Raw genomic sequence first — 57,671 nt, forward strand, 5'->3', positions numbered from 1 at the left:
ATATTGTAAAGACGTGTTTCTCCCCAAGCTGGTGTAAATGCAGTTGCTTTAACAGCCTCTAATAGCTCTCCACGGAACGCTTCAACAGACGCAAACCATTGAGGTGTGGCACGATAAATAACTGGTTTTTTTGTACGCCAATCATGTGGGTATGAGTGTGAAATGAAACCAAGACTTTCTAATGCATCTACTTCTTTTAGCTTTTCTGTCACTAGTTTATTGGCATCATTATAAAAGACGCCCTCAAACCCAGGTGCTTCATCCGTATAGCAGCCACTGTTATCAAGTGGACTAAGAATGTCTAAGCCATATTGCTTACTAATATGATAATCGTCTTCCCCGTGTCCTGGAGCTGTGTGAACACAGCCAGTACCTGCGTCAGCAGTAACATGTTCCCCTACCATTACAAGTGAATCACGATCATAGAAAGGATGCTGAGCGACAATACGATCTAAGACTTCACCCTTCACTTCTTGAACAACTTCATATGCTTCCCATTCAAGAGCAGTTGCCACAGTTTCTAATAAATCTTTTGCAATGATGAATTTTTTATTTGCTACTGCAACGACAACATAAACGAACTCAGGATTTAAAGAAATCCCTAAGTTTGCTGGTAATGTCCAAGGAGTTGTTGTCCAAATAACAAATTTAGCATCTGCTGGTACAACACCTTTTGCATCTTTAATAGCAAAGCTTACATAAATGGAAGGCGATTTAATATCTTTATATTCAATTTCTGCTTCAGCAAGAGCAGATTCAGAAGACGGTGACCAATATACTGGTTTTAAACCTTTATAAATATATCCTTTTTCCGCCATCTTTCCGAATACTTCAATTTGACGAGCTTCAAACTCAGGTTTCAATGTAATATAAGGATTTTCCCAATTACCACGGATCCCTAAACGACGGAATTGATTTCGTTGATTGTCAATTTGCTCATATGCATATTCTTCACAAAGTTGACGGAAAGCTGCTACTGACATTTCTTTACGTTTGACACCTTTATTTGTCAATGCTTGTTCGATAGGTAGACCATGCGTATCCCAGCCAGGAATATAATTAACATGGTAACCAGTCATTGAACGATGACGTGTAATCATATCCTTTAATACTTTATTCAATGCATGTCCAATATGAATATCACCATTTGCATACGGAGGGCCATCATGAAGTACATATTCAGGACGACCTTCCGTACGCTCCATCTGTAATTTGTTAATATCCATCTCATTCCATTTATCTTGCATTTTTGGTTCATTTGCTGGTAAATTTCCACGCATTGGGAAATCCGTTTTTGGCATTAATAAAGTATCTTTGTATTCCACCATAAAAAAATCCTCCTTTATTTTACATCAAGCATATCGACACTCTTCTCATACGACAGTTATGGGCTAACTTTTCTGAAACAATTCGCGGACAAATAAAAAAAGCCCTCATCCACTAAGGGACGAGAAGCTTCTACTCGCGGTACCACCCTACTTGTAGCACAATCCAAATAGGTTGCACTACCTCTTTCAAGCACATTAACGTCGTGCATCACGAAATAACTTACTTTTTTCAGTTATTTAGCTCAGAAGTGATGTTCATTGTTAGTTGCTTGTTTGGGCTTCCACTATCCCCAAATCGCTTCACCACGCCTAACAAATACTGTCTTCGTCTCTGCTTCTATGCATATGTCTGTACAAAATAATTGCTATAACAAAGTATATGAAATTCAAACAATCGCGTCAAGTTTCATTTAAATTTGATCCTCTCCATGAAAAGGAGAGTTACATATCTTCTGCTTCTTGCGCTTCATCTACAGAAGCTTGAATTTCTGTTAAATCGATATCATACTGAAGCAAATGCTCCCAATCGTCAGCATTTAATAAATCAAGCTGGGCTTCAACAAGCATTTTGAAACGATTACGGAACACCTTAGATTGTTTTTTAAGTTCATCAATTTCAATTGTAACCTTACGTGCTTTCGTTAAAGCATCATTAACGATTCGATCAGCATTTTTCTCTGCTTCTTTGACAATAAGCTTTGCCTCTTTTTGAGAATTTCTACGTACTTCATCTGCAGCTTCTTGTGCAACCACAATAGACTTTTGTAATGTTTCTTCTAAAGAGCTAAAATGCCTCGCTTGCTCTAAGGCCATTTCTAGTTGCTTATCAACCTCTTTTTTTTCACGCAGCAAAATTTCATAGTCTTTAATGATTTGATCTAAAAATTCATTTACTTCATCTTCAGCATATCCTCTGAAAGCTTTTGTAAACTCCTTATTATGTATATCAATAGGTGATAATGGCATACTATCCTTCTCTCCTTTTCGTGTACATTCGTAATTCCTATTATACAATTCTTCCGACAACTTAGCAGTATAAAATAATGAAATTTACTTTTCTTTTAGCTTTTTTGAGCCAATCGACCGACTTGTAGACGGATTTTATCTTTTTTTGTACGGCCTTCTGTCATAATTATTTTCAAACGACCGCTCCCTCTTATCGATAAAATATCCCCTTCTTGTAATTCAAAAGCAACAGCATCACGCTCTGTCCAATTAACACGCACTTTTTTACCAGTAATTAAAGCTTGTGCTTTTTGACGAGACACTTTCAAAACGGTTGCAATAATAACATCTAATCGCATGGAGGTAACCGTGTGAGATTCCTCCAGCCATTCATCTTCATTAATAAGGAGAGGCTCCTGTTCTTTAAGGGATTCAACATGTACCTTTACTTTACCAATGCCTGTTAAATGTAAACGGACATATTCTGCCACTTCTTTTGCAACGACAAATTGGATTTGATGCTCACTCACGCGAATATCACCGAATTTACTACGATTTAACCCTAATGATAACAAGGCTCCTAAAACATCTGGATGGCGTAATTGTACAAATTTAACGGGATACTGAAGTGTAAAAGCTGTCAGTTGAAAGTCTTTATCTGTAGGCTCATAGTAGGCTGGATAAATGAGCATACGTTGTCTCTCCGCCTCATTAAATAACCCCGCACATAATGTATTCATTGAGTCATCCTGTCCAATAATAGATGTCACTATAAAGCGCTGTCTTGGATCAAGAAAATCAGTCAGCTTAGGTGCATAGCGATCCTCTACCTCCCGCTGCCAGCTTATTACCTGTTCAATAAAAGGTTGCTCATCTTTCCGAAAATGCTGAATCAAGTGCTCCATCTCGTTGTCTCCTCTTTCATCGTTCCTATTTGCCTCATGGATTGGATAAACATAGTATTCCCAATCATTGGTACTTTGACATCATGGCATTAAAATTTTTTCGAGTTCACTCGAATAGACACTTTAAAATTCGCGACGTCTGCTTTTCTTCTTTTCAATATAAATAAAAAACCCCCACTAAAACGTGAGGATTTTATATTTATACGAACATAAGAAATAATTTCTGAATGACTATCACAAGTCCTCTTTCAATAAAATTCAGCATAAAGATTGCCACAATTGGTGAAATATCAATCATACCAAGCGGTGGGATAAACTTTCGGAATATCCCCAAATAAGGCTCACACACTTTTTCAAGCATTCGTCCAATGGCTGAATTTTGAGCGGCAGGCACCCAAGACATTAAGATATATGCAATTAGCATAAATGAATAAATCCTAAATGCTAATGATACATAACCAAGTATTATAAAAAAAGTCATATAAACTACAATCCTCGCTATTAATTATCGTCTAAAATAAAGTTTGTAATTTCACCAGTCACTTCTACATTGTCTGGAGTGCAAAGGAAAATATCTTTTCCGATACGTTGTATATCCCCTGCAAGGGCATAAACTGTGCCACTTAAAAAATCAATAATGCGTTTACCTTGCTCTCGCTCAATACGTTGTAAATTGACGATAGCTGCACGTTTATTTTTTAAATGTTCCGCGATATCTTGTGCTTCTGCATAGACTCTAGGCTCTATTAAGACAACTTTTGCTCCTTTGGAACTCATCGCAGCTTGTAAGCTGACAATATTATTAGGCGTAGCTGTACTTTGCGGCACAATTTCATGGATCGATGCCTTACGTTCTTTAATTGTTTTTTTAGGCTTTACTGAATGAATCGGTTGCTGTTGTTGTACAGGTTGTTGCTGCTGAATAGGAGCTTGCGTGATTTCTTCTTCTAGTTCTTCTTCGAGGTAAAAGAAGTTTTTAATTTTATTTTTCATGCTCATCCTGTTCCCCTCTTTCATTTCCAACAAGAGCCGTTCCGACTCGAACAAAAGTAGCCCCTTCCTCTACCGCAATTTCAAAGTCATTAGACATGCCCATTGATAACTCGGTACAAGGTGCGTGTGCGAATCCTTGCTCGGCTATTTGCTGTTGACATTGTTTTAATTGCTTAAATACAGAACGAATAAGTGTTTCGTCTTCTGTGTTTGGTGCCATTGTCATTAAACCGACAACTTCGACTTTTGTAAAACCTTTCAATGATTCTACAAAAGGTAAAACTGCTTCCATGCTTAAACCATGTTTTGATTCTTCCCCTGAAACATTTACTTGTATAAAACATTTTACAGGCTTTACTGCTCTTTTTTCAATTTCTTCTGCCAAACTCAAACGATCTAATGAATGTAAATAATCAATGCTGTTAATCACTTGTTTTACTTTACGTGTTTGTAGGGACCCGATATAATGCCAATTGACATGGGCTTGAATAGCAGATAGTTTACGATTTAAACCTTCAGGTCGGTTTTCTCCTAAATGAGTCAATCCAGCTTCGATTGCTTCTTGGGTTCTTTCTACAGAAACCTCTTTCGTCACAGCTATTATTTGAACATTATTGGCTTCACGATTGACTCTTGTTTCTGCTGCTGCTATTAAATCATTTAGTTTGTTTAAATTTGCTAAAATTTTTGTCACTGTTTTTCCCAACTTTACAACATTAGTTTCTCTTATTGTAACAAGCAATGCTTGATTTATCAATGAATAGCCTGACCTATGTCAGCCTTTTAGGAAAGTGCCTTTACCAAAATGACATCCTTGCCAACGACAAGCACATCTTTCATATACACTTTTCTTACAGATTCTTCTCCTTTAAAAAAACCAAGATATTTTCGGGGCTCGGCAATTAAAAATGCTGTTACATAGCCCGTTTCTTTCGATACCTCTGCATCTACCACAAATCCTATAAATCGCCCATTTCCTGCTTCAATTACTTCTTTTTGTTGTAATAATGAGAACCGCAATGAAAAACCTCCTCTATCCATTACTCTTTCATCTAAATTATTTTTCTCTATCATCAAACTTTGCTGTCTCTTTATATTTATGTATCAATCGTTCATTGAATGAAGATAAAATGCGCACCGAATAATTCGATGCGCATTTTTTTATTTGTAATCTTTTTGCATTGTTTCAATTGCATTTTTTTCAAGACGTGAAATTTGTGCTTGTGAAATGCCTAATTCCTTAGCAATCTCAGTTTGTGTTTCACCATAATAAAAACGTTTTGCCACGATCATTTGCTGACGTTCATCTAGTTTTTGCAAGCTTTCCTTTACCGACACATAGGCAACCCATTGATCTTCTGATACATCATCATCACGTAATTGGTCCATCATATAGACAGCGTCCCCTCCATCTGAATATATGGGCTCTTGTAATGACATTGGGTCTTGAATTGCATCTAAAGCAAATAAAACATCTTCTTTTTTCATCTCGATCATGTCAGCAATTTCTTCAATCGTTGGTTCGCGCAAATTTTCGGTTATCCACTGTTCTTTTGCTTGCATTGCCTTATACGCAATATCTCTTAAAGAACGAGATACTCGTAATGCATGATGATCACGCAGATGGCGACGAATTTCACCAATGATCATTGGGACAGCATATGTTGAAAATCTCACATTATGCTTTAAATCAAAATGATCAATGGCTTTCATGAGGCCAATACAGCCTACTTGAAATAAATCATCTGCCTGTTCACCTCTATAGGCAAATCTACCAACAATACTTAGCACTAACCTTAAATTGCACATGACAAGCTCTTCTCTGATTTCAGTTTCACCAGCTTGTAAACGAATGAAGAGTTCCTTCATTTCCTCGTGCTTTAAAATTGGCAAAGTCGATGTATCTAAGCCGCAAAGATCTACTTTTGTTCGCATATTCGATTCCTCCGGATGTTATTCTCTGACTAAACCGTGACATCAGTTTGTCCGAGAGAAACAAGAATATGCACAAAAGCTATGACCAATTTTAGGTAGGTTAATTTTCCCTTTCTAAGAAATTGGCTGATTTAAATTTTCACGTAAATCCTGAATAATTTTCTTTTCTAAGCGGGAAATATATGATTGTGATATCCCTAAATGATCTGCCACTTCTTTTTGCGTCATTTCTACTTTCCCATTGAGACCAAAACGGCATTCCATAATATATCGTTCACGTGCACCTAATAAATTAATGGCATGGAACATATGCTGACGTTCAATTTTTTTCTCTACATTATCAAGAATAATGTGCTCTTCTGTACCTAAAATATCTGATAGTAATAATTCATTTCCATCTGCATCAGAGTTTAATGGTTCGTCTAATGACACTTCACCCTTCATACGACTAGTTTTTCGTAAGTGCATTAAAATTTCATTTTCAATGCATCGTGATGCGTAAGTTGCAAGCTTAATATTTTTATCTGTATTGAACGTTTCAATCGCCTTTATTAACCCGATAGAACCAATGCTGATTAAATCTTCGATTGGCGTCCCCGTATTGTCAAAACGTCTAGCAATATAAACAACAAGACGTAAATTACGTTCAATTAGTGTGTCTCTAGCACGTAAATCACCTTTCATAAAGGATGCAATGACTGTAACTTCTTCTTCTCGACTTAGTGGCACTGGCAATGAATCATTTCCCCCTATATAGTACGTTTCACGACTACGAAACTTACTCCAAAATTTTTTCAAGCTAGCAAGTAGCCTAAGAAGCAATAGTTCTCCCCCTCTATGAGTTATTTGAAAGCGCTGAAAAATGTAAAATTGCTGCTGTGCTATGTGGAAAATTTTTAGCCTTTTTTGTTAAAACGATATATTCATTCGATTTCACCTGCGAAGGCTCCCCCTTTATAAGCCATTCATCAAAGCGAAAACCTAATACAACAGTTTGTTGCTGTACAGTATTGATATGAATAAATCGTATATAACGCTGATAATCTTCTGAAAACATAGATACATTGTACGGATCTGTTTCTTGCCATTCTATTAATGATTTGCGGAAATCCGCAGGTAAATGTGGACTTAAAGCTGTATATGAGACGAAATGAACGGGCTTACCTGAAAGCGGCTCAATTGCTTGGTTACCTGTATCCACAAATGCTGAAAGTGGTATTATTGCACCAAAAATTTTTAAAGTTGTGTCAAATACAAATTGTCCACTTAAACGCTCTAGCTTCACAAATCCCCATTGCTTATAGAATGCAACGAGATTTAAAACTGCGAGTACAAAACAAATCATTATAAAATGGGTGGCAGAAAGATTTTTTAAAAAAGGTTGTAGTGCTGTTAACAATCCGCCGATAACGATCGTTGCTGTTAAAACGATCGGTCCTTGCTTCTGGAAGCTCCGAATCCTAAAGCGAAAAGCTATACCTATAAGTAATATAAAACTAAGAACCGTTGTCCACAGCATTTGACCGCCAATTACAGCTACTAAACTACTACAAAACGAACTCATTAATAATCTTGAATTCTTGACTAGAACCCCTGTTACTCTTGCTGTAAACGTGAGTATCGCTAGATTAAAAAGCGTATTAATGAGCACCAGCCATTCTCCATACATAACAGCCGCCTCCTACTTACAAAGTTAGCATGTTACTCCCACAAATATTGTCAAACAATCGCATCATTTCCTTAAAATGTTTTGACAAAATACATGGTTTCCTTACACAAATGAACATCTCGACAACAAATTTAAAAAGCTCGTATTTTACATATGTAAAATACGAGCTTTTTAGAAGTTGTTTGATTTCAATTAACCACGATTTTTGCGATTACGTAAAAATGCTGGGACTTCAAGCATGTCATCCTGTGCATACTGTTGCTGATTTTGACGTGGCTGCTCTTGTTGAACATGCATTTCTTGTCGTTGTTCACGAATTGGTGCTTGTTGTTGTGGAGCAGATTGTCTATTTATATTGAGTGATGGTTTTACTGTATGACGTTGTTGTTGTAAAGCTTCTTCCGTAAAACCTGTTGCGATAACTGTCACAATGATTTCATCTTTTAGGTTTTCATTAATGACAGAACCGAAAATCATATTTACTTCTTCATCAGATGCAGAAGCTACGATATCTGCTGCTTCTTGTACTTCAAATAAGCTAAGATTAGAGCCACCTGTAATATTCATAAGAACGCCTTTAGCACCATCGATAGACGATTCTAGTAAAGGACTCGAAATGGCTTTCTTTGCTGCTTCTGAAGCACGGTTTTCACCAGTAGCAATACCGATACCCATTAATGCTGAGCCTTTGTTTGACATAATTGTTTTCACGTCTGCAAAGTCTAAGTTAATAAGACCAGGTGTTGCGATTAAATCAGAAATACCTTGGACACCTTGACGAAGTACGTTATCTGCTTCTCTGAAAGCTTCTAGCATTGGTGTTGATTTATCGACAATTTGTAATAACTTGTCGTTCGGGATAACAATTAGCGTATCCACGGCTTCTTTCATACCACCAATTCCGCCGATAGCCTGTGTTTGACGTTTACGTCCTTCAAACGTAAATGGACGTGTCACAACACCTACTGTTAGTGCTCCTAACTCACGAGCAATTTGTGCAATTACTGGCGCTGCACCAGTACCAGTGCCTCCACCCATACCGGCAGTGACGAATACCATGTCTGCGCCACGTAGAACCTCTTCTAATTGCTCACGGCTCTCTTCAGCCGCTTTTTTTCCTACTTCTGGATTAGCACCTGCCCCTAATCCACGCGTCAGTTTAGCACCAATTTGAAGCCTAACCTCTGCCTTTGATAAATTCAATGCTTGTGAATCTGTGTTAACTGCGATAAAGTCAACACCTTGTACACCATGTTCTATCATTCGATTGACAGCGTTGTTACCGCCGCCACCAACACCTATGACCTTTATTACTGCAAGTTCATCTACATTTGTATCAAATTCTAACATCTCTTTTTCCTCCCACGGTAACTCGACTCTGTATCAATCATTACGCATTCTAGTTAATCAAAAAACTTATCAAATAATTTTTTTGCTCTCCCGATTACGCTTTCTTTTGGTTCTGAAGGTGCAGAATACTCTTGCTTTTTAGGCATAGCTGCTTGAGCTCCTACAGCTGCATATTCAACAGGTTGCGTATTCGTACTTTTACCGTAAAAATCATCTTCTAAATAGGCGTAACGAATAAGTCCAACCGCTGTTGCAAATGAAGGCTCTCTAACGCCAATATAATCGGGTGTATAAATTCTTACACGCGTTTGTAGAATTTGACGTGCTAACTGGGCGATACCTTCAAGTTTAGCAACACCACCAGTTAAAACAACGCCGCCAGGTAAATCTCTAACACCTAGACGTGCTAACTCGTCAATCACTAATTCTAGTAATTCTTCTAGGCGAGCGCCAATAATTTCTGAGATATAGCGTTGGCTATATTGATCAGTAGAATCTGTTCCTACAATTGGTACTTCAAAGATTTCATCGTCAGATGCATCATCATAAAAGGCATGTCCAAATTGGTGTTTGATATTTTCAGCTTGTTCTGTTGGTGTCTTTAAAACGATGGAAATATCTTTCGTTATATGATCACCACCAACTGGTAGGACGCCTGTATGCGTTAACAATCCCTCTTCAAATACCGCGATTGTAGTAGAGCCGCCTCCTATGTCTACAAAGGCAGTTCCTTGGTTTTTTTCATCTTCAGTTAATGCAAAGTAGCCTGATGCTAATGGTTGCAAATATATTTCTCGTATACTTAAACCTGCACGCTCAACACAGCGAAGAACATTGTGTAAAAGCGTTTTGGATGTCGTTATCATTGTTGCATCCATTTCTAGACGGATGCCAATCATACCACGAGGATCTTTAATTTCATCAAGGTTGTCCACAATAAACTGTCTTGGAATGATGTTAACTAATTCACGTTCAGGAGGTATTGACATGACTTGTGCAGATTCTACCACTCTGTCTAAATCATCATCTGTAATTTCTCTGTTTTCACTATTTACAGCGACAACACCTTTAACTAGCTGTAACATCGTTTGGTTAGCAGGAACGCCTAGAACGACTTCTTGAATTTGATACCCTGTCATTCGTTCGGCTTGTTCTACTGCTTTTCGAATAGATTGAACTGTTGCATCGATGTCAACAATTGCTCCTTTTCGAACCCCATTCGATTTTACATTTCCGACGCCAATTACATGTAATTGTCCGTCACTCATTTCACCTATTAATACCTTGATAGAGGAGGATCCAATATCAAGTGAAATGTATAAATCTTGCTGATTCAATTCGCTGCACCTCCTTGAAAAATGCTCTTATTTTCATTCTATTGTAAATTTGGCATAATGTCTAAGCAAATCGAGTATTTTGGTCAATTTTTCTCTTAATCTATGGAAGTTTTTTCTTTCTTGTGACGTTTCTCATCCAAGCGAGTTAGTAATATACGCCTAATTATTGCAATATTTTGGAATAAACGTACTCCGAAAGCGAAAATAGCTGCTAAATACAAATCTATCCCTAAATTCACACCTATAAACGCTAACCCTGCTGCGAGAACTATATTAAAAAAGAATCCTGATACAAAAACTTTATCGTCGTACACTTGCTGTAATTGAGCACGGATACCACCAAATAATGTATCTAAAGCTGCTAAAACTGCTATTGACAGATAATTTTCATACATAGAGGGGATTTGTATATTTGTTAACAAGCCAAGGGCAAGTCCAAATATCAAACCTAAAAATGGTAGCCACATAAATTAATCTCCTTTTTTTACCTCTGCTAAGTAATCATTTGTCAATGGCTGATCAAATGCTGGAATTTGTAATTGATCTATTGGCTCTTCAATTACTAAATTATAATTATCTAAATAAAATGAATCTATAAACGTCGAGGCTTGAAGCGAATTATACATTTTTTGAGCTGCTTTATAGTCGCTTGTCCCAACATATATATCAAATTTAGGTGACAACAATGGTACACTATTCACCGTTGTCTTCCCATTAATGTCCCGAATGGCCGTTGTTTGAACAACACGATTGCCATCTATTGAAACACTGGTTGCATCGTTTTTAAACAGCGTATTTAATAATTGAGTTAATAAATCGGGCGATATTTCTTTAATTTCATAGCCCATCTCTATTAATTCAGGTGCTGGTTCAATCCGAAGTATGACACCAGGCCCTATCACTTCTGTTAGTCCAGCCTGTTGCTTTAAACGATTTAATGTTTCATGTAAAGCTGCTTGCTGATTTACTTTTTCAGATTGCTCATAGCGATCCACTACTTCATGAAGTGAGCGAATTTCTGCCAGTAATGCGGAATGCCTTTGCTTTTCTTGTGCTAATTCCTCTCTTATTGCCCAAATATCTCGTGTATCTCGCTCTGCTGGTTTTTGTATGGTATTGTATTGTACCGCTATCATCAAACCGATAATAAATAGCACGATCGTTATTCGGGTGTACATATTTCTTCGCAAAATAGCCCCTCCTAGACGTATCGTATGCCCCTCAGTAGTCAATGTAAAACTTCCCTAGAGGCTGAAATTAGACTTTAAACATGAACTAGGACTTGTCCTTAACTTTCTACTTTTACTCTTGGCATTGTAAGTTTCTGATGTTCTTCTAAAGACACCACAATATTGTCATTTAATAATTGATCAACGACACCGCCATTTAAATTTAAAGAAGCCATTAAAGTATCGGAATCTCCTACAGCTTCTATTACAAAAGGAGCGGGATGCTGTGTACCATCAATAGTTATTACTGGACCATTACATCTGATATAGGAATTGGCCAAGACACGTTGCCCATTAATAGCAATTGCTTGAGCACCCGAAATTTTCAATTCATTCAACAATTTAAAAACATGGCTTTCATGAACGATATAATCATTCGGATTCAAAGATTTTGGATCATAATCACCATCTTGGAGAGTAATCCGTATTCCTTTTCCATCACTCTTCAACTCACCAAGTAAGAGCCGTAAATCCTCCGCTTGTTCAACAAGCTTCTTATAGTCTTTCTCATCAGAAGCAAATGATTTCTCATACTTCCGAATTTGTTCCTGTAGGCTATTTAACTCTTCCGTTAGCTCTTTATTGCGTTCTTGCTGAGTGATCAATTCCTCACGATAAGAATCTTCTTGCTCATAAAGCTCTGAATTAATTGTACCTGCTTCGCGGTTATCTTTTGCCTGATTATATGAATAGCCGATGATAAACCCTGTTGTCACACAAACAATCAATAGTTCAAATTGTTTTCTAGAAAAAAAACTCCCTTTGCTATTCTTCTTGTTGTTCATCTTCTGTCACTTCCTGGTCAACCATTTCCCCATCTTCATTAGCTTCCATGTCGATGCTTATTTTGTTGTACTCCTCGTTAAAAGGACGATAATAGGAACCGACCTCTAAATCAATTACACCTTTTTCTAAATTTGCAATTTGTGCAACAATGGAGGGGTAATAATTTAACTTATCTGCAAGCGTCTGAATAATAGCTCGTACCTCATAGCCATCATTCATATAAAGCTTTACCGCGTTCGGATTTGTATCATTACTATTCGTGTTAACCTGAGAAATTAAAGCTAATACTTCTGGTTTTAATTGTGCTAACTGTGCAACTAGTTTTTTAATTGTTTTTTCACCAGTAATTCCAATAAAAACAGGGGCATCAATTGGAGTATCATTCCCTTTTTGCTCAAAACGTTCACCATTTTCAAGCAACGGATAATAGGTGCCGTCCCCAGCCAAATACGCAACTTTTTTCCATTCCTTCACATCTATCGTTACGCCTCGAAGCCAGTTACGTTTAACATGTGCTTCTTTTACCCATTTATCCTTTAACAGAAGATTCTCCACGTCTTCTATTTTGAACCCCCACATTGATTTACCTAGCGCAAGGGTACTTGTCTCCACATAATGTTCATTATCTACCAGCTTCGCACCATTGACTGTTATTTTATTGATGTTACTGTAAGGAGATTGAAAATAAAGGAGTACCGCTAACACAATAAAGAAAAGTAATATTAGCACGATAAATTTACGATTTGTACGCTTTTTTCGTCGCTTTTTTAGCGTAGGTATACGATCTTCTATATCAATTACTTTCTCCAAAAAGTACTCCTCCTTTATATTTATTTCGCCAATTGATAAATAATACCTATTATTAACCACATTGTGACTAAAGATGTTCCTCCATAGCTAATAAAAGGCAATGTAACACCGGTTACAGGTACTAAACCTATTACTACAGCTATATTAAGAAACGCTTGCACCATCAGCATTGTGACTAGCCCTATAATCGCATAATAGGATGTTCGATTTTTAGCCTGTACAGCAAATCGATAGCCCGCATAAATTGTCAGTACGAATAGTGCTAAAATAAAGAGACCACCAATCAAGCCGACTTCTTCCAAAATAATAGCGTAAATAAAGTCATTTTGTGGCTCAGGCAAATATAGAAACTTTTGCCGACTTTGTCCAAAACCATGACCAAAAATTCCGGCAGGACCAATCGCCATTAGTGATTGCACTGCTTGGAACCCACTTACCAAGGGATCAGCCCATGGATCGAGGAATGCTTCTATTCGCTTTAGTCGATATGGTGCAGTTGCAATTAACCCTACTAGTCCCGCTATACCAACCAACATAATCATGGCATATAGCTTTAACGGGTACCCAGCGACAAAAAACAATAAAAATACAGCCACAACAAGAATAAATACTGAACCGAAGTCAGGCTGCAACATAATCAAAGCAACAGGGATTAATAGGATTAAAGCATGGCGCCAATTAACAACGGGCGTCCCTGTTTTATGCTGCGCTAAAATATGACTCAGGTAAACAATGACAGTTATTTTCGTTAGCTCCGCTGGCTGGATTGTCAATGGACCAACCCCTATCCAGCTTTGCGAACCATTTCGAACTAGCCCAATACCAGGTATTAACACTAGAACAAGTAAAATTAACGAAAATATATAGGCCATTTTCCAAAAGGACTGCTCTCTCAAAATATTTAATCGAATTGTGATTAAAAATACAATTATGGCTACCACAAAGTATACGCTTTGCTTCATATAAAACGGCATTTTTCCACTATAATGAATGGCACTCCAATAAGTCCCCGCAGAATAGACGAAAATAATGCCGATTACTGATAGCATCAAAGTTGTGACGAGCAATAAGTAACTTTCTTTCCCTCTCAGTAATGCCATCCTTCCAAGTCAAGTATATTCTAAAATAGTTACAGGCTCATTACAGCTTCATTACAGCATCAATAAAAACATCTCCGCGTATTTCAAAGCTGTCATATTGATCCCAGCTTGCACATGCTGGAGATAATAAAATAATATCTCCCTCTGCTGACATCGGTGCTGCATAGTGTACAGCGTCCTCCACATTTTGAGCGATAACTGTTTGTTGGACACCACATGATTTTGCAAATTCAACAAAACGTAGTCCAGTTTCTCCGAATGCGACGACGCCTTTCACATGATTCATACTTGATCGAAGCTCCTCAAAAGAGTGTCCTCGATCTAAACCACCTGCTAGCAAAATAACCGGCGCTTGGAATGCGTCTAAAGCACTTTTTGTTGCTAAACAGTTTGTAGCTTTGGAGTCATTATAAATCTTCCGACCATTCCATTCGCGTACGAATTGAGTACGGTGTCTCACTCCGCCAAATGTTGCTAAAACCTCTTCCATCTTCCCTTTGTCACAGCCAACTAAAATACAGGCTGCCACTGCTGCTAGGATGTTCTCTAAATTATGCTTACCAGGCAGCGCGATATTCGCCCGGTCCATATAAGGTTCCCCTTGCCAATATATCGTTGTCTCATCTGCACTGATTCCGTTGACAGTACGTCCATTTGAACTGAATGGAATTTTTTGCGCATTTGATTGCGCTGCATATCCAACTACAATTGGTTGATCAGCATTATAAATAAAGTAATCACTTTCATCTTGATTACGCGTCACAGCAAACTTCGCTTCAGCATAATTATCAAATGTTCCATGATAGTCAAGATGGGCATCATAAAGGTTTGTTAGAATAGAAATTTTAGGCTTAAATGTTTTAGTCCCCATCAATTGGAACGATGACAGCTCCGTTACAATAATGTCATCTTCATTAGCTTCTTTAGCGACGCCACAAGCAACTGTACCAATATTTCCTGCAATCAAAGGATTTTTACTTCCGTTGTTCAACATATCGAAGATTAAAGTAGTCGTCGTTGTTTTACCATTCGAGCCTGTAATACCTATAAATGGTGCATCACTTATTAAATAAGCAAGTTCAATCTCCGTCCACACAGGAATATCGCGATGTAGAGCATCCGCTACAATGCGATTACTATAAGGAATGCCTGGGTTTTTAACGACTAATTCAAAACCTTCATCCAGTAAATCCTCAGGATGGCGGCCACAAATCACGGTAATCCCCCTTTGTAATAGTCCCTGAGCATCAGGGCTTTCATCAAATGGTTTGGAATCATTGACTGTGACAAAGGCGCCGAGCTCATGTAAAATTTCTGCAGCTGCCACACCACTTTTTGCTAGGCCTAACACAAGTACTTTTTTATGTTGTAAATCTGTATAGTTTTTCATTAAAACGCCTCCGATAAGACTGCAATCAATGCTACTGCTAGGGCAGTTGACCAGAAGACAAGCACTACTTTCCACTCTGACCAACCTGATAATTCAAAATGGTGATGGATTGGACTCATCTTAAAAATACGCTTTTTACGCAGTTTAAAGCTTCCTACCTGTAAAATAACGGATAATGTTTCGATGACAAATACCAAGCCAACTAGTAATAGTAAAAACTCTTCTTTTACTAATACCGATACCATGGCTAACGCCCCACCTAATGCTAATGAACCCGTATCACCCATAAATACTTTTGCTGGATTCGCATTAAATAATAAAAACCCTAATAATGCTCCTGTAACAGCAAAGGCAAATAAAGCAATATCAGCTTGGCTTTGGAAAAGTGCAATAACACCAAATGCCGCAAAAGCAATCGATGCAGTTCCTGCCACTAGTCCATCTAAACCATCTGTTAAATTCACCGCATTGGAGAAACCTACTAACCAAAAAATTAAAAAGGCAACATAGAAGACACCAAGATCAACTGTCCAATTTGTAAATGGAATAGCAAGTGTTGTATCAAACGATCCAACATGCAGTAGAAAATATGCAAGGATGGCGATAACAATTTGACCAATTAATTTTTGAAGAGAGGTTAACCCTAAATTCCTTTTAAATACAACCTTCAAACCATCATCCAGTAAACCTATTAAGCCAAATCCTGCTAATACTAGTAAAAGTACTACGGTCTGTGTCGTTAATAAATCTAAAAAGCTTCCTACACCAACAGTTGTTAGGACGATAGAAATTAAGAAAATTATACCGCCCATTGTTGGTGTACCAGCTTTTTTCATATGTGATTTTGGTCCCTCTTCACGAATACTTTGCCCAAACTTTAGGCGTCGAAGAAGTGGAATACTAATTGGTGCCAGGATAACTGTTACTATAAAAGCAAGAGCTAAAATGGTAAGTGTTGTTGCGAGTTTCATTGAAAAATCTCCTTTAAATCTTGTTTCACTTTCTTCGTTAGGAAAAAAGCATAAACTTTCATTTATTTATTACTACCCTTCATAATAATAGTGGTTCTTTCCCATTTTTTAAAGGTAAAGTTATTTCAGTTCTCCAAATATAAATGAATGGTACCATCTTGTTTGATAACACTATCCACTTCAGGTAACTGGTTACCAATTTTAGTCCCTTCTCCATGCCATTCTATACGGAATGGATAAAACTGCTTGGCAATATCATCCTTTGTTTGCCCGATAAAATTCGGTACCTTCACAGTAATTGGATCCCCATAACGATAATCCTTTTCGAGCTGTTCCTTCGATTTTTCAATACCTATAAACGGTGCAACATCCTCAATAATTTGCCCAACAATAGGTGCTGCTACAACGCCACCAAACTGCGTCGTCTTTTTAGGGTTGTCGACTGCTACATAGACGACAATTTGCGGATTGTCGGCTGGCGCAAAGCCAATAAATGATACGATATATTCTCCACTTTTGTAACGGCCGTTTTCAACCTTTTGTGCTGTTCCTGTTTTACCGCCAATTCGTAAACCATCCCGGAAGGCTTGTCGACCTGAACCATTCGCTACAACAGACTCCAATGCGCCCCGAACCTTTGCAGAAGTCTCCTCACGAATTACCTGATTTTTGACAACAGGTTTAGTTTCCTGTATGACTTCGCCTGTATTAGGATTAAATACTTTTTTCACAACATAAGGCGTATAAAGCTTGCCTCCATTTATTGCTGCTGCTACCGCTTGAACTTGCTGAATTGGAGTTACCGCTACCCCTTGCCCAAATGAGGTTGTTGCCTGTTCAACAGGTCCGAAGGCTTCCTTAGAAAATAATATTCCTGAAGCTTCACCAGCAATATTGGAACCAGTCTTTTGACCAAAGCCAAAATCTTTAATATATTGCAATAGTCGCTCATTACCTAACCGCTGCCCTAATTCAATAAAGCCTGGGTTACAGGAATTCTCCACAACTTCTAAAAAGGTTTCATGTCCATGCCCTTCACGCTTCCAACAACGAAGTCTTGCTCCAGCAACCATCGTATACCCTGGATCATAAAAAGTATCATGCTCTAAATCCACTAAATTTTCTTCCAATGCAGCGCTAAGGGTTATAATTTTAAAAGTAGAACCAGGCTCATATGTCATCCACACTGGTAAATTTCGATTATAAATCGCAGGCTCGACTAATTGATATTCAGCCGGATTAAAGGTTGGATAGGAGGCTAACGCTAAGATTTCTCCATTATTTGGATTCATAGCAATAGCCAATGCTTGGTCCGCTTCATAGCGCTCCATAGCCTGTGACAATTCACGTTCAACGACCTGTTGGACATCGACATCGATCGTTAGCTCAATAGTTGCCCCATCCTCGCCAGCCTTCCAAGCACTCGCGACATTCGGTAAATTATTGCCCTTTGCATCGGTAAATAGGCGAATTGCAGATGAATTAGCCTGCAAAAACTTATCATATTCATATTCGATACCAGCTAAGCCTTGTGCATCATACCCTGTAAAACCTAAAAATCGAGATAAAAGTGTCCCATATGGATAGTCTCTTGAGTAGTCGACACCACTATATAATCCTTCAATTTGTAAGCCTTGTAATTCCACTGCTTTTTCATAGGGGATATTTTTCCCCTCAGGCGCTAGCTTTACTAAATAGGCTTTTTTCTTCATCTTCTCTAAAAGTTTCTCTTTGTCCACTTCTAGAACTTGCGCAATTTTTTCAGCTGCCCCTTCAATATCTTTACTCTGGGAAGGCATAAAATATAATGTTGGTGCTAGCTTATTGGTTACAATACTCTCACCATCTCGATCAGTAATATGCCCTCGTTCATTAGCAAATGGGATTTCTCGGTCCCAGTTCTCTTCTGCCTTCGTTGTCAGTTCCTTTTGATCCAACACTTGCAAAAAGAAAAGCCTAATCACTATCGCCACTGCCGCACACATAAACAACACATATAAAATACGTAAACGCTTTTTAGAATGGATAGAAATCCACTTCATTCGACATCACACCTTGTTTTTTACAACGTATGAAATAAAGTGGACTTCTATTCAGTATTATTCATCTTCTACTTGTTCAATTTCACCCTCAGAAGCTGCCTCTACATCTTGTACAAAGCTTTCAGCAGGTGTTTTGAGCTTAACAACAATCGGTGAATTATCCGTTATAGTAGTCCCTGGAGACACACTTTGACTCGCTACAAAGCCTTCACCGAAAATCTCCATCTCTACCCCTGTCATAGATTTGAAAACAAGTAAATTTCTCAATGACCAATTCGTAAAGTCTGGCAATATGATATCTCCATCCGTCTTCAAAAATACATAACTACCTTTAACTAGTTGTTTTGTATCTTTCGGATATTGATCTATGATTTTACCTCCGCTTCCAACAATAACAGGCTGTAATCCATCATTCCCTAGTTCTACCTCAATCGCCTCAGCACTTTGACCTGTATAATCCTTAATATCTACCTTATCCACATACTGTACATCACCTGGATTAATATTAAGGTGCTTTAAGCTATTTAACATAACAGGATTAAACACTTTAGATACTGGGACTGATCCAAGCTCATTATTTAACTTAGGTTTTTTCACTGAGACATACATGATGAGCTGAGGATCATCGACAGGAGCCATTCCTAAAAATGAATATAGGAATTGGTTAGCACCCCAAGCATACGTACCATCTGCTCTCGGAATTTGTGCTGTCCCTGTCTTCCCTGCAACCTCATAATCCTCTAGAATAAAATCCTTCGCAGTACCAAATTCTGATGTCAGTGTAGAGGCAAGGATTTCTCGTACTTGTTTAGCTGTATCTGCTTTGATTGGTTGTCCTTTTTCAACAGGTTCATGGTTTTGAATAACCTTCCCTGTTGATGAATCAACAATACGGTCAATCACATAAGGCTGCATCATCTTGCCATCATTCGCAATAGCAGTCATGGCTTGGATCATTTGGATAGGTGTTACAGTTGACCCTTGCCCATATGTTGTCGTTACTCGTTGAATTGGATATTTTGATAATATTGTACCTGCCGCTTCATTCGGTAAATCAATTCCGGTTTTGTGGCCAAAACCAAAGCGGTCTAAATATTCCACAAAGACATCATCGCCAATCAATTTTAATAAATGTGCCATGGCCGTATTCGAAGAGCGTTGGAATCCCTGTAAATAGCTAATTTGTCCCCATCCAACCTGATTATGATCTCGAATTGTTCGGTCATGTACTGTATAAGAGCCTGATTGGTATTCTGCATTCGGAGCCCATGTATTTGTATCAATAGCCGAAGCAAGTGTGAATGTTTTCATCGTTGAACCAGGCTCAATTGTTTCTTCAATTACCTCGTTCAGCCATTTCATATTTTGACTATCACGTGTTTCTGGGTTAAATGTAGGACGCTGGGACATCGCTAATATTTTCCCAGTCTTCGGATCTGCTACAACAGCCGTCATGGACTCAGGATTATATTCCTGTTCAACCTTTGTCATTGCTTCTTCTAAAAAGCTTTGGATGGTTTTATCGAGCGTTAAATAAATGTCGTCCCCATCTTTAGCAGGTGTCACCATCTTCTCGCTGTTCGGTAATAAATAACTGAAAGCATCTGTTTCGTATTTCATTTTACCGTTAACACCTGTCAGTTCTTTGTCATACGTATATTCTAGGCCCATTTCGCCTTTTGTAGTAACAGTTCCATCCGCATTATCCTTTTTCAGTGCATAGCCAATTAAATGGGAGGCAAAGACACCATTTGGATAATAACGTTTTAAATCACTAACAAATAGAATTCCTGGTAATTTTTCTTCCTTTATTTTACTCATAACCTCGTGACTAATACCGCGTCCAGAACTCCCAAATTCCACTTGATATAATGGTTCACCATCGCTTCTATAACGGTTATTTAGTTTTTTCAGAACTTCATCTTCTTTTCCTTGCATTGCCGGAATATACTTCGCTAAAACTTGAGCCGTTTTTTCAGCATCTACAACATGCCTAGGTTTTTTTGGATCTGTTGTAGCAGCTTCACTCACGACTGCAACTAGACGATAGCTTAACGTATCTTCTGCAATCACTTGACCGTTTTGGTCATAAATTTTTCCTCGGTTTGCTGTGATAACACTTTCCTTACCATACTTAGCAGCTGCTCTTGCTGCAAGCTCCTGTCCTTCTACTTGCCCTGTCGCCTGAATGTTCACCATTCTTGTGAATAATAGAAAAAAGAGCCCTCCATAAAAAATCATTAATAGAAAGGCTCCCCATTGGAATCGAAATCTCTTTTTTTTCATTCTCCCGGCACTACCTTTACATTTTTCTCATTTTGAGTTAAACCGAGTTCTTTCGCTTTTTTCCATATGTTATCGTATGTAGAAAGTTCACTTACACGAACCGTTAAGTCAACATTCTGTTTTGCAATCTCATCTGCTTCTGATTCGATCTTTTGAATGTCCATGCTTGTCGTTTGAATAGCTGCTTGTTTATTTAATACTAGGACTCCTAATACAGCAATAATGCTAACTAAAACAATTAGCATTGTTTTCTCAAACTTCTGGTTCGTTTTTTTACGACGTATGATAGTGGGTTGTGGACTAGGTGGTGTTATCGGTTGTTGCACTTGTTGATGTTGGTGCTGTTGCCTTACACGTACGGCTGCCATTTACTCACGCCCTTTGTCGTTAATTTTCTCCACCACTCTAAGCTTTGCTGAACGAGCCCGATTATTCACTTCTAATTCTTCATCTGATGGAAGAATTGGCTTTCGTGAAATAAGCTTTAAAGTTGGCTTCATGTCATCTGGAATTACTGGTAAATTTGGTGGTAATTCCGGTAATGATGACGCTTCCTTAAAGATTGTCTTGCATAGGCGGTCCTCCAATGAATGGAACGTAATGACACTAATGCGTCCACCTACGTTTATCATATCAATCGCATCGACTAATGAATCCTCTGCCGCGCCTAACTCGTCATTGACAGCAATTCTTATTGCTTGGAAAATGCGCTTTGCTGGATGCCCACCTTTTCGGCGTGCCGCTGCTGGAATACCCTCTTTAATAAGCTCTACAAGTTGTCCAGTTGTTTCAATTGGTGCTGACTTACGCGCCTCTTCAATTTTACGAGCAACTTGCTTTGAAAACTTTTCTTCTCCATAACGGAAAAAAATACGTACTAAATCTTCATATGCCCATTGATTGACAACTTCAAAAGCTGTAAGTGTTGCCGTTTGATCCATGCGCATATCAAGTGGTGCATCATGGTGATAGCTAAAGCCTCGTTCAGGTGTATCTAACTGAGGTGAAGATACGCCTAAGTCATATAAAATACCATCCACTTGTTCAAAACCATGAGCTAATAATTCTTCTTTTAAATACCGGAAATTCGAATGTATAAACGTGACGCGCTCAATATAAGGCGCTAATCGAATTTTCGCATTTTCGATAGCCGTCATATCTTGATCGAAACAAATTAAACGGCCTTTATCAGATAATTGTTGAACTAAATATTCACTATGGCCTGCACCACCTAACGTACAGTCCACATATACACCATCAGGATCGATGTTCAACCCATCAACAGTTTCTTTTAATAACACGGTTGTATGATCGAACATACCACTCGCTCCTTTCAGGCCTTAACCTCATGTCATCTTTGAATGGACATGCTTATCAAAAGTTAAAAATCAAAGCCAATCATATTTTCTGCAATTTCATTAAAAGATTGTTCGGACTCGCTGAAGTAAGCTTCCCATGCATCTTTAGCCCAAATCTCAATTCGATTTGAAACCCCCAACACTACACATTCCTTTACAAGATGTGCATGTTGCATAAGAGTAGCTGGAATATTAATTCGCCCCTGCTTGTCTATTTCTACCTCTGTTGCGCCAGAAAAGAAAAACCTTGCAAATGCACGTGTATCCTTTTTGGTCATCGGTAAATCTTTTAACTTTTCTTCGAGTTTTCGCCATTCATTCATAGGATAGCCAAATAGACAGTTATCGAGACCTCTTGTGACAACAAACGCTTCGCCTAAAGCTTCACGAAATTTTGCCGGCACGATTAATCGCCCTTTCGCATCAACGGAGTGTTGATATTCTCCCATGAACATACTACTCACCCCACTTTATTAAATAATGTACCACATCCCCCCACTTTCCTCCACTTTTTTTAAAAAAAACTTGACATTTTATCTCTTAATGTGCAATTAGACCTTGATGGAAATTTTTGATATATGCTAAATGACACAAAGAAAGAGCTATCCTTAGGAGGATAGCTCTCTAAATACTATTTTTATAGACAAAATTCATCAAATCAATATTGTATCAAAAAATCATCTAGGTATAAAGAACCTGGCAGATAGGTTTATAAATAAAGTAAATAGTGGTGTTTGCCAATACTATAGTTTTGCTTTAACATTTCAGCAATCAACATAGGTCCAAACTCATTAAAATATTGATATGGATTATAAGTTCTTTCCTGGAAACCTTCGTTTGGATACAACTCATTTTGTAGCGTCGTAAATTTGCGGATAGTAGTTTCATGCTTGTCGAGTACAGTTTGCTCAATTTTTTGCTGCAGGTAGTCAAATTGTTTTGCATGATTTTCTTGATTTTTCACAAGGATTTTATCTAAAGTTAAATGCTGTTCCTCTAAATACGATGCAAGCTCACTGTACTTTTCTGCTAACAACTGCTCCATAGCCTGAATTTGGCGTTTAGCCTCACTATCCTGCACATCATCAATAAAACGCTCTTTCATTTCTAAAGCTTTGCCATTCCAAACATCCGTAACAGTCAATTGATGTTCACACAATAATTGCTCTACATGACGCGTCACAATCGTCATATGAAGGCGCGGGGCAAAAATAGGCATTTGTAGGTCTAGTACAGAAAATGCACTTTTTAATGTTGCCCAATAAGCTAATTCACCAGGGCCACCGACGAATGCCAGTACAGGGAACGTCATTTCCTGCATTAATGGACGGGACACCACGTTATTACTCAAGCGCTCTGGATATTTCTTGGCAATCTCTAGTAGCTCTTCACGAGTAAACTTAAGGTTTGCCGCTAAATTAATAAATAGATCATTTTTTCTTTCCAAAAGATGACGTTCTCCGTCCTCTACATAGAATAGATTAGCTGCATCTCTTGTCGCTAAAATAGGTTTACCGTAGCCCGTTTGCTCTAACAGCTCTTCCTTTTCTGTTACAACTCTAGCAATTTCTTCGCTATGCTGAATGATGTGTGCAAAATTGTCACTTTCATATTGACGGAAATTATAATCCGCTGCATCAATGAACAGTAACCCTTCATCTTTAAATAATTGGTTCATTAACCGCGCAAAGAAATCAGTAAATGTCTCACTTTCGTTTAGCACATCTACTAATTGTTTAATAAGGGCCTCTGTATACTCGGTTTCCCCAATGTCTCTAATAATGGTATTGATAAATTGTGTCATCGACTCTTTATTGAGCATTGTTGCCGATGCCATTGTTTTGCGTCTAGAGCGCTCACTGTATGCTCGTTTTTTTAATAACTCTCCATGCACCGTATAAGTATGATTAATTTCTTCCAAATCATGATCTTCTCCAGCTATCCAAAAAACAGGTACGACAGATTTTTGAAGCTTCGCACTTTGTTCTTTTGCTAACACAATGACTGAAATCGCTTTATGAACGGAGTAAAGAGGGCCAGTTAAGATACCTGCTTGTTGGCCACCGATTATGACCATAGCTCCTTGTTCTAGTTGTTGTAAATGTTCATTCGCTTTTTGTGATAACCCTAGTGGCTCCATAAATTGACGGATGATGGCTGTCAGCTCTTTTTGATCTCTGGCATGTTGTGCTAAATGCTTCGCTCTTTCCTCAAAAGCCTGATCATTAAAATCGTATTCAAAAAACTGATGAATGGCAGTATTTGGCGACCAGTAATCGGCTAGCACATTATTTTTTATAGGTACTTGGATAGACTCCAGTTTCATTTAATATAAGCTCCTCTACTCACTCAATCATTATTTTACTTATAACGAGAAATTGATTCCTCACATATTATGCACTTGAGGCTGTAAATGTTTTTAGCCCATATTGCATTTCCCCCACCATGAACATAGCACTGTGCAATATTACTGAACTATTCTTTTAGCACTAGGCTTTATGACATTTAATCAGTTTCCCATCCATAAAGAATGATTTTTTATATCTACTTTATAATGCTATTATTTTAACCCTTATAGCTCCAACATGAAAAGAAAATGCTTAGGCAACCTGTAAATAGTCTACAAGGGACTGAATGACACCGATTATACAGATCACAACATACGCGGTGCTCAGTAATAAAAATAAAAAACGCCAAATTTTCTTTAATAACGGCTTCACTTCTATTTCTTTTTTGGTCCGCCATTCAATATATGTAAAAATCATAGCCATCATTATTGCAAGGATGACTAAAAGTCCCCCTACATTTACTTGCCACAGTACTCCAATGCCTAAGGGGACTGAAAAGAACAAGCAGAAGGTTGTCACATCAGACGCCGCACCAAATGCATGGGTACCACGTATTTTAACTTTCCGGCTAATTAGATAGACTATAATAAAAAGAACAATTGGGCAAAAAATAACGATACTAACAATAATATGTAAAAGGTCTTTCAACTTTGTTCACCGCTCTCCTCTATCGCAAGTACTTGGAGATATAAAGTACGCAAAGTAGGCAAATGATGACCATTTGTTAAAGCCTTATCCAAAATGGCACCAACAATTGTTTCAATCTCACTTTTTCTTCCCTGCATACGATCTGCAAGCATGGAAGATGTATTTTCGGCTGTTTGCCTACATAAGTCTACCACATCTCCAAAAGATATAGTGCGCTCAATATCTTCGAACGCAATCGTTAACTCCTGATAAATATTCTTCAAAAGGGCATACACTCGTGTATTAGTCACTAGTTCCCCGTTCTTTATTTGTAATACATAAGTTAATGGATTGATTAAGCTATTAAATATTGCTTTTTCAAATAGCATCTTCTCTGCATTATCGGCCATTTCAACAGGAAACAATGGATTTTGTAATTGTAATAACTTTAGAAAAACAGGTTGTTTCCCTCGTTCGATAGCTATTTTACAAGGACCAATCCCTCTATGTTGAACAGTTGTTTGATTCCGCAATTGTGCACCAAAAGAAACGGAGCAAAACGCGATATTTTTTTGAGGTAAACTTCGTGCCTCCTCAAAATGAGCCAAGCCATTTTGCATAAAGAGCAAAGGTATTTCATTTGATAGTGACGCTAATTGGTCATAGAGATTTTGTAAATGAACATATTTAACAGCAATCACAATTAAATCTTGAGGTGGTAATGCAGTTAAATTTGTTGTAGAAGCAATTTTTTGTACAGTTTTAGTTCCATCAATATTCATTCGCGTTAATTGATTGGTAGTTAGCTCTTCTACCTGCTTCTGTTTTCTTGTCACTAACGATACTGACATTCCCGACTCTGCTAAAAAGCTTGCTGTTAATTGACCAACCGCTCCAGCACCAATAACTGCTACCTTCATCATTTCATTTTACACCCTTTCCTCTCCACATTATGAAGCTATAAGAATAAGGTGCCTCAGAATAAATTCTAAGGCACCCCTAAGTAGGTTCTTCTATTATACAAGATTGGCTGTTTATTGACGATATACAGAAAGGGTTTTATCTCTAGGAAAGATAAATATTGTATGCTCTTCATAGTTACTGAAGTTTAATCTTTCATTAACGAATAACCTTGCTGCAGCCACTTCACTAATTTCTCATGTTCATTTTGCAACTCACGATGTCTCATTTCAAGGGTTTGATAAGCATCTGTTAATTCGTCAAAACTTGTCAATGCCAATTTCAAGTGACTTCGCATAGATTGTTGGGGTTGATTTCGTACAGCTAATAATGACTGACTATATTGACCACGTAATGTTTTATTCCAACGGAAGCCACACGCCTGCTTTGTACGGCCCAGTTCCATAGCCGCCATTTCAAAAGCCTCCAACTGCGTTTTGCCATTTTGCACATTATGCAAGACAATTTCTGCTAGTCTTTCATCGTCTTCCTTTGTCCATTGATCTTTTCTTTTTTTCAATTCCATAATCTATCACCCTCGCATTTTTTACTACTATATGCAGTAGCGAGCAAAATAGAATCATTGCATGAAAAAAGACAGTGATTATGTTTTTCTTTCATCACTGCCTTTATACATCACTTATTATTCTTCTTTGTTAAGAAATTATTAACAGCCAGATGATGCGCTTCACTTTCCCACAATTTTGCACACGTACGAACTTCCTCCATCACCCGCTCATACATATTTCGTTCTCGCCATTTACGAAGCTCGATTTCCTTATAAGCTTTATGAACAGAAGGATGAATTTTTCGCATATGTTCAATAAAATCATTTAACGCCTCATCCTTTGAGCCTTCAAAAACTCGCATTGCCCATCCAATTTCATATAGCAACTGCGCAGGATACGGCTTCGCATCCAAAAGCATTTTTAATGCACGGTCATGACGTAAACCTCGTTCAAAAAGATATGTACCACCACCCCAACCACTCGTAATGGCTAAGGTTCCTTGAATAAAACCACATTTCGCATGGTTTGCCACTAAACGAAAATCACAAGCTGTGGCAATCTCACAACCTCCACCAACTGCGGTACCATTTATAAGCGCTATAGTGGGTACCGGGAGTGTCGCAAGGTCATATAATATTTTCCCCATCTTACTTAACATACCAAATGCCTCATCCTCCGTCTCCAGCGAATGAAACTCAGATAAATCCCCTCCAGAGCAAAATGATTTATCTCCAGCACCTGTCACTACTAAAAAACGCACATCCTCATGTTTTCGAATATACGTAATGACTTCCTGAAGACCATTCATAACCTCATCATTGACAGCATTACGCTTCTCTTCTCGATTAATCGTAAAAGTCATAACACCATCATGATTGTCGATTGTATAACTCACATTATTACCCCCTTTGTCTCCATGAATAAATTGTATCATACAATTATTTCACTATTATATTAAATTTCGCAATCAACGCAATATTCTGTTTTTAAGCCATCAAAAAAAGGCTAGTAAAGAGCCATGGTCTCTCTACTAGCCTTTTAAGTGAGCAAACACTGTATTATTTGCTTACTACTTCTTTACCTTTGTATTGTCCGCAAGCTTTGCAAACACGGTGTGATAATTTAGCCTCACCACAGTTAGGGCAAGTTACCATACCAGGTACAGATAATTTGAAATGCGTACGACGCTTTCTTTTTGCAGTTTTAGAAGTTCTTCTAAATGGTACAGCCATTGATGGCACCTCCTTACAGATCGTCTATTCGTCTGTTTGATCAAAATACTTAGCTAAAGCAGCTAGTCTTGGATCCACTTTTTGTTCGTCAGCTTTTTTGTGTAGCTCTACGTCTTCATCTGTTGCATAAGACCAGCTTTTACCGCCTTGCACTTGTCCTTCGGTATTTTCCTTGAACACTTGCATAGGTACCTCGAGCAGCACTAGCTCCTCAAGAACTGGTTTCATGTCGATGACTTCACCGTCAATATAGTGAATGTCTCCGTCATCGTCTCCTCGTTGATCTTCGTCAATCCAGCTGAAAATTTCAACTGTCTCAACATCGATAGGAAACTCAACATCCTCCCACGTGCGAGCACATGGTAGCGTTAACGTCGCTGTCACAGTTAACTGACATGTCATTTGCGATGCACCAAAAGTACATAGCCCTTTTACATGAACGGGCGAAATTGCTCGAATATCCTGGTTTCGCTCCATCACTTCGTCCAGTTGGACAAAGGCATCGATTGGCATCCCGTTTTGGCGGTATTTAGATAATTGATGAATTGACCATTTCATTCGTTTAATCACCTCGAGACAACAATGTTGATTATATAATGTGTAAAAATAGATGTCAAGATAATTTCTTGTCACCTCTTTAAAACCTACCTATAATTATATACTATAAGAAGTATATTTGCTCTAAACAGCTTACCATAAAACATAAATGATCAGGAGGGAAAGCATGAAAGCAGTTGGAATTGTTGTTGAATATAATCCTTTTCACAACGGACATGCCTATCATTTAACACAGGCTAAAAAAGTAGCGAAAGCAGATATTGTCATCGCTGTTATGAGTGGAACATTTTTACAACGTGGTGAACCAGCTATGGTAGATAAATGGACACGTACAAAAATGGCACTCGCAGGTGGTGTAGACATTGTCATTGAGCTACCTTATGTCTATAGTACAGCCCCTGCTACTGATTTCGCCAAGGGTGCGATTTCATTATTAACTGCTGTTGGCTGCGACTCGTTTGCTTTTGGTAGTGAAGATGGCTCTATCCAACCATTCTTGAACACGTTTGAGTTGATCGACAATAATCGTACAGAGTATGACGCACTTATTAAAGACAGCCTTAAAACAGGCGCTAGCTATCCTAAAAGCCTATATTACGCCTATGAACAGCTTACTCAGAAGTTCCCTGCTCCATACATCGATCTTGCACAACCCAATAATATTCTTGGCTTTCATTATCTAGAGGCGGCGAGAACGCTGAACAGTAACATCCAGCCACTTACCATCCCTCGTATTGCAGCAGGCTATCATGATGCACTTAAAGAGGACGCATCCATCGCAAGCGCTACGGGAATACGTAAAGCCCTAGCAACTACAAGTTCTTTACAGAGTGTTCAAAAGGTTGTTCCGGAGGCATCTTTTGATTATTTGGCAGACTGGCATAGACACTATAAAAAATTTGCTAGCTGGGAAGCATTTTGGCCACTTTTACAGTTCACGATTATGAGACACACGACTTCTGAGCTCACTCGTTATGCAGAAGTAACTGAGGGGATTGAGAATGCTATTATGAAAGCAGCCAAAAGCAGCTCATCCTTTAATAGCTTTATGGAAAAAATAAAATCGAAACGTTATACCTGGACCCGCCTTCAACGTATGATTACACATATTTATACAGGATTTACAAAGGAACAGCTACACAGCTTTGAAGCCCCATCATTTATCCGTTTACTAGGCATGAGCGAAACTGGCCAAGCTTATATAGGAAAGCGTAAAAAAGATATCGAATTACCTTTAATAAGCCGTGTTGCAGCTGCAAAAGATGCTATGCTGGCCATCGATATTCATGCTGCAGAGCTATACAATTTAAGTATAGAGCAAGGCGTTACAGCGCTAAGTCTTCCAAAAGATTATCAAACACCACCAATCCGTTATTAAAGTCATAAAAGGGATGCTAGATGGGTTCTAGCATCCCTTTATTGTCTTTTATTTTGGTTGTAGCTGCTTTAAATAATTGATGGCATCGTCCACGTTTTTCACAGGTACAATTTTCATCTTTGTCCCAATTTCCTTCGCTGTTTTTACAGCAGTCGTATAATTGGATTCTAACTCTGGATACTTCGCCTTCATTTCTGGAGAAATTTCATCATCAGGGGCAAAAAAGATTTCCATATCATCACGATCAGCTGCTATAATCTTATAGTCAATTCCGCCAATTCGGCCAACAGATCCATCAACTAGCATTTCTCCTGTACCTGCGATGGCATAACCTTTCGTTAAATCCTCATCCAGAAGTTGATCTAATATTTCAAGTGTAAACATCAATCCTGCAGAAGGACCACCAATATCCTCTGTCTTCATTGTCACCTGTGGATTGGTTTCTATCGATTTGCTTTCTGTATAAGAAATCCCTAAACCGGCTCTATGCTCCTGTGCATTTGGTATTTCTTTCAATGTAATTGTTGCCTTCTGCTGTTCTTCATTACGTATAAATTGAATCGATACTTGATCCCCGAGCTGTTTAGGCTGTAAAAGCTCAACAAGCATTTGCTGATTAGTTATTTTTTGTCCATCTACTTCAATTATTTCATCCCCAGCTTTTAAGATGCCATCTGAAGCGCCACCATCCAATACATTTAAGATAAAGACACCATTAAAATGAACTTTTGTCTCTAATCCAGCTCTTTGGAAAGCTACATATTTAGCATTAAATTGGGAATCCGACATTAATTTTAACTGTCGAACATTATATTCCTCATCATCCTCTAATGGATTTCGGACTTGTTCAATATCCATGAGCTTTTGATACTTTTGAGTTTTAGCCCATAAATATGAAAATGGTGTGGCTTGCTGCATGGCGACCGTCATCAAACTCATAGATCCTAAACTATCTGCCTCCTTGCTATCGACCGTAACAAATTTACTGACATCATAGGCACTACCAGGTTTCATAATATACGCGTCTAGTCGGTATAACATCATAGAACAAATCACGACTATTAACACCGCATAAATGCCAATTTTTCTCTTCACTTGAATACACCTCCTAGGACGCTTGCAAAACCATACGTTCATGTTTTTGCCTTTCACACATATATTAATTTTAGCATTTGCCTATGTGAATGACAAAAAGTTGAAACGAGATGATCATATGTTTGCTACAATTCAAATAGCGCTCTGCATAATTCTAATTCTCTTACTCTTGTTATTCCCACAAACCGCTCATAGTGGTACTGATTTAGGCTTATCTCTTTTCATGGAGGCGCTATTTCCGTATTTACTACCGTATTTGGTGTTAACACAATGGCTCCTGCGTTTAACAGCCCCTATGCGTACCAAAACAAAAAGAGCTTCTTTATACGTACAAGCCTACATTATTAGCGCACTTGGAGGCTATCCTACTGGAGCGACCACTATTGTTTATTTAAAAAACAGTGGACAATTACATCCTAAGGAAGCAAATTTTCTACTAGCCGTTTGTCATGCACCAAGTCCATTATTCGTGTTAGGGTTTGTAAGCCTTGATTTACTACACAGTAATACGTTTGGATGGTTGTTTTTATGTTTACTACATATGTTTAATATTTGTTGCTTAGTAACTGGTTACTTTTTATACCGCAAAACGGATTCACCAACCATCACTGTACACAACACTACACTGTACACAGCTCCCTTTTCAGAAAGTATTAAAGAAACTGCCCCAACCATTTTATTAGTGGGTACAACCATTATCTTTTTCACAACCATTCAGACTATCGTGCAACAGGGCTTAGATCAATTAATACCGAAGCTACCTTATACGATTGAACTGTCCTTAGCCGCCATCCTAGAAGTGACAAATGGTCTTAAAATGACCGTCACGGCCTTCCCTGATTTCCCGTATACCTCTTTACTAGTCGTCATTTTGTTAACGATGCAAAGTATAAGTATTCATTTACAAATTTTTGTGATTGCTAAATCCGCCAAACTTTCTGTGAGACCTTATCTAAAATTTCGCCTCCTTAGCATAATCATTGTACCAACTATTTATGCTCTATTTTTTCTGAAATAATTAGTTTTCATCGATAAAAAAGAGGATGTTCAGCGTATAGTACCGACATCCTCTTCAACCACTATTGGATAAAACCATATTTTTCTTTTAAAGCTTGTACAACACAATCTGGAACTAACTCATTGACATCACTTCCATATTTCGCAACCTCTTTTACAATACTGGAACTTAGGAATGAGTATTGATTCTTCGTCATAATGAAGAATGTTTCGATTGTTTCATCTAGGAAACGGTTCATAGAAGTAATTTGCATTTCATATTCAAAATCTGAAACTGCTCGTAAGCCACGTACAATGGCCTTAGCTTTTTTTTCTTTAGCATAGTCTATAAGAAGACCTGAAGAACTTTCTATCCGAACATTAGGTATCGCTTTTGTTACTTCAGCCATTAAAGCCATACGTTCCTCTACAGAAAACAGCGGATTTTTTGCTGAATTGTTTAATACGGCTACATAGACGATATCGAACACATCGGCTGCACGTTTAATAATATCTAAATGGCCAAATGTCACAGGGTCAAAACTTCCAGGAACTACAGCAATTTTCTCTGACAACTTATTCTCCCTCTTCCTCTGTACAGCGATAAACAGAAATAATTGTTCCGCCATATGTTTCTTGTCTTTTTAAAACAAACTCACCAAAACTTTGAGGTAATGTTATTTCTTTTGCATGTTCACATAAAATAATACCATTTTGTTGAATTTTTTCATTATCAACGAGTAATTGCACTAAGTCATAATATTCCTTTTGATGATAAGGCGGATCTAAAAAAACTAATGAAAAGGTAATATCACGTTTTAATAGCGCTTTCACAGCACGCTTTGCATCAATGCGAAACAGCTCAGTATGTTCTTCGTAACGGCATTTTTTAATATTTTCTTGCAGCACCTGAAAGGCTTTTGCATCTTTTTCAATAAAAATAGCACGCTCTGCCCCACGACTTAATGATTCAATACCTAAACCACCGCTTCCTGCAAACAAATCAAGTGCAGTACCTCCATCAAAAAAAGGACCAATCATATTAAAAATCGATTCCTTCACCTTATCAGTTGTAGGTCTCGTCGTATTCCCAGCTATCGCCTTTAGCGGCATTCCTTTACGCTCTCCTGCTACCACTCTCATATAAGCTATCACCGTACTTTCATCCATATAAAGTATTTTTGCAGCGAAAGGAAAGCCCTCCGCTGCAAAAGTTATTGTTGCTCTTGTGTTAATACTTGAATACGTTCCTCTTTCTTTTGTAATTCAACTAAGAATAAACGCTGTAACCAAGCCTCTTCCACATAATATTGATTAGCAATTTTAATAATTGGCTCTGAAATAGTTGGATATCTTCGCTGATTAAATACATAAAAACCAGGTTCTTTAGGGAATCGGAATGTGCGATGCTCGCTATTTACATAATAGCCGTTCTTCCCTTCTCCAACTGTATACCCAAGATAAGGTAATAACGTATCTGCTGTATATAACGCTTGTCCTTCATATAGAATAACATGAACGTCTTCCTTCAATACATCATTTACATACACATCACGAGAATCCTCAAATAATAATGGGTACGTTCCGTCTTTCTGGGCTGCATTTAACGTAAAGTAAGATGTTTTAGCATCTAACACTTGTGATAAATACTCATCCATTGTTTTTGGTGATAGAGGATCATCTCCAAGTTTTTTCAACTTATCCTGCCAAGCCTGCTGTTGACTATCTGTCATGTAATCATTTAATGTCTTCACAATTTTCTTTGCTTTGTCTCCACCAATTGGATCGTTTACTAAATAGGATGCCATAACTTCAAGCAACCATTCTGGAGAGTCTACAAATGTATATTGCGATTTTATTTGGGACAAAATGACTTCCTGTTCAACAGCTTGTGCTGTAAGTGTTGGTAAAAATAATAATCTTTCATCATGAACTGGGACAGGACTTTTCTCTTGAATAATTGCAATATGTTCATCATTTAAAAACTGTAAATTCTCTAATGATTTTAGGAAATCATTCGGAATAGCCTGTTGTGCATAAATCGATAATACAGGCGTTTGTTCTTGTACTTTGAGTTTTCCTGCTTGCCAATAAAGGTCATGAACAGTGCCGTTGCCTCTAAACATCGTATAGTTAACGAGTGATAGCTGTTGTTGACCTACTAATGGCAAACCTGTAATCCATTGTCCATTAATTTTACTATCTGTAGAAATATGAACAATTGAATAGGACGCTTCACCATTTATTAGTGTAGCAAAAACATCTTGAAGGAGCATCTTATTTTTCAAGCCACCCTCAATCGGGATTATGTATGACACAGATTGTGATTTTGTTTCCCCTTTTGCAAAATAAGAGACCTCATCTGATAAACGATCACAGCTTTTTTCATTCTCAATAAAGCAACTAGGGTTTGTTGCCTTTTCTGGCCATTTAATTTTTACCTTTTGATTGGGTAAATTTTTAAAATGCTGACGAATATCTAAGCTATTTTCACGATAAACAATCTCTATTTCCTGCGAGTAATGAAAATCCCCTATGCCGGTTTCTAAATCAGATGAGTATGCATGATACTGGAAAAATAACGTTCCTGAAATAATAAGTACTAAAATAGAAAAAAAGCTTAATGCAAATTTCATGTGCTTGACCTCCCGCAGCATGATACTATGAGTATTGGAAAGGATGTGCAGTTATTATGCCACAACAATTTATAGAATTAGGAGAAGGCTATGGTGATGTATACGAGCTACTTGAAATTATTAAAACCAATCAGGAACGCTTTCATCAGGCCTTTTTACTAACATCTACAAAAGGAGATAAAAAGGTAATCTCCTTAGCCGTTGCCTTCAAACCAGTTGGCGAAAGTAAATTCATGCCCATATATATTTGTCGCGAAGGCATCCCTTATCATGATGGGGAACCAACTAAGCGACAAAAAATGTTTGAAGCACAAATTGAACAACTAGACCGAAAAGCAGTTGTTGTAGAAATAAAGCACTCATCTATATTTTCGGAATCAAAACTATTTTATCAATACTTAATCGGCATATTAAGACTAAATAACTATATACCTGCATTAGCATAATATTATAGACCTACTTTATAGTCATATTCCTTTGCTTTATCCGGCTTTGCATTTTCATATTCAGTTTTGACAAATGGACGATAAGATTCAACAACGTCTTTCACAAAAGGAAGGCGTTGTAGTTTTATTGTCAACATTTCAATATCCTCACGATTACAATACAGCGCTACGTATTTTTGTCTTCTAGAAATATAAAGAACATGACCATATTTCCGAAGAGACTTCGCATGTTTTAATTGATGGACGTAAACGATTAGCCCTTGTCGTTCGTTCATATTGGATTCCCTCATTTCTTACCTAAAAGAATACCATAGACCAGAAAATGATAGCAACAGAGTTTAGCTGACAGAACACTCGATTTTCCGTTATAATGGAAAAGCATACTACGTTAAACATCGTAGGAATTCGAATCAGTTGTTTTAAATAGCTTACATGATTATTTTTCCACGGAATCAATGTACATTTTGCTGAAGGATGATAATGCCTCATACCTCCATCATAGGAAGCATGAAAGAATCATCAATCACTTAACTAATTACTAGTTTTATAAAGCTCTCGGACGGATGTGGGAGCTAGTCATTACACAATGAATTCACCATTTACTTTAATAGGTAAAAAAATTGTTAAGGAGGACGAATATGGGGAAGAAAACTAAAATAGCAATTGCAATCGCAGCTGCAAGTGCGGCAGCTTGGGCAGGTAGTAAAGCTATTTCTAAACCACAGCAACGTGAAGGTAAACAAGCATTACAATTTGATCGCACAATCATTCTTGCACACCGAGGCGGAGCTCATTTAGCACCTGAACATACTATGATCGCCTTTGACAAAGCAGCGCAGTTAGGCGTTGATGGATTTGAAATAGACGTACGTTTAACAAAAGACGAAGAAATTATTGTTTTTCACGATGATACAGTTGAACGAACAACAGACGGCTATGGCCTTATAGCTGATATGACATTGGCAGAAATCAATGCCTTGAATCACGGCTATCATTTTGAAGATTTGGATGGAGCCTTCCCATACCGTGAGGATAAATTACAAGTTGTAACATTACGAGAGCTACTTGAGGCGTATCCACATATGTTGATCAATATTGATATTAAAGATGCCCCTGAAACTTATGAAGGAAGTCTAATGCCTTCTAAGCTTTGGCGTTTAATTGAAGAACTAGGCGCAGAGGATCGTGTCGTTGTAACAAGCTTTTACGGGGAGCAAATAGATCGCTTTAACTTATATGCTCAAAATCAGGTAGCGCTTGGTGCAGGAGAATCAGATGTGAGAAAAGCATTTGCTTCCTTCTCCAGTCAATTCGGACATTTATATCATCCAAAAGTAGATGTGTTCCAAATTCCTCCTAAATCAGGGGTTATCGCTTTAGATTCTCCAAAGTTTATTCAGTTTTTAAATAATCTTAACATTCCTGTTCATTATTGGACAATCAATGACTTAGACACAATGAAAAAATTAATTAATAACGGCGCAAAAGGAATTATCACAGATCGCCCAGATATAGCCGTAGAGCTATTTCAAACGCAAGAGTCTTAATAAATCAGTCCATGGAAGGGTTAATGCTCTAAATAAGTCCTTCCCACCTACTATAGACAAAAGCCATAGGGATTTGATCTGACCCAAAAAGGTTAGACATATTTAGTTAAGCAACTGCTAAGACCTGAGTTCGGTACTCCACCGGGCTTAGGTCTTTTAATTTCATTCGTTTGTGATTGTAGTAGTGAATATAGTCTTTGAGTTCCTGTTCAAAATGTGCCATGGATTTAAATTCTTGTAGATACAGGAGTTTTAGTGTCTAACTTTTACGGGGCAGTTCATTACTAGTTGGCTTTTGTAATATTCAAACAATACTTGCCCTGTTTTCATTGATAAACAGATTCTAAATATTGTAATACTGCATCAGTTACTTCTCGTAATGTTGCTGTTCCACCTAAATCAGGGGTTTTTATACCTTGCGTTAATGTTGATTCGATAGAGTTCAAAATGTGTGTTCCTGCTTCTTCGTAGCCAAGAAAATCAAGCATCATTTTTCCCGTCCATATTTGCCCTATTGGATTAGCAATCCCTCGCCCTGCTATATCTGGGGCAGAACCATGAACAGGCTCAAACATAGAAGGAAACACGCCTTCTGTATTTATGTTGGCTGCAGGCGCTATTCCAATACTCCCCATAATAGCACCTCCTAGATCTGTTAAAATATCCCCAAATAAATTGGAGGCAACAATGACATCAAAGTTGTCCGGCTTCATGACTAAAAAGTCCGCTAATGCATCAATATGATTGGATGTTTTCCCTACGTCTTCATACTCTTTCCCTATTTCCGAAAATACTTCATCCCAAAATGGCATACTGTAGGTGATACCATTTGATTTTGTGGCACTTGTCACATGTTGTCGACGGGCTTTAGCAAGCTCAAATGCATACCGCATCGCACGTTCTGTACCCTTTCTAGTAAAAATGGCATTTTGGATTGCAATTTCATCTTGCCCACTATGTATTCTCCCACCACTTTCCGCATACTCCCCTTCAGAATTCTCTCTAACAACAATAAAATCAAACCCATTAGGTTGACGTAAAGGTGAGGGTAAACCTTGTAGTAGCTTTGCAGGTCGTACGTTAATAGATTGCTGCATTTCTCGACGTATTTTTATAAGTAGCCCCCATAAGGATATATGGTCTGGCACCAATTCCGGCATGCCCACCGCTCCTAAAAAAATTTGGTCATATTGCTTTAAAATCTCTATCCCATTTTCAGGCATCATACTACCCGTCTCTAAATAATAATCACAGCCCCATGGAAAGGTTGTCCATTCGAATTGAAAACGACCATCCAATAATGCCACTTTATTGAGTACATCTATGGCAGCTGGTACTACCTCTTTTCCTATCCCATCTCCTGGTATGACTGCAATCCGATATGTTTTCATGTATGTTGCCTCCTTTCATAATTGTATAGAAAAAGACTGTAAACAAACTCAGTTTTACCTTTGAGTTGTGTACAGTCTAGTAGAGATGTGTTTGAACACATCTTAATTTACGCTGAGCAAGAGCATGAACCGCCCGAGCCACATCCTCCTCCGCAAGATGAGCCAGATGCAAAGAATGGATTGCTTACAGGGACTTTTACCGCTTCAGAGACTGTTTTCCCTACAAGTAGGCTAATCTCATCAAGCAAGTCCTGAAAATCGTTTTCAGCAATTTTTAAAGCTGAAACCTTTTCATTTAAGTCGAGCGCCCTTTTCTGTTGGCGAATCGACTTCATAATTGTATGGTAGTCCGGATGATATTTTCCGAAACGTTGTACATCTTCGTACTGTTCTTTCATGCGATTAAACGCGTAAATAGCTTCTACAATTTGTGAATCACTATAAACGGCATCATACGCTTGCTGAAGCGCCATCGCTGGTTCTGAGGAAACAATCATCTCACAAAGCGCTTCCGCCTCATCTAAAATGAATACCCAGTCAGAGGTCATCATCATTTTTAATTCCCCCAATCTCTTACCCATCATAACAGATTTTATGGTAATTTTACATTATTGAGATTATTAATGAAAGAGGTTTTTCCAATTGATGACAACACCCAAAGAAAAAATCGATCTATTATTAGGGGCAATTTTACAAGATAGTACGGAGGAAGATGAAGAAGTTCTTTTACATCTTTTAACTGGGCTCCGCGAAAAACAGCAAGGTATTCATCGTCGTTATATTAACGCCGCCTTACATATGGTTGGCAAGTTTGAGCCTGAAGTCAGTGAGGTACGTATTCCAATTACACCAGTTATTCATAACACAATTAAGGTGCCACACGGGGGCATCATTGCGACGATAGCCGATGCGGCAATGGGGGGACTTGCTTCCCGTTCTGTACCAGAAGGATTTAATGTAGTAACTACAAATATGAATGTCACGTATATTGCCACAACAACAAATAAAGAATTAATTGCGCGTGGTCGTTTTGTCCATAAAGGGCGGCAAACACTAGTAATGGAATGTGATATCGAAGATGAGACAGGGCGCAAGCTAGCCATTGCTACAGGATCATTTTTTGTTATTCAGCGTCGGTAAGTAGACCTGTAAAATAGTCCTTAATACACTGTTGATCGGAAAAAGGGAATTTTTGATTTTTAATTTGCTGTGTTTGTTCATGCCCTTTTCCGGCAACAAGGACAATATCCCCTTTTTTCGCCTTCGCTAATGCTTGATGGATTGCAACTTTACGGTCTAAATAGATTTCATAGTATTGTTGCTCTGTAAAACCAGCAATAATACTTTCGTTAATAATGATCGGATCTTCATCTCGAGGATTATCCGTTGTTAAATAGATAACGTCTGCATATTTACTTGCTACAGCGCCCATAGCAAAACGTTTCGCTTTATCCCGATTCCCACCACAACTAAAGACAAGATAAATCGTTTTCGAGCGATCGAATGTTTGTAACACGGCTTGGAGGGCTTCAGCCGTATGGGCATAATCTACATACACATCAACTCCTACTGGGTTATCAATCTTCTCGAGCCTGCCTTCAGGAAGCCTTAGGGACCACATATGTTCAACTATATCATCCATTGGAGTTCCTAAGCGCCATACTGCCATCAATGCTGCAACCGTATTTTGTACATGGTACTTCCCTACAAAAGGAATTTCTATAATATGCTCACTCGCAGATGTTTGTAAGCAGAGCACTGTTTTGCCAACTGTTTCACTGACAATTTGGATATGTAAATCATTGTGATTATCAAAGCCAAATGAGCAGGATTTTTTCTTATCATAAATTCCAACAGAGCGACAAAAGTTATCATCGCCATTTAATACTAGTTTTTTAGATAAATCAGCTAATCTTTTCTTTGCCCGTTTATAGGCTTCTAATCCTCCATGATCTTCTAAATGATCTTCAGATAAGTTTAAAAACACGCCGCAATCAATGTCACAATGATCGAGTCTATGTTGCTGTAACCCCATTGAAGATGCTTCTAACACTACATGTGACACACCTTTGCGTACACATTGTTTTAATATCGGATGCAATTCTTTCGCCTGCAATGTGGTAAGTTCCTCGTAAGAAGTTTGTTGCTTTTCGCCATCAAGATAAAACCCAATTGTTCCTATAACCGCCGCTTTTTTATGTAGAGCGTTTAAAAGCTGACTGACAAAATGACTCACTGTCGTCTTTCCGTTTGTCCCCGTTATGGCAATAACACTTAATGCTTCTGCTGGAAAAGCTGCTAACTTCGCGCTTGCATACGATAGGAATAAGGCTGTATTAGGAACCCATACAAAAGGAATTTCTTTATCAATAATTGGTAAGGAAATACTTTCCTCCGAGACAATTGCTGCTGCTCCACGGGCCAATGCTTCTTTGACAAAACGACTTCCTGAAGTTTTTTTGCCTTTTCGTACAATAAAAATGTCGCCAGGTTGTACAGCCTGTGCATAATCCTCTACGCCTGTAATTTCTGTTCGAATCGATCCTCCCGTTACGCTACATGGCCAGTCTTTCAATAACTCAGCTAATTGCAAGCCTCTTCCCCCTTTCAGTTCTCTATCATATGACGGCCTTTGTAACGGTGTGACGAAAAATGTAGAAGCCACTTGGGGCAACTGGAAGCACAAAAAAAATGAAGACAAGTCCATTCAGCGAATGCTTGTCTTCATGTAAATTTATTATGTTATGGCGATTGATCGGTTTTCTCTTCCTCTACAGGTTCTTCACTTTCAGACTCTTCATTATTTGAATCCTCACTATCCATCTTCAGTGAAGCAGGTTCTATATAAATTTGTGTATAATAATCCACGAAAACGCCTGAACCAACTTGTGAATATTTATCATTTAATAGAACTTTCCGGTGTTCGGTAGAATTTGTCCAGCCATGCATTGCCTCAATCGCATCAAAATAGGCAGTTGCTAGATTTTCATTCGCATCGCTATAGTCAATGCTCTGCGCTTGTAACCTCTTTTTAAGATCTCCATATTTGGGAGATTCATGTGATAAAAAATTTTGCACCTTCATATCTTCGCTATGCATTCTCGCTGTATTTTCCAATGATTCATTCATCTCTACAGGCGGCAACCCATGATGCTCTCGCGTTACATTTAGTAAATCATCGAGCTGTTTGGCATTCGCCCTATCAATTTCCTGCTGTAAAAATGAAGAAGGCGGGGTACGTCTAACAAGCTCTCCTTGATAACTCATTTCATATGGCTGATGAAGGACAAGTGTTTTACTATTCGTATATCGTATCCCCTGTAATTCACTCGTTTCCCGGTCAATATAAAGCTGCGCGTATAGTCCATCAAATTTGATCAGTAATCTTGTTTGCATATCTTCTTCATTCATGGAGAATATGTAAATATTATCACCAACATTAGCGGCTACCTCATAATCAATAATCGTCATGCGGTAAATTTCATCTCGTTTTTGCCCAACTTTAAAAGGAAATGCATTGATATCTTGCCCTGCTATGTAAACTTGCGTGATGACGTTATTTTCAACACCAATCATAAAAAAAGTTGAAACATCTTTATTATAGACCCACCATTCATACCCAAACGAGGAGGGTTCCTTCCTTTCTGGTTCTCCATATTGTTCCAAAACGGTTTGTGTGCCTTTCCCTATTAATGTTGAAATACCCGATTGTGGACGTGTCATTGCTCCTATATCGGGCTGTTTTAGCTCTGTTTGAGGGATTATATTAGAATTGGTATTTGGGCCTTCTAGTGGTTCATTTTCCTTAGGGGTATTAAAAAACATAAAGCCGATTAATGCAATTGCACCACAAATCATTAATATGCGGAATAACGCTTTCATATAGGACTCCTTTCATCACCATTATTGTAAGTTATTATATCAATTGTAATTGGGTTGACACAATGTTGTCATTGCAACAATGTCGAATATGCTCTATTATAAAAATGAGCGTATACTTTGTACGAGAACCTAAAGGAGGATTATACATGTATTTTGAAAATACTAACCTTGAAAATTTAACCGCTGATCAAGAGCTAATTGTCAGCATTATGAAAAAACATGGTTTAGAATGTGATGGCGGTTGGGATTATGAACGTATGACATTCGATAAACGTTTCGATACTCGTGAAGGTCGTTATTACCTACGCGTTTTCGCATATGCCATTTCTGGTGATGTTGGTGCTCATGATGCCATCCTTACATTAATGAAACCAGCACTTGGTAAGTACTATTATCCACATGGTGTTGAATATGGAGAAGATGAAGTTTTCCCAGCACATATTGTGAAAAAATGTGAAGAAATCTTAAAAAAGGTTAAATTAGAATTAGATCAATTCTCAATCGAGCCTACAAATAAAAATAACTTTGAACCTGTTAACGCACGCTAATCTTTATTAATTGAAAAGTGATAGCAAGTATAGCATTAAATAGCTTCATAGTTACGAAAAGACTGGTAGTCCAGTCTTTTTTATTTTGAGTAAAAATTAGATTTCTTCTCATACTACCTATATCTAGAACAAAATGTAGGTGAGAAAATTGTTGTCATTTTTTAATCGTCCTTTTTTTCGTCATCCCATTATCGTTATCGCGATTGGGATTTTTCTCCTCTGGTTTATTTCAATATCATTGCCGATCTTACTTGCCTACTTAACTGCCTTACTTTTAGAACCTATTATAGTTCGGATGAGCAAACGTTTTCGAAAAAAGCGTAAAATAGTGGTTTCCATCTTTTTTTTATTCTTCCTAAGTATCTCTTTATTATTATGTACGCTTATTATTTATGTAAGCTGGAAACAATTTTCATCATTTATTATTGATATTCCAGATTATTTGAATCAACTTTCTGCACTATGGATTCAAATGCAATCTAAACTAAGTAACCACACCTATCATTTACCTGTAGAACTAGTTTCACAAATTCAATCCATGATTGCAAGAGCTTTAGCTTCCACTGAAAAATTTGCACATTCCTTAACAAACATCGATGTCTGGTCTGCCTTATTAACGTATATCCCTACACGATTATTTGATATTTTTGTCTATTGGATTGTCTTGTATATGTTGCTTTTGGAATTGCCGACCATCAATCAAAAAATATTAATGCCCGTCCCTTTCCACTACCATCAGAAAATTGTGTTTATTGGTGAACGAGTTAAATTAGCCTTATTTGGATTTTTGAAAGCACAATTGCTTGTCGGATTAGGTATTTTTGCTTTAGCTATCGCAGCCTTTTATTTTCTCAAAACGCCATTTCCTCTATTATTAGCATTGTTGCTTGTCGTCTTAGACTTTATTCCTTTTCTTGACTCATTTATTTTATTAGTCCCATGGGCAATCTATCAAGTTTTTGCTGGGGATTATATTTACGCCGCTGTGTTAATTGTATTAACAGTAGGTCAATTTTTAGTTCGTCGTATGATTGAGCCAAAAATAATAGGTGATAAAATTGGACTTTCTTCTCTTTCAACCTTTATTGCGATGTTTATCGGATTTAAAATTTTTGGATTTTCAGGTATTTTAATTGGACCATTACTTTTTGTAGTCGTTCTCTCATTAATTCAGCCAACGACAAAAAATCTCCCACCTACTGAAAAATAAGGTGGGAGATTTTTGTTATATGCCTAAAATGGCTTTAATAACCGATGTTGTTTCGCCCGGTTCAAATAAAATATACAATAATAAATAAACAAGGACACCTGTTATAGCGACGAAGAACCAAATAATACTTGTAATCGGTCCAATACGACGGTGTAATTTTAAATTCGTTTTAAGACCCGAAACTATACTAACTATCCCAAATACGGCCCCAGAAGTTGCCAAAATAATATGGAAAATCAAGAAGAACGTATAATAAGGTTTTAAATGTTCTCCACCACCAAAGGCAGTATTTCCAATAAACACTGTACGGGAAGCATAAATAATAAAGAAGATCAGTGCAGCAACACCTGCAGCAAGCATTACTTTTTTATGCCCTTCTACATTTCTTTTTATAATTAAGCCCCATCCTATTGCTACTAGTACAGCACTAATAACGATAAACGATGTACTAATAGTAGGCAAAATTTGTAATTCCATTATCAAAACCCCTTATACAAAGTAAATTTCTATTTTATAATTAATGTTGCTGTTGACTCTCCCATTTTTTTTGATGGGCAGCTAATGCATCAGCAGTAATTTTATCTGGATCTTTTTGTTCAGCACGATACCATTTTGTAAAGATCGCACCTAATAATATACCAAAAATCAGCTCTTGAATAATTTTCATAAGCACGCCGCCTAACTGCTGATCAGCAACCGGTTTCATATCCGTAAATAGCTCAGGTCCTGATAATGATAGTCCCGACAACGTAGAGGCCGGAACGCAAAGCTCCATTGCCTTTAACCAAGCATCACCATTCGTATACGTTTCATACATAGCATTAGGTGCAAAAATGATTAATCCACAGGCGGGAGTTATTAAAACGGCATTGGCAATAATATAGCCTAATTTATGCAAGGGCTTCATTTGATCTTTACCTGGCATATTTTGAATTAAAGGCCAGTACATGAAAACAGCTGATAGAAATAAGACAAATGTATAGGTACCATGTAGTGTTTCATTTAATTTAATATAATCTAATACATCCGGTAAGTGATAGAAGGAAAATAGACCAATAAACACAAACACTGCAACTACTGGTAATGTTAGTACTTTAAATATAGTTCTAACAACTGGTGCTTCAATCGCAACCTTCCAAACCCACCAAGGTATTCCTTTAATTAAGAAAATCGGTACAAGCAATAATAAAATAGCCATCTGAACCATATGCATCGTAAACATAATATGAGCCATTAAATCAACTGGAGACCCTTTAATAATATAAATGGTAATCATTGCTAATACAAAATAAATCGCTTGTCCCTTTTTTAAAGGTTCGCTTTCTTTAAAATCCTGACGCCACTTTACTGTGACTAAAAAATAGACGATTGTTATAAAAACAAGAACCCCTATCAAATATGGGCTCCATAACGCTTGGAAACCAAATATACTAAGTGGCATATAGAACGCACTCCTTTAAACTTCAGTACTCCTATTATAAAACGCTTACAGCTATACTGCAATGAACGAAAGGTGAACAAATGTTAAGTTTGCCAGTGTTTGCTTCTTTTTGCAACCCTCACTAAAAATTAAAATACAAAAAGCACGTTCGTACAAAGTGACGAACGTGCTTTTTTTGGTGATTACCACCAAATAATTGTTAAGAATGCTAAGAAGAATGTAAATGCAATTAAGATCCCCATCCACATGAAGAATCCAATAACTCCACCGTAGTGTGTTTTTTTGTCTTCTAAGTGCATGAAAGAATACAGTTGAAGTACAACTTGAACACCCGCTAATAATAAAACGAATGGCATAATTAAGTATTTAGAAAAATCAGCTGCAACTACTGCGAATGCGATAAAAGTAAAGAAAATCATAATTGCAAAGTTGAGTACTTGTTTACGCATATGAACGGCATTATGATGACGATCATACTCATATTGTGCCTGTGATTTAGCAACTATAGGTGTATCGTGTGAAGACATTATCCGATCACTCCCATCAAGTAAACTACTGTAAAGATGAATACCCAAACAACGTCGATAAAGTGCCAATATAAAGCAGCTACGAAGAATTTAGGTGCATTGTACAAGTTTAAACCACGTTTAGCATTACGAATCATTAAAGTTGCGATCCATACAAGTCCTAAAGTTACGTGGAAACCATGTGTACCAACTAAAGAATAGAATGCAGTTGCAAATGCAGATTGGTTAAATGTAAAACCAAGATGCACATAGTGTTGGAACTCATAAATTTCAAGAGCTAAGAAACCAAGACCTAAAGCTAAAGTAATGGCTAACCATGTTTGCATCCCTTTAAAGTTAAAGTTACGCATATGGTAAATTGCATAAACAGATGTTAGTGAAGATGTTAAAAGTAACATCGTCATAGCAAATGCTAATGGTAATTCAAATAACCCTTGAGTTGTGAACTCCATGCCAGCTGGCCCTTTGTTCTTAAGCGCTAAGTAAGTAGCGAATAAACTTGCGAAAAGTACAACTTCACAGGCAAGGAAAATCCAGAAACCAACGACTTTGTTTTTACCTTCCAGCGTTGCTTGTTCAGGATGATCTGGCCAAGTATGAGGAGTAAATTTAGTATTGAAATCCATTATTTATTTCCCCCTTTGCCATAAAGTTGTTCTTCAATTTCAATAATTTCTTCTTTGTGTAAATGGAAGCCGTGATCATCTTTAACAGAACGGACAATCATTGCACCAAATGTAATTGCAAGACCAGCAATTAAAATATAGATTGACCAAGGTTTATCAGCATCAGGATTATAAAGCGCACCGAATGCTGCAATAAACATACCTAATGAAATAACGAATGGTATCGCTGAGTTATTTGGCATATGAATATCGCCTAGTGGCTCAGCAAATGTAACTTCTTTGTTGCCTTCTTGTTTCTCAATCCACCATGGATCTAAACCACGAACAAGAGGTGTTTGACGGAAGTTGTAGAATGGAATTGGTTGTGGAATTGACCATTCTAATGTACGTCCATCGCCCCATGGATCGCGACCTGCTGGTTTGCCTTTGATAGACATTAAGCAGTTGATTACCATTAAGATAACCCCTACACCCATCATTAATGCACCGATTGTAGAGATATAGTTGAATTGATCCCAACCTTGACCTTCCATGTAAGTGAATACACGACGTGGCATACCCATTAAACCAAGGAAGTGTTGAACGAAGAACGTTAAATGGAATCCGATAAAGAATACCCAGAAAGTAATTTTACCAAGCGTTTCGTTTAACATACGGTTGAAGAAAATTGGCCAGTAGAAATGTGCTGAACCAAATAATGCAGTAACGATACCACCAACGATTACATAGTGGAAGTGAGCTACGATAAAGTAAGAATCATGTAATTGGTAGTCAAGAGGTGCAGATGCTTGCATAACCCCTGTAACACCACCCGCAACGAATGACGGGATGAAACCAAGTGCATAAAGCATTGGCGTTGTAACTTTAATTGATCCGCCCCAAATTGTTAGGATCCAGTTAAATACCTTCATACCTGTTGGAACGGCAATTGCCATTGTTGCTACAGCGAAGATAGCGTTTGCTGTTGGCCCAAGACCAACTGTAAACATGTGGTGGGCCCAAACCATGAACCCTAAGAAACCGATTAAAATTGTTGCGAATACCATTGAAGAGTATCCGAATAAACGTTTACGAGAGAACGCAGGGATAATCTCAGAGAATAATCCGAACGCAGGTAATACTAAGATATAAACTTCTGGGTGTCCGAAGATCCAGAATAAGTGTTCCCAAATAACTGTGTTACCACCCATTGTATGGTCAAAGAAGTTACCACCGAACATACGGTCAAATAACATCATTAATAAACCAATTGTTAATGGAGGGAATGCGAATAAAATTAATGCACTTGATACAAGAGCTGTCCATGTGAATAATGGCATACGCATGAATGTCATACCAGGAGCACGCATCGTGATAATCGTAACGATGAAGTTAAGACCCGAAATTAAAGTACCTGCCCCTGAAATTTGTAAACCAAGAACATAGAAGTCAATACCATGTCCTGGAGAATATAAAGATAATGATGCATAAGAAGTCCAGCCCGCATCAGGAGCGCCACCCATAAAGAATGACAGGTGAAGGAATACTGCACCTAGGAAGAATAACCAGAACCCTAATGAGTTAAGGAACGGGAATGCAACGTCACGTGCACCAATTTGTAATGGTACAAGCATGTTCATAAATGCGAATAGTAATGGAGTAGCAGCTAGGAATAACATTGTTGTTCCGTGCATTGTTAATAATTCATTGAAAAAACCAGCTGACACGAAATCGTTATTTGGTTTCATTAACTGAATACGCATTAATAACGCTTCAAAACCAGCGATAGCGAAGAACAATGTACCGGCTAATAAATACATGACTGCTAACTTTTTATGGTCAACAGTAGTAATGTAATCCCAGACAGTTGCTCCAAAGCCCTTTTTCTGTGTGTATGAGCTCACAACTTTTACCTCCCTCAAAAATTTGTTACATAGAACGGAAATTATTTTTCAACTGATAAGCCCATGATATAAGTTGCAAGAGCTTCAATTTCTTCGTCAGATAAATCGCCGTATATAGGTGCAGTACCTTCAGCATTCATCATTAAGTTACCTGGTTTAAATTCCTCAGGGTTTTTAATCCAAGCTTGTAAGTTTTCTTCATTGTGTTCTAGGAAACCAGCAACACGGTTACGGTCACCAAACGTAGTTAAGTTTGGACCTGGTGTACCGCCTGCTCCTGAACCAGAGATAGCATGACAGCCCAAGCAGCTGTTAGCAAAAGTTGCTTCGCCAAGATCTGTTGAAGCTTTGTCCGCAGTTTGTCCTTCTGTTGCTTTCATCGCATCAACCCAAGCGTCAAATGCATCTGGGCTTAAAGCTTTTACTTTAAAGTCCATTAAAGCATGTGAAGGTCCACATAACTCAGCACATTTACCATAAAATACGCCATCTTTTAGATCTTTCGATTCTTTATCAAATACTAAGTAGAATTTGTTTAAGTTTTCTACGTTTGTATCCATTTTACCGCCTACAGCAGGAATCCAGAATGAGTGCTTAACATCGGCAGCTTTTAAATTAAAGTAAACCTTTTCACCTGTTGGTACTACTAGCTCTTGAGCCGTTATAATACCTTGGTTAGGATATTCGAACTCCCACCAGTACAATTTAGCTGTTACATTGATTGTTAGGGCAGTTTTATTCCCCTCTTCATCTACATCATCCATTGCAGCAACATCTGCAAATTTATAAGTAGTTGTAACAACTGGTACAGCAATAATTAATAATAAAATAATTGGTATAACTGTCCAAATCACTTCTAACGTATGACTACCCTCTACTTGCTTAGGGATAACGTTTTCACCAACGCGTGAACGACGGTATTTCAGGAATGCAATTAAATAAATAACGGATACTATTACCACTACTAGCGTCATAATTACAGTAGTTAACAGTAATAAATTTAATTGTTGTTTACCTACTTCTCCAGATGGTTTTAGTGTAGAAAGATAATCTTCACCACAACCTGAAAGGAAAACCATCATCACTGCTAGAAGTGAAAAAAGACGCCATTTTTTAAGCCCTTTCATCATAGCTTAATTAAACCCCTCTTTCTTTGTTGTATTTTCATGTGTACATAGGACATTAGTTCTGTCTATATGAATTCTTTAGAAAAAGAAAGAATTCCTAAATTTAGCTAAACACCGCAAATATTATGATGGATACAAATAGTATGGTCATATGATTCAATGAATAAATAAACATTCTATTTGCCCATTTCATATCATCTTTTGCTGTAAAGCCTTTCAGAGCTAGTATTAACCAACCCAGGTTCAATGTAGTAGCAAGAGTTAAAAAGCCAATTCCAAGCTCCGGTAAAAGGAAAGGTAACGGTAATAATAAAAGAATCCAGAATAACATTGAGTACTTTGTACGTTTAAATCCCTTTACAACAGGTAGCATTGGTATTTTAGCTGCACGGTATTCCTCTGTACGTTTCATAGCAAGCGCGTAGAAATGTGGTGGTTGCCATGCAAACATAATTAGGAATAAGGCAAGTGCTCCTGGACCTAAAGCAGGCTCGACTGCTGCAAATCCAATAATAGGAGGAATAGCCCCTGAAATGCTTCCTACAACCGTGTTACTAACATGCTTTCTCTTTGACCACATTGAATACAGAACGACATAAGCAAATATTCCTGCTAGTCCCCACATGCCGGCTGCAAACGATGCCGCAAATAACAAAATTTCACCTACAATTAAAAATGAGAGGGCAATGGTCAATACAAAATTCGGCTTGAATCTGCCAGTCACTGTCGGTCTTGCCTTCGTTCTTTTCATGATCGGATCTATATCCTGATCAATAAAGTTATTCATTGCACCTGAGCCACCAATGATTAATGCCGCACCCAGCATGGTGAATAAGATGACATCCAGCTCTTGCAAGAAGTGTCTACTAGTAAATTGAAAAGCCAGCCACATCCCTGTAAACGTTGTGACAAGATTCGAGTTTACAATGCCAATTTTTATTAGTGCTAAGAAATCTTTTACAACTGATGTTGTTTCTGGACCAGTATTTCTAGTAGCCGCCAGTGTACGACCGTTTGACATACTACCTCTCCTTTCATTTTTGTAAGCATATTCCGCTAACAATAACTATAGCGAAATTTGCGATTGATTTCTAGACATTAAGTGAAATTTAGATGAAGTTGTAAAAATTAGTTTTGTCTAGAAATATAATTAAAATCAACATATCTATAGTAAAACATTTTCTAAAATGAATTGTGAAGGTTAAAGCACGAAATTATGAACAATTTGTGAAATGGAATCGACATCTAGTACTCCCTTCCCTTTACAAGTTGTTTTTTAAACGTATTTTCGATATTATCTAGTAGCAGAAACATTACTTTCTTGTAATGTTGATAGATAAAGTAGGTGACTCATTTTATGCAACACAACAGATATTTGAAGTGGTTTGCTGTTGCCGCTACGCTAGAGATGCTCCTTATATTACTCGGTGGAGCTCTCGTTACTAAAACAGATAGTGGCTTAGGCTGTGGTCGAAACTGGCCTGATTGTAATGGATCTCTTATTCCAAAGGAGATTACACCGGAAGTCCTTATTGAATTCTCACATCGTCTTGTTACTGGAGTCGTATCTATTTCAATTCTTGTGTTAACAGTTTGGACATGGCGTAAGCTCGGACATGTTCGTGAAGTAAAGCTTTTAGGTTTCTTAGCAATGTTTTTCTTAATTGCGCAGGCTCTTATTGGAGCTGCTCAAGTACTATGGGGGCAAGGTGACTTCATCTTAGCACTTCATTTTGGTATTTCTCTTATTTCCTTTGCCGCGGTTCTGCTTCTCTCTATGATTGTATTTGAAGTTGATCGGAAATTTGATGCCGATAAAGTATTTATTGGTAAAAAGTTACGTTGGCATACAATTGCTGTCACAATTTATTCTTATTTGGTCGTTTATACTGGCGCGTTAGTTCGACATACAGATTCGAGCTTAATTTGTCCAGACTGGCCATTTTGCTATAACGAAACACCGTTAGCATCCCCAAATAACATGTACGAATGGGTGCAAATGGGACATCGTTTAGCTGTTCTTATTATTTTCATTTGGATTGCATACATAACTTGGCACGCTGTGAAAGAATATAAAAACCAACGTGTGGTTTACTATGGTTGGATTATTGCTTTTACTATAGTATGTTTACAAGTGATCGCTGGTATGTTAGTAGTCCTAACGAAGCTGAACTTAACAGTCGCTTTAATGCATTCATTATTAATTTCTCTATTGTTCGGTCTATTATGTTACATGATCATGCTCGTTGCTCGTAGTAACTACAATGAAAAAGTGAAATAGTTAAATAAAAAAGATTCGTTACCATATTGTAACGAATCTTTTTTATGCTTATCGTTGTTTCTTCATAGATTCAGTTCCTATAATTCCTACTATTAAAATAATCATAGATACTAGGGCGTAGTCTTTAAAGAATGTTGTAAATGGAATGTCAAAATATCGACAAATTGCCGTTACAAGACGGCCGCCTAATAGGATCAAACCAATGACAAACATCCAATTAAATAAAGCTTTAAGCATTGTTAGTTTCCTCTACTTTCATGGCTGACCAGATGATGTTGATGACCTCTGCACTATATTGTTCTACTTCTATAGAAAGTGGTCCCCCAATTAACATATACTCCCCAATTGCTCCTTGAATAACCTTTGCCATTACATGGACCGAAGTGATAGTAAATCTCCCTTGTTCCTTTCCCTTCGTTAATATGTTGCACAAGGCTTTTAACAAAGGATCCTCTCCATCATCTGGCAATTTATAAAAAGGAATGTCATCTGCAGTACGAGCATTAAAAACAATTTCTAGTAGCGCTATATTCTCTTCTGGGTGTGTTGCTTGATAAGCAATACTCGCCTCAATAAAATTAGCTAATTGCGAAGCTGGTTCATCCGCAGCATATGTTTTCGTCAAAATATATGTAGCCGATTGCTCAATCAGTGCTTGCAGACTTTGTTCAATTAAATCTTGTCGATCTGCGAAATGATACGAAATTAAAGCTGTGCTGATGGAAGCACGTTTTGCAATTTGGGCTAAACTCGACTTTACATAGCCAATTTCACTTAAAGTCCTTATAGTCGCATCAATAATTTGCTGTTTCCTTGCTTCCTGAATAAAGGTACTTTTATTAGCTTCCATAAACTCTCCATTTGATTATTCAAATATTTTTTTGATCACTTAATCAAATTTTATGCAATTTTTCTCATTTCCACAATAAAAAAGGTATGTAGATGTTAAAAATGCATCTACATACCCTGTTTTCACTACCAGTTATTCAATTTCAATCAGCAAATCACCTGTTGAAATAGCATCTCCTGCACTAGCATAAACCTCTTTTATAATACCATCCTTTGGTGCTTGAACAGTCGTTTCCATTTTCATTGCCTCTGTGATCAATAGGTGATCACCACGTTTGACAGGGCTTCCTTTGGACACAACGACCTTCAATACAGTACCAGGCATTGTAGCACCAATTTGATTTGGATTACTTGAATCTGCCTTTAATGATAAATTGCCATCTACCTCTACTGTCATATCTTGAATGACCAATTCACGGGATTGACCATTTAGCTCAAAGTACAGGACACGCGTTCCATTGTGTTGTGGTTCGCCGATAGAGACCAGTTTAATAATGAGCGTTTTTCCTTTTTCTATTTCAACTTCAATGATTTCGCCAAGCTTTAAGCCATAAAGGAATGTTGGCGTATCAAGAACTGAAATATTGCCAAAGGATTCTGCCGTTTTCGCATACTCTTCAAAAACTTTTGGATAAAGCGCATATGCCAATACATCCTTTTTCGACACCGGTCGATTTAATTTTTCCTCTAGCACTGCCTCCAATTGTTCAAATTGAATAGGCTCTAATAACTCACCAGGTCGAACCGTAATAGCTTTACGGTCTTTTAGCACTACTTGTTGCAATGCCTCAGGGAACCCACCGTGTGGCTGTCCTAGATAGCCTTGGAATAATTCAATAACAGAGTCTGGGAAATCAATCGTTTTGCCCCTTGTTAATACAGTGTTTTCATCTAAATCATTTTGTACCATAAAGAGTGCCATATCCCCTACTACCTTTGAAGAAGGTGTTACTTTAACAATGTCCCCAAATAATAGGTTCACACGGGAATACATACGTTTGACTTCTTCCCAGCGATCGCCAAGACCAACAGCTTTTGCTTGTTGTTGTAGGTTACTATATTGTCCACCAGGCATTTCATGTACATAAATTTCAGAATGCGGGCTGATCATGCCACTTTCGAAATCCTTATAGTATTTACGCACATCTTCCCAATAATAAGACAATCTTTCCAATGCATCGATGTCTGCACGTAGCTCACGCTTACTACCCTTCATGGCATAGTAAAGTGAATTTGCACTTGGTTGAGATGTGAGACCCGCCATGGACCCTAATGCTGTATCAATGATATCAACACCTGCCTCAATGGCTTTAGCATATAAGTAAATACCATTACCACTAGTGTCATGGGTATGCAAATGGATTGGCAGACTTGTCGTCTCTTTTAACTCGGAAATTAAACGATACGCTGCTTCAGGCTTCAATAAACCAGCCATATCTTTAATAGCTAGAATATGGGCACCAGATGACTCCAGTTCTTTGGCCATGTCTTTATAATATTGCACAGAATATTTCGCACGAGTATCATCCAAAATGTCGCCTGTATAACAGATTGCCGCTTCCGCAATTTTTCCTGATTGACGGGCTGCATCTATAGCTACTTCCATTCCCTTAATCCAGTTCAGGCTATCGAAAATACGGAATACATCAATACCTGATGCAGCTGATTCTGCGATAAATTCACGGATTAAATTATCAGGATAGTTCGTGTAACCTACAGCATTAGCACCACGCAACAGCATTTGGAATAACACGTTTGGCACTTGCTCACGTAGCTTTGCTAAACGCTCCCATGGGTCCTCCTTTAAGAAGCGATACGCCACATCAAACGTAGCACCGCCCCACATTTCCAAAGAGAATAATTGATGCATCATACGAGCTGTTGCATCTGCAATTTGATACATATCATGCGAGCGTACTCGAGTAGCAAGAAGTGATTGGTGAGCATCACGGAAAGTAGTATCTGTTAATAGCACATCATCTTGGGCTAAAATCCATTGCACTAAGCCGTCTGCACCCTCGGTATCTAAAATTTGTTTCGTACCAGCTGGTGGCACAATTAAACGGTCTATTTTAGGAATATTTGGTTGAACAAAAATTGGCTTTGATTGCTTTTCCACACCAGGGAATCCGTTTAACGTCACATTACCGATATAGCTTAACAGCTTTGTCCCACGGTCCTGACGTACTGGGAAATGGAACAGCTCTGGTGTAGTGTCAATAAAGCTTGTATCAAAAGCACCAGATAAAAATTTCTCATGTGTCACAACATTATTTAAAAACGGAATATTCGTTTTGACGCCGCGAATACGGAATTCTTTTAAATTTCGGTCCATTTTCGCAGCAGCTTCTTTAAAGTTCATGCCAGATGTAGAGATTTTTACGAGTAAGGAATCGTAGTATGGTGTGACAACTGCGCCTTGGAAACCATTGCCGGCATCTAAACGGACTCCAAAGCCACCACTAGAGCGATAAACCATTAACTTTCCTGTATCCGGCATAAAGTCGTTAGCAGGGTCCTCTGTTGTTACACGTGCCTGAATCGCATAGCCAATCATTGGCATATTTTCTTGCTTCGGCATATGAATTTCTTCGCTAAACAGAGCATAACCTGCTGCTACCTTAATTTGGGTATGAACAATATCTACACCTGTAATCATTTCTGTAATCGTATGTTCTACTTGAATGCGAGGGTTTACCTCGATGAAATAAAAATCGTTCCCTGCGACTAAAAATTCCACTGTCCCTGCATTTATGTACGAGACATTCTTCATTATTTTCACAGCAGCAGTACAAATACGATTTCTTAACTCTTCGGAAATCGAATGAGAAGGAGCAATCTCAACTACCTTTTGGTGACGACGTTGGATTGAACAATCACGTTCATATAAATGCACAATATTGCCCTGCTGGTCACCAATAATTTGCACTTCAATATGCTTAGGTTTAATAATGGCCTTTTCTACATACACCTCATCAGAGCCGAAAGCAGCTTTTGCTTCTGATTTTGCACGTTCATAGGCTGATGCAAGCTCCTCAGCTGCATGTACAAGACGCATACCGCGACCACCACCGCCAAGCGCTGCCTTAATCATAACTGGATAGCCAACAGTGCTAGCAAACGCCTCTACCTCTGCTAAATTGGCTACAGGGCCATCTGTACCAGGAATAACAGGAATGTCAGCCGCAATCGCCTGCGAACGTGCTTTAACCTTATCCCCAAACATATCTAAATGCTGAGAAGTTGGTCCAATAAAGATAATACCCTCTTCTTCACAGCGACGTGCAAATTCAACGTTTTCAGATAAAAAACCATACCCTGGGTGAATCGCATCAACATCTGCATCTTTTGCGATGGCAATAATACCTTCAATATCTAAGTAAGCATCAATTGGTTTCTTGCCCGCTCCCACTAAATAAGCTTCATCGGCTTTAAAGCGATGAAAAGCTCCACTATCTTCTCTTGAATAGATAGCAACAGTTTGGATATTCAGCTCCGTACAAGCACGGAAAATACGAATTGCAATTTCTCCTCGATTGGCTACAAGGATTTTGTTGATTGATTCCATAGGTATCCCCCTTTATGATTCTGTTTTTTTCCTCTCTACCTTTTCAAACATAGAAACATTGATTAATATTCCCATCGCTAAAGATAGAATGATTATAGATGTACCGCCATAGCTTATAAAAGGTAACGTTACACCGGTTAACGGGATTAACCCGGTTACACCCCCAAGATTGATAAACGATTGCCAGCCTATCCAGCTCGCAATACCAGCCGCAATCATGCGTGCCATTGGATCCTTTGTTCGCAATGCAATAGAAAAGCCTTTATATACAATAAACCCTAAACCAGTCAGGACAATGATAACTCCCCAAATGCCTAATTCTTCCATAATTATAGCCATAATAAAGTCTGTTTGTGGTTCAGGTAAATATCCTAATTTTTGAATGGATTGACCAAGCCCTCTACCTTCTAAACCGCCTCCGCCAATTGCATAATAACTGTTGGCCACTTGGTGACCACTACCATTTTCATACTCGAACGGATTTAAATAAGATAAAATCCGCCCTTTTCGGTTCTCCGTTAATAGTTCTCCCTTGAATAACAAAAGTATACCAAGAATTGCTGCACCGAATGCTGCCAACACACCAAAAAATTTCCAAAACGTCTTAAAAGGAATGCCACTGGAAGCAACGACAGATACGGCAATTCCACATAAAATGATTACTGCCCCTAAATCTGTTTCGAATGCAACACCAGCAACTACTAGGATCCATAGAAAAATGGGATAAAAAATTTCTGTCGGTTGAAGTTTTTCAAATGTATATTTTTGTGATTTTCGATAAAATGCAGCCGCAAAATATAAAATTATAAATAGCTTTGCATATTCAGATGGCTGAAAGTTCCCTAAACCAGGCACATGTATCCAACTTTGTGACCCTACATCTTCTGCACCATGCCCTGCTATCTTTAGCCAAGTAAATAGAACAGCTAATACGATGGTTAGCAACATCATAATATTCTTATTCGCATAATGCTTATAAGGGAAAAATGCTGCCACAATAAAACCTAAAAAGGCCACTATTAAATTGGTGATTTGCTTTCGATAAAAATAATCAGGTGCTTCTCCTTCTCGTGCAATAGCGACCATCATACTTGAACTATAAATCATGATTAATCCAAATAAGCTCAATAATAGGACAGTAAAAAATAAAGGGTAATCAAAATTTTGTGCATATCGTTTTAAGTATTGTTTCATCTGAAAAACCTCGTTCTAGTAAAAAAACTCAAAGCGCAAAAAAGCGTTTGAGTTTTTCTTTTTATTTGTCTGTATACGCATCGTGTAGTACAGAAAGCTCTTTCTCGAGTGAATCGAGAATTTCCTTGCCTTTTTCACGTTCAATCAGACCTAGCTTCACAGCAAAGTCAATTTCACGAGACAGGCCGAACATTTGTGTATCTAATACTTCCTCATATAAAGGGCATTGTGGCATTGTTAAATGATCCATTTGTACTCGAATAAGGCGAGCAATCTTATCTGCATCAGCAACTAAAAGCTCCAAAGCCTTTTCTTGAAAAGAAGTTTGTGATTTCGTATCCATGAGGACGCCCCCATTATCTGATATTTCTTCGATTC

The 57,671-nt window shown here is 37.9% G+C and carries 60 protein-coding genes, 1 pseudogene and 1 other annotated feature (1 of these 62 running past the window's edge); of the genes and pseudogenes, 8 read left to right on the plus strand and 53 right to left on the minus strand.

All coding sequences use genetic code 11. The features are described from left to right. The 31 genes from ileS to C9J29_RS01865 form a co-directional block, all read right to left on the minus strand. Positions 1-1,328, minus strand: the start of a protein-coding gene (gene ileS, locus C9J29_RS01715; protein WP_107921523.1) for an isoleucine--tRNA ligase. It extends 1,441 nt beyond the left edge of the window; only the first 1,328 of its 2,769 coding nucleotides appear in the window; the start codon lies at positions 1,326-1,328; its stop codon lies beyond the left edge, outside the window. 112 nt (positions 1,329-1,440) lie between these two features. Continuing rightward, positions 1,441-1,669: a binding site (T-box leader), on the minus strand. 100 nt (positions 1,670-1,769) lie between these two features. Next, positions 1,770-2,294, minus strand: coding sequence for a DivIVA domain-containing protein (locus C9J29_RS01720; RefSeq protein ID WP_008173848.1), 525 nt, complete (start codon positions 2,292-2,294; stop codon positions 1,770-1,772). Positions 2,295-2,389: 95 nt separating this feature from the next. Then, on the minus strand, positions 2,390-3,178 hold the full coding sequence (locus C9J29_RS01725; RefSeq protein ID WP_008173850.1) for a YlmH family RNA-binding protein: 789 nt from the start codon (positions 3,176-3,178) through the stop codon (positions 2,390-2,392). 199 nt (positions 3,179-3,377) lie between these two features. After that, positions 3,378-3,659 (minus strand): YggT family protein, encoded by a 282-nt coding sequence (locus tag C9J29_RS01730; RefSeq protein WP_008173852.1) that lies wholly within the window; start codon positions 3,657-3,659, stop codon positions 3,378-3,380. Positions 3,660-3,679: 20 nt separating this feature from the next. Then, positions 3,680-4,177: a cell division protein SepF gene (locus C9J29_RS01735; RefSeq protein ID WP_031418927.1), complete on the minus strand. Its 498-nt coding sequence runs from the start codon at positions 4,175-4,177 to the stop codon at positions 3,680-3,682. Then, positions 4,161-4,865 carry a YggS family pyridoxal phosphate-dependent enzyme gene (locus tag C9J29_RS01740; RefSeq protein WP_164908764.1) on the minus strand — a complete coding sequence of 235 codons (705 nt, stop codon included), beginning with the start codon at positions 4,863-4,865 and terminating at the stop codon, positions 4,161-4,163. The genes C9J29_RS01735 and C9J29_RS01740 overlap by 17 nt, the downstream gene beginning before the upstream one ends. Before the next feature lie 89 nt (positions 4,866-4,954). After that, positions 4,955-5,191: a PRC-barrel domain-containing protein gene (locus C9J29_RS01745; RefSeq protein WP_025113853.1), complete on the minus strand. Its 237-nt coding sequence runs from the start codon at positions 5,189-5,191 to the stop codon at positions 4,955-4,957. 141 nt (positions 5,192-5,332) lie between these two features. After that, positions 5,333-6,106: an RNA polymerase sporulation sigma factor SigG gene (sigG, locus tag C9J29_RS01750; RefSeq protein ID WP_025113852.1), complete on the minus strand. Its 774-nt coding sequence runs from the start codon at positions 6,104-6,106 to the stop codon at positions 5,333-5,335. 114 nt (positions 6,107-6,220) lie between these two features. Then, a complete protein-coding gene (gene sigE, locus C9J29_RS01755) occupies positions 6,221-6,928 on the minus strand; it encodes an RNA polymerase sporulation sigma factor SigE (RefSeq protein WP_025113851.1) in 708 nt (235 codons plus the stop codon). Positions 6,929-6,941: 13 nt separating this feature from the next. Further along, complete coding sequence (locus C9J29_RS01760) at positions 6,942-7,775, minus strand: sigma-E processing peptidase SpoIIGA (RefSeq protein ID WP_089985278.1); 834 nt, start codon at positions 7,773-7,775, stop codon at positions 6,942-6,944. 192 nt (positions 7,776-7,967) lie between these two features. Next, positions 7,968-9,125 carry a cell division protein FtsZ gene (gene ftsZ / locus C9J29_RS01765; RefSeq protein ID WP_008173868.1) on the minus strand — a complete coding sequence of 386 codons (1,158 nt, stop codon included), beginning with the start codon at positions 9,123-9,125 and terminating at the stop codon, positions 7,968-7,970. A gap of 53 nt (positions 9,126-9,178) precedes the next feature. Further along, on the minus strand, positions 9,179-10,462 hold the full coding sequence (gene ftsA, locus C9J29_RS01770) for a cell division protein FtsA (protein ID WP_008173870.1): 1,284 nt from the start codon (positions 10,460-10,462) through the stop codon (positions 9,179-9,181). A 95-nt stretch (positions 10,463-10,557) separates the two neighbouring features. After that, the gene (locus C9J29_RS01775) at positions 10,558-10,929 is read right to left on the minus strand and encodes a small basic family protein (protein ID WP_008173872.1); all 372 of its coding nucleotides are present in this window, start codon (positions 10,927-10,929) and stop codon (positions 10,558-10,560) included. Between the two features lie 3 nt (positions 10,930-10,932). Next, on the minus strand, positions 10,933-11,652 hold the full coding sequence (locus tag C9J29_RS01780) for a DUF881 domain-containing protein (protein WP_090001944.1): 720 nt from the start codon (positions 11,650-11,652) through the stop codon (positions 10,933-10,935). 98 nt (positions 11,653-11,750) lie between these two features. Further along, complete coding sequence (locus C9J29_RS01785) at positions 11,751-12,476, minus strand: DUF881 domain-containing protein (protein ID WP_008173876.1); 726 nt, start codon at positions 12,474-12,476, stop codon at positions 11,751-11,753. After that, the gene (locus C9J29_RS01790; RefSeq protein WP_008173878.1) at positions 12,457-13,287 is read right to left on the minus strand and encodes a cell division protein FtsQ/DivIB; all 831 of its coding nucleotides are present in this window, start codon (positions 13,285-13,287) and stop codon (positions 12,457-12,459) included. Before C9J29_RS01790 ends, C9J29_RS01785 begins: the two co-directional genes overlap by 20 nt. A 20-nt stretch (positions 13,288-13,307) precedes the next feature. Then, complete coding sequence (gene ftsW, locus C9J29_RS01795) at positions 13,308-14,387, minus strand: putative lipid II flippase FtsW (protein WP_008173880.1); 1,080 nt, start codon at positions 14,385-14,387, stop codon at positions 13,308-13,310. Between the two features lie 40 nt (positions 14,388-14,427). Next, positions 14,428-15,777: a UDP-N-acetylmuramoyl-L-alanine--D-glutamate ligase gene (murD, locus tag C9J29_RS01800; protein ID WP_008173881.1), complete on the minus strand. Its 1,350-nt coding sequence runs from the start codon at positions 15,775-15,777 to the stop codon at positions 14,428-14,430. Continuing rightward, entirely contained in the window at positions 15,777-16,748 is a 972-nt protein-coding gene (mraY, locus tag C9J29_RS01805; RefSeq protein WP_036123778.1) for a phospho-N-acetylmuramoyl-pentapeptide-transferase, read from the minus strand. Before mraY ends, murD begins: the two co-directional genes overlap by 1 nt. A gap of 125 nt (positions 16,749-16,873) precedes the next feature. After that, positions 16,874-18,790 carry a stage V sporulation protein D gene (locus C9J29_RS01810; RefSeq protein ID WP_008173886.1) on the minus strand — a complete coding sequence of 639 codons (1,917 nt, stop codon included), beginning with the start codon at positions 18,788-18,790 and terminating at the stop codon, positions 16,874-16,876. A gap of 57 nt (positions 18,791-18,847) precedes the next feature. Next, the gene (locus tag C9J29_RS01815; RefSeq protein WP_090001946.1) at positions 18,848-21,076 is read right to left on the minus strand and encodes a penicillin-binding protein; all 2,229 of its coding nucleotides are present in this window, start codon (positions 21,074-21,076) and stop codon (positions 18,848-18,850) included. Next, positions 21,073-21,444, minus strand: a complete 372-nt coding sequence (gene ftsL2, locus C9J29_RS01820; RefSeq protein WP_008173890.1) for a cell division protein FtsL — start codon at positions 21,442-21,444, stop codon at positions 21,073-21,075. The genes C9J29_RS01815 and ftsL2 overlap by 4 nt, the downstream gene beginning before the upstream one ends. Beyond that, positions 21,445-22,395 carry a 16S rRNA (cytosine(1402)-N(4))-methyltransferase RsmH gene (rsmH, locus tag C9J29_RS01825; RefSeq protein ID WP_036123772.1) on the minus strand — a complete coding sequence of 317 codons (951 nt, stop codon included), beginning with the start codon at positions 22,393-22,395 and terminating at the stop codon, positions 21,445-21,447. A 62-nt stretch (positions 22,396-22,457) separates the two neighbouring features. Continuing rightward, positions 22,458-22,889 carry a division/cell wall cluster transcriptional repressor MraZ gene (gene mraZ, locus C9J29_RS01830; RefSeq protein WP_008173894.1) on the minus strand — a complete coding sequence of 144 codons (432 nt, stop codon included), beginning with the start codon at positions 22,887-22,889 and terminating at the stop codon, positions 22,458-22,460. A 254-nt stretch (positions 22,890-23,143) separates the two neighbouring features. Continuing rightward, entirely contained in the window at positions 23,144-24,760 is a 1,617-nt protein-coding gene (bshC, locus tag C9J29_RS01835; RefSeq protein WP_089985273.1) for a bacillithiol biosynthesis cysteine-adding enzyme BshC, read from the minus strand. A 274-nt stretch (positions 24,761-25,034) separates the two neighbouring features. Continuing rightward, positions 25,035-25,430, minus strand: coding sequence for a DUF3397 domain-containing protein (locus C9J29_RS01840; protein WP_008173897.1), 396 nt, complete (start codon positions 25,428-25,430; stop codon positions 25,035-25,037). Beyond that, positions 25,427-26,332: a ketopantoate reductase family protein gene (locus tag C9J29_RS01845; protein WP_008173899.1), complete on the minus strand. Its 906-nt coding sequence runs from the start codon at positions 26,330-26,332 to the stop codon at positions 25,427-25,429. The genes C9J29_RS01840 and C9J29_RS01845 overlap by 4 nt, the downstream gene beginning before the upstream one ends. 185 nt (positions 26,333-26,517) lie before the next feature. Next, a complete protein-coding gene (locus C9J29_RS01850) occupies positions 26,518-26,895 on the minus strand; it encodes a transcriptional regulator (RefSeq protein ID WP_008173900.1) in 378 nt (125 codons plus the stop codon). A gap of 110 nt (positions 26,896-27,005) precedes the next feature. After that, entirely contained in the window at positions 27,006-27,773 is a 768-nt protein-coding gene (locus tag C9J29_RS01855; RefSeq protein WP_107921525.1) for an enoyl-CoA hydratase/isomerase family protein, read from the minus strand. A gap of 163 nt (positions 27,774-27,936) precedes the next feature. Further along, positions 27,937-28,110 carry a 50S ribosomal protein L32 gene (gene rpmF, locus C9J29_RS01860; RefSeq protein ID WP_004224819.1) on the minus strand — a complete coding sequence of 58 codons (174 nt, stop codon included), beginning with the start codon at positions 28,108-28,110 and terminating at the stop codon, positions 27,937-27,939. Between the two features lie 24 nt (positions 28,111-28,134). After that, the gene (locus C9J29_RS01865) at positions 28,135-28,668 is read right to left on the minus strand and encodes a YceD family protein (protein ID WP_008173911.1); all 534 of its coding nucleotides are present in this window, start codon (positions 28,666-28,668) and stop codon (positions 28,135-28,137) included. 166 nt (positions 28,669-28,834) lie between these two features. Here C9J29_RS01865 and C9J29_RS01870 point away from each other — a divergent pair, with 166 nt between their 5' ends. Beyond that, positions 28,835-30,046 carry a nucleotidyltransferase gene (locus C9J29_RS01870; protein WP_008173913.1) on the plus strand — a complete coding sequence of 404 codons (1,212 nt, stop codon included), beginning with the start codon at positions 28,835-28,837 and terminating at the stop codon, positions 30,044-30,046. A gap of 48 nt (positions 30,047-30,094) precedes the next feature. Here C9J29_RS01870 and C9J29_RS01875 read toward each other — a convergent pair whose 3' ends face one another. After that, on the minus strand, positions 30,095-31,141 hold the full coding sequence (locus C9J29_RS01875; protein ID WP_107921526.1) for a SepM family pheromone-processing serine protease: 1,047 nt from the start codon (positions 31,139-31,141) through the stop codon (positions 30,095-30,097). Between the two features lie 118 nt (positions 31,142-31,259). Here C9J29_RS01875 and C9J29_RS01880 point away from each other — a divergent pair, with 118 nt between their 5' ends. Next, the gene (locus C9J29_RS01880) at positions 31,260-32,159 is read left to right on the plus strand and encodes a hypothetical protein (RefSeq protein ID WP_237068726.1); all 900 of its coding nucleotides are present in this window, start codon (positions 31,260-31,262) and stop codon (positions 32,157-32,159) included. Between the two features lie 61 nt (positions 32,160-32,220). Here the strand turns inward: C9J29_RS01880 and coaD are convergent, their stop codons facing one another. The 3 genes from coaD to C9J29_RS01895 form a co-directional block, all read right to left on the minus strand. Then, positions 32,221-32,712, minus strand: coding sequence for a pantetheine-phosphate adenylyltransferase (coaD, locus tag C9J29_RS01885; RefSeq protein WP_008173919.1), 492 nt, complete (start codon positions 32,710-32,712; stop codon positions 32,221-32,223). Between the two features lies 1 nt (position 32,713). After that, positions 32,714-33,280, minus strand: coding sequence for a 16S rRNA (guanine(966)-N(2))-methyltransferase RsmD (rsmD, locus tag C9J29_RS01890; protein ID WP_043989719.1), 567 nt, complete (start codon positions 33,278-33,280; stop codon positions 32,714-32,716). A 71-nt stretch (positions 33,281-33,351) separates the two neighbouring features. After that, the gene (locus C9J29_RS01895; protein WP_008173923.1) at positions 33,352-34,773 is read right to left on the minus strand and encodes a hypothetical protein; all 1,422 of its coding nucleotides are present in this window, start codon (positions 34,771-34,773) and stop codon (positions 33,352-33,354) included. A gap of 56 nt (positions 34,774-34,829) precedes the next feature. Between C9J29_RS01895 and C9J29_RS01900 the strand changes: the two genes are divergently transcribed. Further along, positions 34,830-35,219, plus strand: a complete 390-nt coding sequence (locus tag C9J29_RS01900; RefSeq protein WP_008173925.1) for a DUF7147 family protein — start codon at positions 34,830-34,832, stop codon at positions 35,217-35,219. A 2-nt stretch (positions 35,220-35,221) separates the two neighbouring features. Here C9J29_RS01900 and C9J29_RS01905 read toward each other — a convergent pair whose 3' ends face one another. Continuing rightward, on the minus strand, positions 35,222-35,494 hold the full coding sequence (locus C9J29_RS01905; protein WP_008173927.1) for a YlbG family protein: 273 nt from the start codon (positions 35,492-35,494) through the stop codon (positions 35,222-35,224). A gap of 363 nt (positions 35,495-35,857) precedes the next feature. On the opposite strand from C9J29_RS01905, the gene C9J29_RS01910 reads away from it, so the two are divergent. After that, positions 35,858-36,766: a glycerophosphodiester phosphodiesterase family protein gene (locus C9J29_RS01910; RefSeq protein ID WP_008173929.1), complete on the plus strand. Its 909-nt coding sequence runs from the start codon at positions 35,858-35,860 to the stop codon at positions 36,764-36,766. A gap of 106 nt (positions 36,767-36,872) precedes the next feature. Here the strand turns inward: C9J29_RS01910 and C9J29_RS01915 are convergent. The 3 genes and pseudogenes from C9J29_RS01915 to C9J29_RS01925 all read right to left on the minus strand — a co-directional run. Further along, a pseudogene (locus C9J29_RS01915) lies at positions 36,873-37,019 on the minus strand (IS3 family transposase); the annotation flags it as partial. Between the two features lie 73 nt (positions 37,020-37,092). Beyond that, the gene (locus tag C9J29_RS01920; protein WP_089985268.1) at positions 37,093-38,157 is read right to left on the minus strand and encodes a tartrate dehydrogenase; all 1,065 of its coding nucleotides are present in this window, start codon (positions 38,155-38,157) and stop codon (positions 37,093-37,095) included. Positions 38,158-38,264: 107 nt separating this feature from the next. Further along, entirely contained in the window at positions 38,265-38,711 is a 447-nt protein-coding gene (locus C9J29_RS01925) for a YlbF/YmcA family competence regulator (protein WP_043989672.1), read from the minus strand. A 91-nt stretch (positions 38,712-38,802) separates the two neighbouring features. On the opposite strand from C9J29_RS01925, the gene C9J29_RS01930 reads away from it, so the two are divergent. Continuing rightward, positions 38,803-39,297, plus strand: coding sequence for a PaaI family thioesterase (locus tag C9J29_RS01930; protein WP_008173935.1), 495 nt, complete (start codon positions 38,803-38,805; stop codon positions 39,295-39,297). On the opposite strand, the gene C9J29_RS01935 is transcribed toward C9J29_RS01930, so the two are convergent. Next, complete coding sequence (locus C9J29_RS01935; protein ID WP_089985266.1) at positions 39,281-40,750, minus strand: UDP-N-acetylmuramoyl-L-alanyl-D-glutamate--2,6-diaminopimelate ligase; 1,470 nt, start codon at positions 40,748-40,750, stop codon at positions 39,281-39,283. The two genes, C9J29_RS01930 and C9J29_RS01935, sit on opposite strands and share 17 nt — an antisense overlap. Positions 40,751-40,899: 149 nt before the next feature. After that, positions 40,900-42,039, minus strand: a complete 1,140-nt coding sequence (locus C9J29_RS01940; protein ID WP_089985265.1) for a CAP domain-containing protein — start codon at positions 42,037-42,039, stop codon at positions 40,900-40,902. Positions 42,040-42,185: 146 nt separating this feature from the next. Here C9J29_RS01940 and C9J29_RS01945 point away from each other — a divergent pair, with 146 nt between their 5' ends. Next, positions 42,186-42,587, plus strand: coding sequence for a YugN family protein (locus tag C9J29_RS01945; RefSeq protein ID WP_042737480.1), 402 nt, complete (start codon positions 42,186-42,188; stop codon positions 42,585-42,587). Positions 42,588-42,738: 151 nt separating this feature from the next. After that, complete coding sequence (ytvI, locus tag C9J29_RS01950; RefSeq protein WP_225316250.1) at positions 42,739-43,797, plus strand: sporulation integral membrane protein YtvI; 1,059 nt, start codon at positions 42,739-42,741, stop codon at positions 43,795-43,797. Between the two features lie 15 nt (positions 43,798-43,812). On the opposite strand, the gene C9J29_RS01955 is transcribed toward ytvI, so the two are convergent. The 7 genes from C9J29_RS01955 to cyoE form a co-directional block, all read right to left on the minus strand. Then, positions 43,813-44,274, minus strand: coding sequence for a DUF420 domain-containing protein (locus C9J29_RS01955; protein WP_008173945.1), 462 nt, complete (start codon positions 44,272-44,274; stop codon positions 43,813-43,815). A 40-nt stretch (positions 44,275-44,314) separates the two neighbouring features. Then, positions 44,315-45,238 carry a cytochrome c oxidase assembly factor CtaG gene (gene ctaG, locus C9J29_RS01960; protein ID WP_008173948.1) on the minus strand — a complete coding sequence of 308 codons (924 nt, stop codon included), beginning with the start codon at positions 45,236-45,238 and terminating at the stop codon, positions 44,315-44,317. Positions 45,239-45,420: 182 nt separating this feature from the next. Then, positions 45,421-45,765 (minus strand): cytochrome C oxidase subunit IV family protein, encoded by a 345-nt coding sequence (locus C9J29_RS01965; protein WP_008173949.1) that lies wholly within the window; start codon positions 45,763-45,765, stop codon positions 45,421-45,423. Then, positions 45,765-46,391 carry a cytochrome c oxidase subunit 3 gene (locus tag C9J29_RS01970; protein WP_008173951.1) on the minus strand — a complete coding sequence of 209 codons (627 nt, stop codon included), beginning with the start codon at positions 46,389-46,391 and terminating at the stop codon, positions 45,765-45,767. Before C9J29_RS01970 ends, C9J29_RS01965 begins: the two co-directional genes overlap by 1 nt. Further along, complete coding sequence (gene ctaD / locus C9J29_RS01975; protein ID WP_008173953.1) at positions 46,391-48,274, minus strand: cytochrome c oxidase subunit I; 1,884 nt, start codon at positions 48,272-48,274, stop codon at positions 46,391-46,393. The genes C9J29_RS01970 and ctaD overlap by 1 nt, the downstream gene beginning before the upstream one ends. A gap of 41 nt (positions 48,275-48,315) precedes the next feature. Continuing rightward, positions 48,316-49,404: a cytochrome c oxidase subunit II gene (gene coxB, locus C9J29_RS01980; protein ID WP_008173955.1), complete on the minus strand. Its 1,089-nt coding sequence runs from the start codon at positions 49,402-49,404 to the stop codon at positions 48,316-48,318. 100 nt (positions 49,405-49,504) lie between these two features. Further along, a complete protein-coding gene (gene cyoE / locus C9J29_RS01985; protein WP_008173957.1) occupies positions 49,505-50,422 on the minus strand; it encodes a heme o synthase in 918 nt (305 codons plus the stop codon). 336 nt (positions 50,423-50,758) lie between these two features. Here cyoE and C9J29_RS01990 point away from each other — a divergent pair, with 336 nt between their 5' ends. Continuing rightward, positions 50,759-51,682 (plus strand): COX15/CtaA family protein, encoded by a 924-nt coding sequence (locus C9J29_RS01990; RefSeq protein WP_107921528.1) that lies wholly within the window; start codon positions 50,759-50,761, stop codon positions 51,680-51,682. Positions 51,683-51,730: 48 nt separating this feature from the next. On the opposite strand, the gene C9J29_RS01995 is transcribed toward C9J29_RS01990, so the two are convergent. From C9J29_RS01995 to C9J29_RS02015, 5 genes are all read right to left on the minus strand, one after another. Next, entirely contained in the window at positions 51,731-51,919 is a 189-nt protein-coding gene (locus C9J29_RS01995) for a hypothetical protein (RefSeq protein WP_008173961.1), read from the minus strand. Next, positions 51,912-52,532, minus strand: coding sequence for a TetR/AcrR family transcriptional regulator (locus C9J29_RS02000; RefSeq protein WP_008173962.1), 621 nt, complete (start codon positions 52,530-52,532; stop codon positions 51,912-51,914). Before C9J29_RS02000 ends, C9J29_RS01995 begins: the two co-directional genes overlap by 8 nt. 132 nt (positions 52,533-52,664) lie before the next feature. Next, positions 52,665-56,099 carry a pyruvate carboxylase gene (pyc, locus tag C9J29_RS02005; RefSeq protein WP_090001958.1) on the minus strand — a complete coding sequence of 1,145 codons (3,435 nt, stop codon included), beginning with the start codon at positions 56,097-56,099 and terminating at the stop codon, positions 52,665-52,667. Positions 56,100-56,111: 12 nt separating this feature from the next. Then, positions 56,112-57,293, minus strand: a complete 1,182-nt coding sequence (locus tag C9J29_RS02010; protein WP_008173966.1) for an FtsW/RodA/SpoVE family cell cycle protein — start codon at positions 57,291-57,293, stop codon at positions 56,112-56,114. Between the two features lie 61 nt (positions 57,294-57,354). Then, the gene (locus tag C9J29_RS02015; RefSeq protein WP_004224778.1) at positions 57,355-57,636 is read right to left on the minus strand and encodes an Fpa/YlaN family protein; all 282 of its coding nucleotides are present in this window, start codon (positions 57,634-57,636) and stop codon (positions 57,355-57,357) included. Between the last annotated feature and the right edge of the window lie 35 nt (positions 57,637-57,671).

This window comes from Lysinibacillus fusiformis (assembly GCF_003049525.1).
Classification (GTDB): Bacteria; Bacillota; Bacilli; order Bacillales_A; family Planococcaceae; genus Lysinibacillus; species Lysinibacillus fusiformis.

What these genes read in the sequence shown, in the direction of transcription:
- C9J29_RS01930 (WP_008173935.1), top strand. Translation starts at nt 38,803, where the DNA reads ATGACAACACCCAAAGAAAAAATCGATCTATTATTAGGGGCAATTTTA.
- C9J29_RS01900 (WP_008173925.1), top strand. Translation starts at nt 34,830, where the DNA reads ATGCCACAACAATTTATAGAATTAGGAGAAGGCTATGGTGATGTATAC.
- ftsW (WP_008173880.1), bottom strand. Translation starts at nt 14,387, where the DNA reads ATGGCATTACTGAGAGGGAAAGAAAGTTACTTATTGCTCGTCACAACT.
- coxB (WP_008173955.1), bottom strand. Translation starts at nt 49,404, where the DNA reads ATGATGAAAGGGCTTAAAAAATGGCGTCTTTTTTCACTTCTAGCAGTG.
- C9J29_RS01920 (WP_089985268.1), bottom strand. Translation starts at nt 38,157, where the DNA reads ATGAAAACATATCGGATTGCAGTCATACCAGGAGATGGGATAGGAAAA.
- mraY (WP_036123778.1), bottom strand. Translation starts at nt 16,748, where the DNA reads ATGAAACTCGCAACAACACTTACCATTTTAGCTCTTGCTTTTATAGTA.
- C9J29_RS01845 (WP_008173899.1), bottom strand. Translation starts at nt 26,332, where the DNA reads ATGATGAAGGTAGCAGTTATTGGTGCTGGAGCGGTTGGTCAATTAACA.
- C9J29_RS01785 (WP_008173876.1), bottom strand. Translation starts at nt 12,476, where the DNA reads ATGAACAACAAGAAGAATAGCAAAGGGAGTTTTTTTTCTAGAAAACAA.
- C9J29_RS01965 (WP_008173949.1), bottom strand. Translation starts at nt 45,765, where the DNA reads ATGTCTTCACACGATACACCTATAGTTGCTAAATCACAGGCACAATAT.
- C9J29_RS01970 (WP_008173951.1), bottom strand. Translation starts at nt 46,391, where the DNA reads ATGGATTTCAATACTAAATTTACTCCTCATACTTGGCCAGATCATCCT.
- C9J29_RS01940 (WP_089985265.1), bottom strand. Translation starts at nt 42,039, where the DNA reads ATGAAAGCGTTATTCCGCATATTAATGATTTGTGGTGCAATTGCATTA.
- rsmD (WP_043989719.1), bottom strand. Translation starts at nt 33,280, where the DNA reads ATGAGAGTGGTAGCAGGAGAGCGTAAAGGAATGCCGCTAAAGGCGATA.
- C9J29_RS02015 (WP_004224778.1), bottom strand. Translation starts at nt 57,636, where the DNA reads ATGGATACGAAATCACAAACTTCTTTTCAAGAAAAGGCTTTGGAGCTT.
- C9J29_RS01775 (WP_008173872.1), bottom strand. Translation starts at nt 10,929, where the DNA reads ATGTGGCTACCATTTTTAGGTTTGATATTTGGACTTGCCCTTGGCTTG.
- C9J29_RS01895 (WP_008173923.1), bottom strand. Translation starts at nt 34,773, where the DNA reads ATGAAATTTGCATTAAGCTTTTTTTCTATTTTAGTACTTATTATTTCA.
- C9J29_RS01850 (WP_008173900.1), bottom strand. Translation starts at nt 26,895, where the DNA reads ATGGAATTGAAAAAAAGAAAAGATCAATGGACAAAGGAAGACGATGAA.
- C9J29_RS01995 (WP_008173961.1), bottom strand. Translation starts at nt 51,919, where the DNA reads ATGCTTAAAGCTTTATTTAATTGGATGTTTGTCATTGGTTTGATCCTA.
- C9J29_RS01945 (WP_042737480.1), top strand. Translation starts at nt 42,186, where the DNA reads ATGTATTTTGAAAATACTAACCTTGAAAATTTAACCGCTGATCAAGAG.
- C9J29_RS01870 (WP_008173913.1), top strand. Translation starts at nt 28,835, where the DNA reads ATGAAAGCAGTTGGAATTGTTGTTGAATATAATCCTTTTCACAACGGA.
- C9J29_RS01760 (WP_089985278.1), bottom strand. Translation starts at nt 7,775, where the DNA reads ATGTATGGAGAATGGCTGGTGCTCATTAATACGCTTTTTAATCTAGCG.
- C9J29_RS01815 (WP_090001946.1), bottom strand. Translation starts at nt 21,076, where the DNA reads ATGAAAAAAAAGAGATTTCGATTCCAATGGGGAGCCTTTCTATTAATG.
- C9J29_RS01725 (WP_008173850.1), bottom strand. Translation starts at nt 3,178, where the DNA reads ATGGAGCACTTGATTCAGCATTTTCGGAAAGATGAGCAACCTTTTATT.
- bshC (WP_089985273.1), bottom strand. Translation starts at nt 24,760, where the DNA reads ATGAAACTGGAGTCTATCCAAGTACCTATAAAAAATAATGTGCTAGCC.
- C9J29_RS01865 (WP_008173911.1), bottom strand. Translation starts at nt 28,668, where the DNA reads ATGAAATGGTCAATTCATCAATTATCTAAATACCGCCAAAACGGGATG.
- ftsL2 (WP_008173890.1), bottom strand. Translation starts at nt 21,444, where the DNA reads ATGGCAGCCGTACGTGTAAGGCAACAGCACCAACATCAACAAGTGCAA.
- C9J29_RS01730 (WP_008173852.1), bottom strand. Translation starts at nt 3,659, where the DNA reads ATGACTTTTTTTATAATACTTGGTTATGTATCATTAGCATTTAGGATT.
- C9J29_RS01735 (WP_031418927.1), bottom strand. Translation starts at nt 4,177, where the DNA reads ATGAGCATGAAAAATAAAATTAAAAACTTCTTTTACCTCGAAGAAGAA.
- C9J29_RS01990 (WP_107921528.1), top strand. Translation starts at nt 50,759, where the DNA reads ATGCAACACAACAGATATTTGAAGTGGTTTGCTGTTGCCGCTACGCTA.
- C9J29_RS01925 (WP_043989672.1), bottom strand. Translation starts at nt 38,711, where the DNA reads ATGATGATGACCTCTGACTGGGTATTCATTTTAGATGAGGCGGAAGCG.
- C9J29_RS01955 (WP_008173945.1), bottom strand. Translation starts at nt 44,274, where the DNA reads ATGGAATTACAAATTTTGCCTACTATTAGTACATCGTTTATCGTTATT.
- rsmH (WP_036123772.1), bottom strand. Translation starts at nt 22,395, where the DNA reads ATGTTCGATCATACAACCGTGTTATTAAAAGAAACTGTTGATGGGTTG.
- ftsZ (WP_008173868.1), bottom strand. Translation starts at nt 9,125, where the DNA reads ATGTTAGAATTTGATACAAATGTAGATGAACTTGCAGTAATAAAGGTC.
- sigG (WP_025113852.1), bottom strand. Translation starts at nt 6,106, where the DNA reads ATGCGAACAAAAGTAGATCTTTGCGGCTTAGATACATCGACTTTGCCA.
- C9J29_RS02000 (WP_008173962.1), bottom strand. Translation starts at nt 52,532, where the DNA reads ATGGAAGCTAATAAAAGTACCTTTATTCAGGAAGCAAGGAAACAGCAA.
- C9J29_RS01910 (WP_008173929.1), top strand. Translation starts at nt 35,858, where the DNA reads ATGGGGAAGAAAACTAAAATAGCAATTGCAATCGCAGCTGCAAGTGCG.
- C9J29_RS01880 (WP_237068726.1), top strand. Translation starts at nt 31,260, where the DNA reads ATGTTTGCTACAATTCAAATAGCGCTCTGCATAATTCTAATTCTCTTA.
- ctaG (WP_008173948.1), bottom strand. Translation starts at nt 45,238, where the DNA reads ATGCCACTTAGTATATTTGGTTTCCAAGCGTTATGGAGCCCATATTTG.
- C9J29_RS01810 (WP_008173886.1), bottom strand. Translation starts at nt 18,790, where the DNA reads ATGAAGTGGATTTCTATCCATTCTAAAAAGCGTTTACGTATTTTATAT.
- C9J29_RS01905 (WP_008173927.1), bottom strand. Translation starts at nt 35,494, where the DNA reads ATGAACGAACGACAAGGGCTAATCGTTTACGTCCATCAATTAAAACAT.
- C9J29_RS02010 (WP_008173966.1), bottom strand. Translation starts at nt 57,293, where the DNA reads ATGAAACAATACTTAAAACGATATGCACAAAATTTTGATTACCCTTTA.
- rpmF (WP_004224819.1), bottom strand. Translation starts at nt 28,110, where the DNA reads ATGGCTGTACCATTTAGAAGAACTTCTAAAACTGCAAAAAGAAAGCGT.
- pyc (WP_090001958.1), bottom strand. Translation starts at nt 56,099, where the DNA reads ATGGAATCAATCAACAAAATCCTTGTAGCCAATCGAGGAGAAATTGCA.
- cyoE (WP_008173957.1), bottom strand. Translation starts at nt 50,422, where the DNA reads ATGTCAAACGGTCGTACACTGGCGGCTACTAGAAATACTGGTCCAGAA.
- C9J29_RS01720 (WP_008173848.1), bottom strand. Translation starts at nt 2,294, where the DNA reads ATGCCATTATCACCTATTGATATACATAATAAGGAGTTTACAAAAGCT.
- murD (WP_008173881.1), bottom strand. Translation starts at nt 15,777, where the DNA reads ATGAAAAACTATACAGATTTACAACATAAAAAAGTACTTGTGTTAGGC.
- mraZ (WP_008173894.1), bottom strand. Translation starts at nt 22,889, where the DNA reads ATGTTCATGGGAGAATATCAACACTCCGTTGATGCGAAAGGGCGATTA.